Source organism: Nonomuraea sp. NPDC050786 (assembly GCF_040654115.1).
Taxonomy (GTDB): domain Bacteria; phylum Actinomycetota; class Actinomycetes; order Streptosporangiales; family Streptosporangiaceae; genus Nonomuraea.
The window spans coordinates 1-52,690 of sequence record NZ_JBFAHJ010000050.1; the positions used below are offsets into that span (position 1 = coordinate 1).

Annotated in this window: 46 protein-coding genes; 16 read left to right on the top strand and 30 right to left on the bottom strand. The window is 70.8% G+C overall.

All coding sequences use genetic code 11. The annotated features are described in order from the left end of the window. Window positions 1-592: 592 nt before the first annotated feature. Window positions 593-1,036 (bottom strand): MarR family transcriptional regulator, encoded by a 444-nt coding sequence (locus AB0H84_RS50375; RefSeq protein ID WP_357621040.1) that lies wholly within the window; start codon window positions 1,034-1,036, stop codon window positions 593-595. Between the two features lie 76 nt (window positions 1,037-1,112). Here AB0H84_RS50375 and AB0H84_RS50380 point away from each other — a divergent pair, with 76 nt between their 5' ends. Both AB0H84_RS50380 and AB0H84_RS50385 read left to right on the top strand, forming a co-directional pair. Further along, entirely contained in the window at window positions 1,113-1,496 is a 384-nt protein-coding gene (locus AB0H84_RS50380; protein WP_357621042.1) for a PPOX class F420-dependent oxidoreductase, read from the top strand. A gap of 25 nt (window positions 1,497-1,521) precedes the next feature. Continuing rightward, a complete protein-coding gene (locus AB0H84_RS50385; RefSeq protein ID WP_357621044.1) occupies window positions 1,522-2,955 on the top strand; it encodes a glycosyltransferase family 39 protein in 1,434 nt (477 codons plus the stop codon). Window positions 2,956-3,010: 55 nt separating this feature from the next. On the opposite strand, the gene tyrS is transcribed toward AB0H84_RS50385, so the two are convergent. Further along, complete coding sequence (gene tyrS / locus AB0H84_RS50390; protein ID WP_357621046.1) at window positions 3,011-4,279, bottom strand: tyrosine--tRNA ligase; 1,269 nt, start codon at window positions 4,277-4,279, stop codon at window positions 3,011-3,013. A 92-nt stretch (window positions 4,280-4,371) separates the two neighbouring features. Between tyrS and AB0H84_RS50395 the strand changes: the two genes are divergently transcribed. Next, on the top strand, window positions 4,372-4,773 hold the full coding sequence (locus AB0H84_RS50395; protein ID WP_357621048.1) for a PH domain-containing protein: 402 nt from the start codon (window positions 4,372-4,374) through the stop codon (window positions 4,771-4,773). Here AB0H84_RS50395 and AB0H84_RS50400 read toward each other — a convergent pair. The 9 genes from AB0H84_RS50400 to argC form a co-directional block, all read right to left on the bottom strand. Further along, complete coding sequence (locus tag AB0H84_RS50400) at window positions 4,713-5,522, bottom strand: DNA-3-methyladenine glycosylase (protein ID WP_357621050.1); 810 nt, start codon at window positions 5,520-5,522, stop codon at window positions 4,713-4,715. The genes AB0H84_RS50395 and AB0H84_RS50400 overlap by 61 nt on opposite strands. Continuing rightward, the gene (argH, locus tag AB0H84_RS50405) at window positions 5,504-6,925 is read right to left on the bottom strand and encodes an argininosuccinate lyase (protein WP_357621052.1); all 1,422 of its coding nucleotides are present in this window, start codon (window positions 6,923-6,925) and stop codon (window positions 5,504-5,506) included. Before argH ends, AB0H84_RS50400 begins: the two co-directional genes overlap by 19 nt. A 106-nt stretch (window positions 6,926-7,031) precedes the next feature. Next, the gene (locus AB0H84_RS50410) at window positions 7,032-8,231 is read right to left on the bottom strand and encodes an argininosuccinate synthase (RefSeq protein ID WP_357621054.1); all 1,200 of its coding nucleotides are present in this window, start codon (window positions 8,229-8,231) and stop codon (window positions 7,032-7,034) included. Between the two features lie 36 nt (window positions 8,232-8,267). Beyond that, window positions 8,268-8,762, bottom strand: a complete 495-nt coding sequence (locus AB0H84_RS50415) for an arginine repressor (protein WP_357621126.1) — start codon at window positions 8,760-8,762, stop codon at window positions 8,268-8,270. Between the two features lie 8 nt (window positions 8,763-8,770). Next, complete coding sequence (gene argF / locus AB0H84_RS50420; RefSeq protein WP_357621055.1) at window positions 8,771-9,718, bottom strand: ornithine carbamoyltransferase; 948 nt, start codon at window positions 9,716-9,718, stop codon at window positions 8,771-8,773. Next, on the bottom strand, window positions 9,715-10,881 hold the full coding sequence (locus AB0H84_RS50425; RefSeq protein ID WP_357621057.1) for an acetylornithine transaminase: 1,167 nt from the start codon (window positions 10,879-10,881) through the stop codon (window positions 9,715-9,717). The genes argF and AB0H84_RS50425 overlap by 4 nt, the downstream gene beginning before the upstream one ends. Further along, entirely contained in the window at window positions 10,881-11,753 is an 873-nt protein-coding gene (gene argB, locus AB0H84_RS50430) for an acetylglutamate kinase (RefSeq protein WP_357621059.1), read from the bottom strand. Before argB ends, AB0H84_RS50425 begins: the two co-directional genes overlap by 1 nt. Continuing rightward, window positions 11,750-12,901, bottom strand: coding sequence for a bifunctional glutamate N-acetyltransferase/amino-acid acetyltransferase ArgJ (argJ, locus tag AB0H84_RS50435; RefSeq protein ID WP_357621061.1), 1,152 nt, complete (start codon window positions 12,899-12,901; stop codon window positions 11,750-11,752). The genes argB and argJ overlap by 4 nt, the downstream gene beginning before the upstream one ends. After that, window positions 12,898-13,920 (bottom strand): N-acetyl-gamma-glutamyl-phosphate reductase, encoded by a 1,023-nt coding sequence (argC, locus tag AB0H84_RS50440; protein ID WP_357621063.1) that lies wholly within the window; start codon window positions 13,918-13,920, stop codon window positions 12,898-12,900. The genes argJ and argC overlap by 4 nt, the downstream gene beginning before the upstream one ends. Before the next feature lie 145 nt (window positions 13,921-14,065). Here argC and AB0H84_RS50445 point away from each other — a divergent pair, with 145 nt between their 5' ends. Next, window positions 14,066-14,605 (top strand): hypothetical protein, encoded by a 540-nt coding sequence (locus AB0H84_RS50445; protein ID WP_357621065.1) that lies wholly within the window; start codon window positions 14,066-14,068, stop codon window positions 14,603-14,605. A gap of 4 nt (window positions 14,606-14,609) precedes the next feature. On the opposite strand, the gene AB0H84_RS50450 is transcribed toward AB0H84_RS50445, so the two are convergent. From AB0H84_RS50450 to AB0H84_RS50470, 5 genes are all read right to left on the bottom strand, one after another. Further along, entirely contained in the window at window positions 14,610-16,649 is a 2,040-nt protein-coding gene (locus AB0H84_RS50450) for a bifunctional aldolase/short-chain dehydrogenase (protein WP_357621067.1), read from the bottom strand. 6 nt (window positions 16,650-16,655) lie between these two features. Next, the gene (gene rhaI, locus AB0H84_RS50455) at window positions 16,656-17,813 is read right to left on the bottom strand and encodes an L-rhamnose isomerase (RefSeq protein ID WP_357621069.1); all 1,158 of its coding nucleotides are present in this window, start codon (window positions 17,811-17,813) and stop codon (window positions 16,656-16,658) included. A gap of 100 nt (window positions 17,814-17,913) precedes the next feature. Next, window positions 17,914-19,221: an RNA-guided endonuclease IscB gene (gene iscB, locus AB0H84_RS50460; RefSeq protein WP_357621071.1), complete on the bottom strand. Its 1,308-nt coding sequence runs from the start codon at window positions 19,219-19,221 to the stop codon at window positions 17,914-17,916. A gap of 342 nt (window positions 19,222-19,563) precedes the next feature. Then, window positions 19,564-19,881: an L-rhamnose mutarotase gene (locus AB0H84_RS50465; protein ID WP_357621073.1), complete on the bottom strand. Its 318-nt coding sequence runs from the start codon at window positions 19,879-19,881 to the stop codon at window positions 19,564-19,566. 300 nt (window positions 19,882-20,181) lie between these two features. Further along, a complete protein-coding gene (locus tag AB0H84_RS50470) occupies window positions 20,182-22,113 on the bottom strand; it encodes a beta-galactosidase (RefSeq protein WP_357621074.1) in 1,932 nt (643 codons plus the stop codon). A gap of 339 nt (window positions 22,114-22,452) precedes the next feature. Here AB0H84_RS50470 and AB0H84_RS50475 point away from each other — a divergent pair, with 339 nt between their 5' ends. Continuing rightward, window positions 22,453-23,454, top strand: coding sequence for a substrate-binding domain-containing protein (locus AB0H84_RS50475; protein ID WP_357621076.1), 1,002 nt, complete (start codon window positions 22,453-22,455; stop codon window positions 23,452-23,454). After that, on the top strand, window positions 23,451-24,869 hold the full coding sequence (locus tag AB0H84_RS50480; RefSeq protein WP_357621078.1) for a rhamnulokinase family protein: 1,419 nt from the start codon (window positions 23,451-23,453) through the stop codon (window positions 24,867-24,869). Before AB0H84_RS50475 ends, AB0H84_RS50480 begins: the two co-directional genes overlap by 4 nt. A gap of 64 nt (window positions 24,870-24,933) precedes the next feature. Here AB0H84_RS50480 and AB0H84_RS50485 read toward each other — a convergent pair whose 3' ends face one another. Beyond that, on the bottom strand, window positions 24,934-25,710 hold the full coding sequence (locus AB0H84_RS50485; RefSeq protein ID WP_357621080.1) for a nucleotidyltransferase family protein: 777 nt from the start codon (window positions 25,708-25,710) through the stop codon (window positions 24,934-24,936). A gap of 156 nt (window positions 25,711-25,866) precedes the next feature. On the opposite strand from AB0H84_RS50485, the gene AB0H84_RS50490 reads away from it, so the two are divergent. Then, window positions 25,867-26,145, top strand: a complete 279-nt coding sequence (locus AB0H84_RS50490) for a hypothetical protein (protein ID WP_357621082.1) — start codon at window positions 25,867-25,869, stop codon at window positions 26,143-26,145. Here the strand turns inward: AB0H84_RS50490 and AB0H84_RS50495 are convergent. Together AB0H84_RS50495 and AB0H84_RS50500 are read right to left on the bottom strand one after the other, a co-directional pair. Further along, window positions 26,137-26,625, bottom strand: a complete 489-nt coding sequence (locus AB0H84_RS50495) for a GNAT family N-acetyltransferase (RefSeq protein ID WP_357621084.1) — start codon at window positions 26,623-26,625, stop codon at window positions 26,137-26,139. The genes AB0H84_RS50490 and AB0H84_RS50495 overlap by 9 nt on opposite strands. A 275-nt stretch (window positions 26,626-26,900) precedes the next feature. Further along, window positions 26,901-28,025 carry a hypothetical protein gene (locus tag AB0H84_RS50500; RefSeq protein ID WP_357621086.1) on the bottom strand — a complete coding sequence of 375 codons (1,125 nt, stop codon included), beginning with the start codon at window positions 28,023-28,025 and terminating at the stop codon, window positions 26,901-26,903. 208 nt (window positions 28,026-28,233) lie between these two features. On the opposite strand from AB0H84_RS50500, the gene AB0H84_RS50505 reads away from it, so the two are divergent. Then, window positions 28,234-28,671, top strand: a complete 438-nt coding sequence (locus tag AB0H84_RS50505) for a nuclear transport factor 2 family protein (protein ID WP_357621088.1) — start codon at window positions 28,234-28,236, stop codon at window positions 28,669-28,671. An 81-nt stretch (window positions 28,672-28,752) separates the two neighbouring features. After that, on the top strand, window positions 28,753-29,289 hold the full coding sequence (locus AB0H84_RS50510; protein ID WP_357621090.1) for an NUDIX hydrolase family protein: 537 nt from the start codon (window positions 28,753-28,755) through the stop codon (window positions 29,287-29,289). Here the strand turns inward: AB0H84_RS50510 and AB0H84_RS50515 are convergent. The 3 genes from AB0H84_RS50515 to AB0H84_RS50525 are packed head-to-tail and all read right to left on the bottom strand — an operon-like array spanning window position 29,186 to window position 32,731. Continuing rightward, complete coding sequence (locus AB0H84_RS50515) at window positions 29,186-30,853, bottom strand: arylsulfatase (RefSeq protein ID WP_357621092.1); 1,668 nt, start codon at window positions 30,851-30,853, stop codon at window positions 29,186-29,188. The genes AB0H84_RS50510 and AB0H84_RS50515 overlap by 104 nt on opposite strands. A 55-nt stretch (window positions 30,854-30,908) precedes the next feature. Continuing rightward, complete coding sequence (locus AB0H84_RS50520) at window positions 30,909-31,790, bottom strand: sulfotransferase (RefSeq protein WP_357621094.1); 882 nt, start codon at window positions 31,788-31,790, stop codon at window positions 30,909-30,911. A gap of 56 nt (window positions 31,791-31,846) precedes the next feature. Then, on the bottom strand, window positions 31,847-32,731 hold the full coding sequence (locus tag AB0H84_RS50525) for a MurR/RpiR family transcriptional regulator (protein ID WP_357621096.1): 885 nt from the start codon (window positions 32,729-32,731) through the stop codon (window positions 31,847-31,849). Window positions 32,732-32,816: 85 nt separating this feature from the next. Between AB0H84_RS50525 and AB0H84_RS50530 the strand changes: the two genes are divergently transcribed. The 6 genes from AB0H84_RS50530 (at window position 32,817) to AB0H84_RS50555 (ending at window position 40,028) form a co-directional block, all read left to right on the top strand. Further along, entirely contained in the window at window positions 32,817-34,358 is a 1,542-nt protein-coding gene (locus AB0H84_RS50530; protein WP_357621098.1) for an ABC transporter substrate-binding protein, read from the top strand. An 8-nt stretch (window positions 34,359-34,366) separates the two neighbouring features. Next, on the top strand, window positions 34,367-35,311 hold the full coding sequence (locus tag AB0H84_RS50535; protein ID WP_357621100.1) for an ABC transporter permease: 945 nt from the start codon (window positions 34,367-34,369) through the stop codon (window positions 35,309-35,311). Continuing rightward, on the top strand, window positions 35,308-36,126 hold the full coding sequence (locus AB0H84_RS50540) for an ABC transporter permease (protein WP_357621102.1): 819 nt from the start codon (window positions 35,308-35,310) through the stop codon (window positions 36,124-36,126). Before AB0H84_RS50535 ends, AB0H84_RS50540 begins: the two co-directional genes overlap by 4 nt. A gap of 67 nt (window positions 36,127-36,193) precedes the next feature. Further along, window positions 36,194-37,357 carry an anhydro-N-acetylmuramic acid kinase gene (locus tag AB0H84_RS50545; protein ID WP_357621104.1) on the top strand — a complete coding sequence of 388 codons (1,164 nt, stop codon included), beginning with the start codon at window positions 36,194-36,196 and terminating at the stop codon, window positions 37,355-37,357. Beyond that, a complete protein-coding gene (locus AB0H84_RS50550) occupies window positions 37,354-38,442 on the top strand; it encodes a serine hydrolase domain-containing protein (RefSeq protein ID WP_357621106.1) in 1,089 nt (362 codons plus the stop codon). Before AB0H84_RS50545 ends, AB0H84_RS50550 begins: the two co-directional genes overlap by 4 nt. Continuing rightward, window positions 38,439-40,028 (top strand): ABC transporter ATP-binding protein, encoded by a 1,590-nt coding sequence (locus AB0H84_RS50555; protein WP_357621107.1) that lies wholly within the window; start codon window positions 38,439-38,441, stop codon window positions 40,026-40,028. The genes AB0H84_RS50550 and AB0H84_RS50555 overlap by 4 nt, the downstream gene beginning before the upstream one ends. Before the next feature lie 68 nt (window positions 40,029-40,096). Here the strand turns inward: AB0H84_RS50555 and AB0H84_RS50560 are convergent, their stop codons facing one another. The 7 genes from AB0H84_RS50560 to AB0H84_RS50590 form a co-directional block, all read right to left on the bottom strand. After that, window positions 40,097-43,837, bottom strand: coding sequence for a S8 family serine peptidase (locus tag AB0H84_RS50560; RefSeq protein WP_357621109.1), 3,741 nt, complete (start codon window positions 43,835-43,837; stop codon window positions 40,097-40,099). Between the two features lie 156 nt (window positions 43,838-43,993). Then, window positions 43,994-45,091: a right-handed parallel beta-helix repeat-containing protein gene (locus AB0H84_RS50565; RefSeq protein WP_357621111.1), complete on the bottom strand. Its 1,098-nt coding sequence runs from the start codon at window positions 45,089-45,091 to the stop codon at window positions 43,994-43,996. A 112-nt stretch (window positions 45,092-45,203) separates the two neighbouring features. Continuing rightward, window positions 45,204-46,304: a PqqD family protein gene (locus tag AB0H84_RS50570; RefSeq protein ID WP_357621113.1), complete on the bottom strand. Its 1,101-nt coding sequence runs from the start codon at window positions 46,302-46,304 to the stop codon at window positions 45,204-45,206. Then, window positions 46,301-47,350 (bottom strand): ThiF family adenylyltransferase, encoded by a 1,050-nt coding sequence (locus AB0H84_RS50575; RefSeq protein ID WP_357621115.1) that lies wholly within the window; start codon window positions 47,348-47,350, stop codon window positions 46,301-46,303. Before AB0H84_RS50575 ends, AB0H84_RS50570 begins: the two co-directional genes overlap by 4 nt. 224 nt (window positions 47,351-47,574) lie before the next feature. Further along, window positions 47,575-48,132, bottom strand: a complete 558-nt coding sequence (locus AB0H84_RS50580; RefSeq protein WP_357621117.1) for a dienelactone hydrolase family protein — start codon at window positions 48,130-48,132, stop codon at window positions 47,575-47,577. A gap of 58 nt (window positions 48,133-48,190) precedes the next feature. After that, on the bottom strand, window positions 48,191-48,490 hold the full coding sequence (locus AB0H84_RS50585) for a hypothetical protein (RefSeq protein ID WP_357621119.1): 300 nt from the start codon (window positions 48,488-48,490) through the stop codon (window positions 48,191-48,193). Between the two features lie 139 nt (window positions 48,491-48,629). Further along, window positions 48,630-50,243: an endo-1,4-beta-xylanase gene (locus tag AB0H84_RS50590; RefSeq protein WP_357621121.1), complete on the bottom strand. Its 1,614-nt coding sequence runs from the start codon at window positions 50,241-50,243 to the stop codon at window positions 48,630-48,632. Window positions 50,244-50,528: 285 nt separating this feature from the next. Here AB0H84_RS50590 and AB0H84_RS50595 point away from each other — a divergent pair, with 285 nt between their 5' ends. Then, the gene (locus AB0H84_RS50595) at window positions 50,529-52,190 is read left to right on the top strand and encodes a class I adenylate-forming enzyme family protein (RefSeq protein ID WP_357621122.1); all 1,662 of its coding nucleotides are present in this window, start codon (window positions 50,529-50,531) and stop codon (window positions 52,188-52,190) included. Window positions 52,191-52,453: 263 nt separating this feature from the next. Here the strand turns inward: AB0H84_RS50595 and AB0H84_RS50600 are convergent. Continuing rightward, window positions 52,454-52,690 (bottom strand): non-reducing end alpha-L-arabinofuranosidase family hydrolase (locus AB0H84_RS50600; protein WP_357621124.1); only part of this gene is annotated, 237 nt, incomplete at its 5' end.

Sequence of the window (52,690 nt, forward strand, 5' to 3'; positions counted from 1 at the left end):
GCAATATCCGTCAATCATGACGGGGTCATGCATGTATCTATCTCATGCACTGGCTTTTAACACACTGTTGAGTTCTCAAGAAACGGACGCGTACATCCTCGCTCAAGCCTGCTGGCCTTCGCTCGGAGGCGTACCGTTCGTTTTCCTAAACTTTACCGAGCTTGCCAGTTTCCTGTCAAATCCGAGGATTTGCTAGGAGCCTGACTTACTTGGCTAGGATGTTGCACCCCGTCTCCGGGGCAACCCTCACAACTTACCGTGTCATCCAGAGCTTGTCGAATCAACCGATTTTCCGGTGACTTCGGCATGCCCAACGATGACCTCGGTGCCAGAGCACGCCGAAGCGGCTCCGCCGAGTGGCTCGTTATTTCAAGGGGCTTGCGCGGGGCCCGTCCGCCTGAGCGGCGTCCGGCTCACTCCCGGCGCGAACAGAAAGATTAGGTCGCGATCCGCGACACGTCAAATCGCCTTGCCAAGCCGCCCGTCACCGCCCGACTGAGAGCCAACGGTCCACCCGAGCAGACCCGGCAGGAGCGCCGGACAGGTGGCCGGCACGCCGTACAGGTCCGGCGGGCACGCCGGGCCGGACACGTCACAGCTCCCGGGCGGCGCGGGCGATGGCCTCGCCGCACCGGGCCAGCAGGTGCCGCAGCGTCTCCCGCTCCGCCGCGCTGAACTCGGCCGCGATCGCCCGCTCGACCACCACGGCCCGCTCGTCCGCCGCCTCCAGCGCCGCGTGCCCTGCCTCGGTCAGCCGGGTCTCCAGGACCTTGCGGTGCCAAGGGTGCGGTGAGCGCGTGATGAGGCCCTGCTCCTCCAGGTTCTTCAGCACCACGGTCATGGCCTGGGGTGTGACCAGGCACGCCCGCGCCAGCGCCGCGCCCGAGATCCCCGGGCTGTCTGCCAGCGCGAACAGTGCCGCGTACTGGGGAACGGTCAGTCCCGCCGGCCGGACGGCGGCCTGTTTCGCGGCGATCAGGGCCTGCTCGGCGCGCTTGATGTCCGCTCCCAGGCGTTCCTCCGCAGGCATCCCCATACCGGGAATCGTACAACATTGATAGGTATCAAGGTTTTGATATGTTGATAGCCACCGTTGTCGAGAAGGAGACGTGATGATTCCCGAGAGCCACTTGGATCTGCTGCAGCGGCCGCTCTTCGCCCACCTGGCGACGATCGGACCGGACGGAGTGCCCAATGTGAATCCGGTCTGGACGATCTGGGACGGAGAGCACTTGCGGTTTACGACCACGACGGACCGCCGCAAGTACCGAAATGTCGTGGAAAATCCGCAGGTAGCGGTCTCCATCAACGATCCGGAGAAGCCGTACCGCTATGTGGAGATCCGTGGCGTGGTCGAGCGGGTCGACCCCGACCCATCGGGCGACTTCTTCGACGTCCTGGCCAACCGCTACGGCCTGGAGTACGAGCGCCCGGTCGGCGACGCCGAGCGGCGTGTGGTGATCGTTGTGAAGCCGACGCGCACCACCCAGCAGTAGCCTGCCGAACGCGTATCCTGCCCCGGTGACCACTGCCGCCACACTCGCTCCCCCGGCCCGTCCCGCCGAACGGCTCCGCACCTCCACCCCCTGGTGGATGGCATTGATCGCCGGGGCCGCGGCGTTCACGGGGACGGGCTCCGCCACCCTGAACGGCGACGAGCTGGCCACCATCAGCGCCGCCTCCCGGTCGCTGCCGGGCATGTGGGAGCTGGCGCGTCACATCGACGGGCACTTCCTCCCCTACTACCTGTTCATGCACCTCTGGGTGAAGGCGGGCACGGCGGAGCTGTGGCTGCGGCTGCCGTCGGCGGTGGGGATCGGCGTGGCGGCCTGGTTCCTGGTCGAGCTGGGCCGGCGGCTGCACAGCACCCGGGCCGGGGTGATCGCGGCCGCGATCTTCGCGATCCTGCCCTCGGTGTCCTACTTCGGGGCCTTCGCCAGGCCGTACGCGTTCGCCGCGGCCGCCGTCGTGTTCTCGTTCTGGGCGCTGCACCGGGCGATCGAGCGGCCGGACGGCAGACGGTGGGTGCTGTACGGAGTGGCGGTCGCGCTCGTGTGCTGCACCCATCTCTTCGCCGTGCTGGTGCTCCCCGCCCAGCTGGCGCTGGCGCGCCGGGACCGGGTGGTGCCGATGCTGGCGGCGCTGGCCGTCGGGGGCCTGCCCGCTGTCGTGCTGGGGCTGGTGGGGTTCGGGGAGCGGCACGCGATCAGCTGGATCCCGCAGCGGGGGCCCGAGGTGTGGCTGAAGTTCCCCAAGATGGCGGCGGGGGCCACCGGCCTCGGGGCGATGTTGTTCGCGATGGCGCTGGCCGGTGCGGTGCTGCTGTGGAGAGCGTCGCACGGTGAACGGCGGACGTGGGTGTTCGCGCTGGCCGGATGGCTGGTCCTGCCTCCGGTGCTGCTGCTCGCGGTGTCGCAGCTGGTGACGCCCGTCTATGTGGATCGGTACCTCTTCGTGACCGCCCCCGCGCTCGCGCTGCTGGCCGGGCTCGCCGTGGCGGCCCTCCCCCGGCTCCACGTGGTGGCCGCGGTGGTGGTCGTGCTGCTGGGGTGCGCGCTGTCGTTCCAGGAGCATGTGACAGTACGCGAGGAGAACGGGCGGTTCGAGAACATTCCCTGGGCGCTGCGCGTCATCAAGGCCGAGCCCGATGACGCGATCGTCTACGGGCAGAGCCAGCTCCGCATCGGCTTCGAGTACTACGCCGACTCCCTGATGCCCGTCGACGTGCTCAAGACCGGCGACGCGCCCTTGCCCGACGGGTTCGGGTATCCCGAGCGGTCCGACATGGACGCCGCGTTGAAGGGACGCGAACGGGTGTGGGTGGTCTGGCGCGGGAGCAAGGAGTCGGCGATCCCGCGAGTGGGGGACGTGGAGAAGGCGGGGTTCGAGCTCAGCGTGGCCAAGCACTCCGCGGACCTGCCGGGGCTGACGGTGGCGCTGTTCACCCGCCGCTGAACGCGGAAGCGGGCCCTCTCCCACCTGGAGAAAGGCCCGCTTCAAGCGAGACGACCTATGAGGCGACCTCGACGCCGCCGATCGACTTCTTGCCGCGCCGGAGCACCATGTAGCGCCCCTGCAGCAGGTCGTCGGAGGTCGGCACGTACGCCTCGTCGGTGATCTTGACGTTGTTCAGGTAGGCCCCACCCTCCTTCACGGCGCGCCGGGCCGCCGACTTGGACTCCACCAGCCCGCTGTCGGCCATGAGGTCCACGAGCGGCGTCCCGAGTGCGGGGATCGTGGCCTTGGGCACCTCGGCCAGCGCGGCTCCGAGCGTCGAAGCGGGCAGGTCCTCCAGCGCCCCCTGGCCGAAGAGCGCCTTGGAGGCGGCCACGACCGCGTCGAGCTCCTGCTTGCCGTGCAGCAACTCGGTGAGGTCCTCGGCCAGCGTCCGCTGCGCCTCGCGGGCGAAGGGCCGCTCGGCGACGGCCTTCTCCAGGGCCTCGATCTCCTCGCGGCTCTTGAACGTGAACACCTTGAGATAGTGGATCACGTCGCGGTCGTCGGAGTTGAGGAAGTACTGGTAGAAGGCGTAGGGCGAGGTCATCTCGGGGTCGAGCCAGAGCGCGCCGCCCGCCGTCTTGCCGAACTTGGTGCCGTCGGCCTTGGTGATCAACGGCAGGGTGAGCGCGTGGACGTGCGCGCCCTCGATGCGGCGCACCAGGTCGGCTCCGGCCGTGATGTTGCCCCACTGGTCGCTGCCGCCGATCTGCAGCGTGCAGTCGTAGCGGCGGTACAGCTCGAGGTAGTCGTTGGCCTGGAGGATCTGGTAGCTGAACTCGGTGTAGCTCAGCCCCTCACCCTGCAGCCGCGCGGAGACCGACTCCCTGGCCAGCATGCGGTTGACCGGGAAGTGCTTGCCGATGTCGCGCAGGAAGCCGATGGCGCTCAGCTGGCCGGTCCAGTCGAGGTTGCTGACCATGAGGGCGGCATTCGGCTGAGCGTCGAAGTCGAGGAAACGGCCGACCTGCCCGCGCAGGCGCTCCACCCACTCGGCGACGACCTCACTGGCGTTGAGCGAGCGCTCGGTGTTGCGTCCGCTCGGGTCGCCGATCAGGCCGGTGGCGCCGCCGACCAGGCCGATCGGACGGTGCCCGGCCAGCTGCAGGCGGCGCAGCGTCAGCAGGGGTACGAAGTGGCCGACGTGCAGGGAGGGCGCGGTCGGGTCGAAGCCGGAATAGACCGTGATCGGTCCCTTGGCCATGGACGCGCGCAGGGCGTCGAGGTCGGTGGACTGAGCGATCAGTCCTCGCCACGCGAGGTCATCGAGAATGTCGGTCACGGTGCCGGCTTTCCATTGAGACGTTGGACATTAAGTATGACAAGCGTGCCCGATCGCCTGGGTTGACCGCCACTTGGATACGCTCTGTCTCCATGTGGAGGGTCCGTCGCGAGCTGGCCGTTTTCAAGATCTTAGGGGCTCTTGTGTGTGCCGGGCTCGCCGTCTACTGGTGGCTCGAGGGCGACCTGCGCGGCGTGGTGCTGGCCGTCCCCGCGGCCGTGCTGATCGGCGGGATGGGGCTGCGCGACCTCATCGCCCCCGTACGGCTGGCCGCCGACGAGAGCGGGATCACCGTGGTGCACGGGTTCGCGGGCAGGCGGCACGTGCCCTGGGAGGCGATCCAGGACGTCAAAGTGGACGTCCGCAGGCGTTGGGGGCTGCGGAGCGAGATGCTCGAGATCGACACCGGCGACTACCTGCACCTCTTCAGTCCTCACGAGCTGGGCGCCTCTCCCACGGAGGTGGCCGCGGCGTTGCGGCGGCGCGGCACGTGAGGGCGGTACGGCGACACGGTCGGGTCGCCGTCGATCCAGAACCGCCAAGGGGTGTCCTTGGCCGTCGAGATGCCGGTACGCGGGCCCGACCTGATCGACGCCGGGTCGGCCGGCAGGCCCTCCAGGACGGCCGCCGCCCCGTGGGGCACGCCGGTCAGCCGGCGGCCGGCCGCGAAGGGCGCGTCGCCGGGGAGCGCCCACGAGGGGTCCACGATCGCGTCGAGGCCGTTGTGCTCGCGGAGCAGGCCGAGGACGACGGCCAGCCTGGCGGGGCCGCGCGCGAGGTCCCGGTCGGGAATCGTCCTGCCGCGCGCCCCAGTGCCGTTGCCAGGGCCGTTGCCAGTGCCAGGGCCGTTGCCAGTGCCTTTGCCCGTGCCGTTGCCCGTGGCGGAGCGCCGGACGCGGGCCTCCTCGAGGCCCGCCACCACCTCCCCCGCCCGCAGCAGCACGGCCGAGCCGAAGCCTTCGGGCAGGCAGACGAGGTTCGCGCAGAAGTGCATGCCGTACGTGAAGTACACATACAGGTGACCCGGCGGGCCGAACATGACGGCGTTGCGCGGCGTCTTGCCCCGGTAGGTGTGCGCGGCCGGATCCTCACCGGGGCCGCCGTACGCCTCGACCTCGGTCAGGCGCACAGCGACGGGACCGTGCACGAGCACGCGCCCGAGCAGGTCGGGCGCCACCTCGTGCGACGGCCGGTCGAAGAAGCTCCGCGGCAGCGCGGCGGGGCTCAGCTCCCCGCTGCCCATGCCGCCTGCGCGTCGACCGCCTCCCGGAGCGCGACGAGCTGGTCGCGCACGCGGTCGGGGGCGGTGCCTCCGTGGGCCTTGCGGGCGGCCAGGGCGCCGGGCACGTTGAGGACGTCGCGGACGTCGGGCGTCAGGTGCGGCGACACCTTGACGAGCTCGTCGTCGGTGAGCTCGCCCAGGTCCTTGTCGTTGACCTGGCACCACACCACGAGGTGGCCGACCGCCTCGTGGGCCTCGCGGAACGGGACCCCGCGGCGGACGAGCAGCTCGGCCAGGTCGGTGGCCAGCGCGAACCCGTCGGGGGCCGAGGACTCCATGCGGGCGGTGTTGACCCGCATGGTCGCGACCAGCCCGGCCATCGCGGGCAGGACCAGCAGCAGGGTGTCGACCGCGTCGAAGACGGGCTCCTTGTCCTCCTGCAGGTCGCGGTTGTAGGTCAGCGGCAGGCCCTTGAGCGTGGTCAGCAGCGACATCAGGTTGCCGATCAGGCGGCCGGACTTGCCGCGGGCCAGCTCGGCGACGTCGGGGTTCTTCTTCTGGGGCATGATCGACGAGCCGGTGGAGTAGGCGTCGTCCATCTCGATCCAGCGGAACTCCTGAGAGGCCCACAGGACGATCTCCTCGCCCAGCCGCGACAGGTGCACGCCGATCATGGCCGCGTCGAACAGGAACTCCGCCGCGAAGTCGCGGTCGGCGACGGCGTCCATCGAGTTGGGCGCGGCGGCCGAGAAGCCGAGCTCCTCCGCCACGGCCTGCGGGTCGAGCGGCAGCGACGAGCCCGCGAGCGCGCCCGAGCCGAGCGGGGAGATCGCGGCGCGCTTGTCCCAGTCGGTGAGCCGGTCGATGTCGCGGGCGAAGGCGTGGACGTGGGCCAGCAGCTGGTGGCCGAACGACACCGGCTGCGCGTGCTGCAGGTGCGTCATGCCGGGTGCGGCCGTCTCCGCGTGCTCCTCGGCCTGGGCCATGAGCGCGGTCTCCAGCTCGACCAGGCGGGAGACGACCGTGCGGGCGTGGTCGCGCAGGTAGAGGCGCAGGTCGGTGGCGATCTGGTCGTTGCGCGAGCGCCCTGCGCGCAGCTTGCCGCCGAGCGAGCCGAGCCGCTCCAGCAGGCCGCGCTCCAGCGCGGTGTGCACGTCCTCGTCGGCGACCGTCGGCCGGAACTCGCCCTCCTTGCAGGCGCGCTCCAGGTCGTCGAGCGCGCCGATCATGCGCTCGAGCTCGTCGTCGTCCAGCAGCCCCGCCCTGTGCAGCACGCGCGCGTGCGCCCTGGACGCGGCCAGGTCGTACGGCACGAGCCGCCAGTCGAAGTGCACGCTCACCGACAGCCGGGTCAGCGCGTCGGACGGGCCGCCTTCGAAGCGTCCGCCCCACAGCCGCATCGGCTTGCCATCACTCACCGTCATCTCCTTCGTGACCGTTCCAATGGTCGCACCCGCTTCGGGACTCGTTGGCATCGTTTCTCGCTCTCTCGCCCCGAGCTCCTGTGCTCCGGCGCGACCATAGTGCACGTCACCCCTTCTTGGCGTCCCGCGCGGCGGCGATCTTAGCCGGTAGCGAGAAGAGCTGGACGAACCCCTTGGCCAGCGACTGGTCGAATGTGTCGCCGCTGTCGTACGTGGCCAGGGAGAAGTCGTACAGGGACTGCTCGGACCGGCGGCCGGTGACGGTGGCCTGGCCGGCGTGCAGAGTCATGCGGATGTCGCCGGAGACGTGCTGCTGCGCGTCGGCGATGAGCGCGTCGAGGGCGCTCCTGAGCGGCGAGAACCACAGGCCGTCGTAGACCAGCTCGCTCCACCGCTGGTCCACGCCGCGCTTGAACCGGGCCAGGTCGCGCTCGACGGTGACGTTCTCCAGCTCCATGTGCGCGGTGATGAGCGCGATGGCGCCGGGCGCCTCGTACACCTCCCGCGACTTGATCCCGACGAGGCGGTCCTCGACCAGGTCGATCCGGCCGACGCCCTGCGCGCCGGCGCGCCTGTTGAGCTCGTCGATGATCTGGTACGGCGTCAGCGCGCGGCCGTCGATCCCGACGGGTACGCCCTGCTCGAACGTGATGACGATCTCGTCGGCGTCGCGCGGCTGGGACGGGTCGGCCGTGTAGGAGTAGACCTCCTCGGTGGGGCCGTTCCAGATGTCCTCGAGGAAGCCGGTCTCGACGGCGCGGCCCCAGAGGTTCTGGTCGATCGAGAACGGGTTCTTCTTCGTCGTCTCGATCGGCAGGCCCTTGGCCTCGGCGTACTCGATGGCCTTGTCGCGCGTCCAGGCGAAGTCGCGGGCGGGCGCGACGACCTTGAGGTCCGGGGCGAGTGCGGACAGGCCGGCCTCGAAGCGGACCTGGTCGTTGCCCTTGCCGGTGCAGCCATGGGAGACGACCGTGCCGCCGAACCGCTTGGCCGCCGAGACCAGGTGCTTGACGATGAGCGGGCGCGACAGCGAGGAGACCAGCGGGTAGCGGTCCATGTAGAGGGCGTTGGCCCGCAGGGCCGGCACGCAGAAGTCGGTGGCGAACTCCTCCTTGGCGTCCACCACGATCGACTCGGCCGCGCCGCAGTCGATCGCCCGCTGCTGGATCGCCTGCATGTCCTCCCCGCCCTGGCCGAGGTCCACGGCGACGCAGATCACCTCGGCGGCCATCTTCTCGGCGAGGTACGGGATGGCGACCGAGGTGTCCAGGCCGCCGGAGTACGCGAGAACCACTCGTTCCGGCATTTCACTATCTCCTGCTACAGATCTCGATGCGGGGCGCTAGCCGCGCCGGTCGGCCACCTTCAGCAGCGCCTCCGCGACGGCCTGGCCGCCCGTCGGATCGCGGCTGATGACGAGGATCGTGTCGTCGCCGGCGACCGTGCCGAGGATCGACTCCCAGTCGGCGTGGTCGATGGCGGAGGCCAGGAACTGCGCCGCGCCCGGCGGGGTGCGCACGATGACCAGGTTGGCCGAGGCTTCGGCGCCGACCAGCAGCTCCTCGGCGATGCGGTGCAGCCGCGCCGCCGGGGACTCGCCGGTGCCGAGCCTGGTGAGCGGGATCCGGCCGCCGCCCTCGCCGGGCAGGGCGTACACCAGGGACCCGTCGTCGGCGCGCAGCTTGAGCGCGCCCAGCTCGTCGAGGTCACGCGAGAGCGTGGCCTGGGTGACCTCGACGCCGCTCTCGGCGAGCAGCTTGGCGAGCTCCGGCTGGGAGCGCACGGCCTTCCGCATCAGCAGGTCGGTGATCTTCGCCTGCCGCGCGGCCTTGGTCATCGGAATCGTCACCGGCGAGTCACCAGCCAGTGGAGCAGCGCCTTCTGGGCGTGCAGGCGGTTCTCCGCCTGGTCCCATACGACGCTCTTCGGGCCTTCGAGCACCTCTTCGGTGATCTCGTAGCCGCGGTAGGCCGGCAGGCAGTGCAGCACGATCGCGTCCGGCGCGGCGTGCTCGAGCAGCTCGGAGTTCACCTGGTACGGCTTGAGCACGGCCACCCGCTGCTCCTTGCCGTCCTGGCCCATCGACACCCAGGTGTCGGTGGCGATCACGTGTGCTCCCTGGACGGCGGCGACCGGGTCGGACAGCGCGATCACCGAGCCGCCCGTCCTGGCCGCGATGGCGGCCGCCTGGTCGAGGATGACCGCGTCCGGCTGGTAGCCGGCCGGGGCGGCGATGCGCACGTGCATGCCCGCGGTGGCGCAGCCGAGCAGGTAGGAGTGGGCCATGTTGTTGGCGCCGTCGCCCAGGTACGTGAGCGTGACCCCGGCGGTCCTGCCCAGCTTCTCCTGGACGGTCTGCAGGTCGGCGAGGATCTGGCAGGGGTGGAACTCGTCGGTGAGCGCGTTCACGACGGGCACCCGGGAGTGGGCGGCCATCTCGTCGATGAGCTCCTGCCCCGTGGTGCGCCAGACGATGGCGGCGACCTGCCGGTCGAGCACCCTGGCGAGGTCGGCGGTGGGCTCGCCGCGGCCCATGAGGACCGAGACGTTGTCCACGATCAGCGGCAGCCCGCCGAGCTCGCCGATGCCGGTGTGGAAGGAGATCCTGGTGCGGGCCGACGGCTTGTCGAACAGGACGGCGACGCTCTGCGGGCCCTCGAACGGGCGGTAGCCGAAGCGGTCCTTCTTCATGGCCGCGGCGAGGTCGAGGACCTCCGCCTGCTCGGCGGGCGTGAGGTCGTCATCCCTGAGGAAGTGTCTGATTTGCGCCGAGTCCGCGCGGTGCCTGATCACTTGGCCGCCTCCGTGAGGATCGCCGGGTACGCGGACACGAAGGCGTCGATCTCCTCCGCCGTGACGACGAGCGGGGGCGCGAGGCGTACCGCGTCCGGCTGGAGGGCGTTGACCAGGAAGCCGGCGCTCTGGGCGGCCTTCTGGACCTCCGGCGCGCGGGGCTCGGCCAGCACGGTGGCCAGCCAGAGGCCGCGCCCGCGCACGCCCTTCAGCAGCGGATGATCGATCGACTCCAGGCCGGCGCGCAGCCGCGCGGAGGCCGACCTGACGTGGCCGAGGTCGAGGTTGTCGAGCACGGCCAGCGCCGCGGCGCACGCGACCGGGTTGCCGCCGAACGTCGAGCCGTGGTCGCCCTTGGCGAAGAGCTTGCCCGCGTCGCCGAACCCGACGCACGCGCCGATCGGCAGCCCGCCGCCCAGCCCCTTGGCCAGGGTCAGGATGTCGGGGGTCACGCCGTCGGCCTGGTGGGCGAACCAGTGGCCGGTACGGCCGATCGCGGACTGGATCTCGTCGGCCACCAGCAGGGCGCCGGTCGAGTCGCAGATCTCGCGGGCCGCCTCGAAGTAGCCGTCGGGCGGCGGCACGACACCGGCCTCGCCCTGGGTGGGCTCCAGGAACACCGCGATGCAGTCGCCGGTCACGGCGTCCTTGAGCGCGTCGGCGTCGCCGTACGGGACGAAGCGGACGTCGATCGGGAACGGGCCGAACTGGTCGCGGATGGCGGCCTTGCCGGTCAGCGACAGGGCGCCGATCGTGCGGCCGTGGAAGCCGTTCTCGGCGGCGACGAAGTAGGAGCGGCCCTCACGCTTGCCGTACTTGACGGCGAGCTTGTACGCGGCCTCGTTCGCCTCGGTGCCGGAGTTGGCGAAGAAGATCTTGGCCGGGGAGTTCAGCAGGCCGAGGAGCTTCTCGGCGAGCAGCACCTCCGGCTCGTGCAGGAACAGGTTGCTGGTGTGCGCGATCTTGGCGACCTGCGTGGAGACGGCCTCGACCAGGGCGGGGTGGGCGTGACCGAGCGAGCTGGTCGCGATGCCGCCGATGAAGTCGAGATATTGCCTGCCGTCCACGTCCCAGACGCGGCTGCCCTCGCCTCGTGCCAGCGCGACCGGCGGGACGCCGTAGTTGGGCATGAAGGCTTCCTCGAACCTCTCATACAGGTTCATCAGGGCATCACCATCGTTCCGATTCCCTCATTGGTGAAGATTTCCAGCAGCAGTGAGTGTGGCACGCGGCCGTCGAGCACGTGGGCCTGCGGGACGCCGCCCTGGACCGCGGTCAGGCAGGCCTCCATCTTGGGGACCATGCCGCTCGACAGCGTGGGCATGAGCGTCTCCAGCTCGTCGGCGGTGAGCAGGTCGATCACGTCGGTGTCGTCGGGCCAGTTGGCGTACAGGCCCTCGACGTCGGTGAGGACGATCAGCTTCTGCGCCTCGAGCGCCACGGCCAGCGCGGCGGCGGCGGTGTCGGCGTTCACGTTGTAGACCTCCCCGTCGTCTCCGCGCGCCACGCTGGAGACGACCGGGATGCGGCCGTCGTCGATGAGGGCCCGCACGGCGCCGGGCTCGACCTTGATGATCTCGCCGACCTGGCCGATGTCCACGGGCTCGCCGTCCACGATCGCCTGCTTGCGCACAGCGGTGAACAGGTGGGCGTCCTCGCCGGACATGCCGACGGCGAACGGGCCGTGCCGGTTGATCAGGCCCACGATGTCGCGGTTGACCTGGCCGGTGAGCACCATCCTGACGACCTGCATGGCCTCCGGCGTGGTGACCCGCAGCCCGGCGGTGAACGTCGACTCGATGCCCAGCCTGTCGAGCGCGCTGCTGATCTGCGGGCCGCCGCCGTGCACGACGACCGGGCGCAGGCCCGCGTGGCGCAGGAAGACGACGTCCTCGGCGAAGCCCTCCTTGAGCGACTCGTCGATCATGGCGTTGCCGCCGTACTTGATGACGACGGTCGCGCCGTGGAAGCGGGTCAGCCAGGGCAGCGCCTCGATCAGCGCTCCGGCCTTGGCCTGCGCGGTGGTGGCCCTCATGAGGAGTACGCCGAGTTCTCGTGGACGTACTCGGCCGTCAGGTCCGTGGTGTGCACGGTCGCGGTGTGCGGGCCGGCCGACAGGTCGATGGTGATCGTCACGTCCCTGGGGCGCATGTCGACCTTGGAGCGGTCGTCGCCGACCGCGCCGCCGCGGCAGATCCAGATGCCGTTGATGGCCACGTTCAGGCGGTCGGATTCGAACACCGCGTCGGTGGTGCCGACGGCGGCCAGGACGCGGCCCCAGTTGGGGTCCTCGCCGTGGATGGCGCACTTGAGCAGGTTGGAACGGGCGACCGTGCGGCCGACCTTGACCGCGTCGTCCTCCGAGGCGGCGCCGATCACCTCGATGGCGATGGCCTTGGAGGCGCCCTCGGCGTCCACCAGGAGCTGCCTGGCGAGGTCGGCGCAGACCTCCTGGACCTTCTGCTCGAACTCGGCGAGGTCCGGCTTGACCCCGGCGGCGCCGCTGGCCAGCAGGAGCACCGTGTCGTTGGTCGACATGCAGCCGTCGGTGTCGAGGCGGTCGAACGTCCTGGCGGTGGCCTTGCGCAGCGCGGCGTCGAGCTCCTCACTGGTCAGCTCGGCGTCCGTGGTGATCACGCAGAGCATGGTGGCCAGGGCCGGGGCGAGCATGCCGGCGCCCTTGGCCATCCCGCCCACCATGTAGCCGCTGCCCCGCCGGAAGGAGATCTTGGAGACGGTGTCCGTGGTGCGGATGGCGTCGGCGGCGGCCAGGCCGCCATCACGGGAGAGCTGGGTCGAGGCCGTCTCGACGCCGGACAGCAGCGCGTCCATGGGCAGCCGCTCGCCGATCAGGCCGGTGGAGCAGACCGCGACCTCGCCGGCGGAGTCCTGGAGCACCTCGGCCACCTTCTCGGCGGTGGCGTGGGTGTCCTGGAAGCCCTCGGGGCCGGTGCAGGCGTTGGCGCCGCCGGAGTTGAGCACCACGGCGCGCAGCCGCCCGCCCGCCAGGACCTGCTGCGACCAGAGCACGGGGGCGGCCTTGACGCGGTTGGCGGTGAAGACGCCGGCGGCGGCCCTGCTGGGGCCGTCGTTGACGACGAGGGCGAGGTCGCGGGCGCCGCCGGACTTGATCCCGGCGGCGACGCCTGCCGCTCTGAAACCGAGTGGTGCCGTAACACTCACGGTGCAACTCCTGTCAGGGGAAGGCCGAGCTCTTCGGGCAGGCCGAGGGCGAGGTTGACGCTCTGCACGGCGCCTCCGGCCGTGCCCTTGGTGAGGTTGTCGATGGCGATGACGGCGACCACGCGGCCCGCGCGCTCGTCGAGCGTCACCTGCAGGGCGGCGGTGTTGGCGCCGTAGGTCATGGAGGTGGCCGGCCAGACGCCCTCGGGCAGGAGCTTGACGAACGGCTCGTCCTTCAGCGCGACCTCGTACGCCGTCCGCAGCGACTCCTTGGTGACGCCGGGGGCGGCGGGGGCGGTGCAGGTGGCGAGGATGCCGCGGCTCATGGGGGCCAGCGTCGGCGTGAACGAGACCCGCACGGGGGTCCCGGCGACGGCCGACAGGCCCTGCTCCATCTCGGGGGTGTGCCGGTGGACGCCGCCCACGCCGTACGCGCTGACGGAGCCCATGACCTCGCTGCCGAGCAGGTGGGGCTTGAGCGACTTGCCGGCGCCGCTGGTGCCGCTGGCGGCCACCACGACCACGTCCGGCTCGGCCAGCCCCGCGGCGAAGGCGGGCGTCAGGGCGAGCAGGACGGAGGTCGGGTAGCAGCCGGGCACCGCGATGCGGGTGGCCGACCTGAGGATCTCCCGCTGGCCGGGCAGCTCGGGCAGGCCGTAGGGCCATGAGCCGGCGTGCTCGCCGCCGTAGAACTCCTGCCAGGCCGCCGGGTCGGTGAGCCGGTGGTCGGCGCCGCAGTCGACCACCACCGTCTCCTCGCCCAGCTGGGCGGCGACGGCGGCCGAGTGGCCGTGCGGCAGGGCCAGGAAGACGACGTCGTGGCCGGCCAGCGTGTCGGCGGAGGTGTCCTCGATGACCCGGTCGGCCAGTTGCGGCAGGTGGGGCTGGTGGGCGCCGAGCCGGCTGCCCGCGCTCGATGCCGCGGTGAGCGCGCCGATCTCGAACTCGGGGTGGCCGAGCAGGATGCGCAGCAACTCACCGCCCGCGTAGCCGCTGGCTCCTGCGATCGCTGCCCTCATCGAACCCTCCTGCATGTTCATGCATCACATCTCATGACCTTGCTGTTGAAGATAATGCACTGCAGAGGATGAACATGCAAGTCAGGGTGCACTACCCCCAGTCCGTTGCAAGTGAACGACAAATGGGCCGGGCCAGGATCGGCGCATGACCGAATACCTGCCCGATCTCTCGTTCGTGACCCCCGACAGGAGGGGTCGCGGTCCCGGCCCGCTGGGCCGGGCCGTCCTGGTGCTGCTCTGGCTGGCGATCGGCGTGCTGCCGTCGGTCCTCGCGATTGCGGATCTCCGGCTCGCCACCGGCCGGACGGGGACGCCGGGCACGTTGCGGATCGTCTCGTGTGCGGATCTGGGCCAGGGCCGGTACGACTGCAGGGGGCGGTTCACGCCCGACTCGGGCGGGCCGGTCGTGGAGGTGGCGGCCTCGCCCGACTCGCACGCGGGCGACGTGACGCGGGCCCAGCTCACGCCGGAGGGCGACCGCGCGGTCCCGGCCGGGACAAGGGGGGTGCTGGCGGCCCTGACGTTGCCGGCGGTCGGGTTCGGCGGGCTGGGGTTCCTGCCGTACGTGATCATGTACTGGGCGGGCGCGCGCAGGGGGCGGCGGGCCGCCGTGGCCGGAGGTGTCCTGGTCACGGCGGCCGGAGCCGCGCTTGCGGTGGTAGGGATGGTGGCGGCCTACTCCTGATGGCTCATCGGAGGAAGGCGGCGGCGACGCCCGCGTCCACGGGGATGTGCAGGCCTGTGGTGTGGGTGAGGTCGTTGCCGGTGAGGGCGAAGACGGCGGCGGCCACGTGCTCGGGCAGCACCTCGCGCTTGAGCAGGGTGCGCTGCGCGTAGAACTCGCCGAGCTTCTCCTCCTCCACCCCGTAGACGGCCGCCCGGTTGGCGCCCCAGCCGGAGGCGAAGATGCCGGAGCCGCGTACGACGCCGTCGGGGTTGATGCCGTTGACGCGGACGCCGTGCGGGCCGAGCTCGGCCGCCAGGAGCCGCACCTGGTGCGCCTGGTCGGCCTTGGCGGCGCCGTAGGCGACGTTGTTCGGGCCGGCGAAGACGGCGTTCTTGGAGGAGATGTAGACGATGTCGCCGCCCATGCCCTGGTTGATCAGCACCCGGGCCGTCTCGCGGGAGACCAGGAACGAGCCCCTGGCCATGACGTCGTGCTGCAGGTCCCAGTCGTCGACGGTGGTCTCGAGCAGCGCGCGGGAGAGCGACAGGCCGGCGTTGTTGACGACCAGGTCGACGCCGCCGAACGCCAGCACCGCCGCGCGTACCGCCGCGGCGATCTGCTCCTCCGAGGTGACGTCCACCCCGACCGCCACCGCGACGTCCGACACCCGGTACGCGGCCGCGCCGATCTCGGCGGCGATCTTCTCCGCGGCGGCCACGTCGCGGTCGGCGACCACCACGCAGGCGCCCTCGGCGGCCAGGCGGCGGGCGGTGGCCGCGCCGATGCCGGAGCCGCCGCCGGTCACCAGCGCGACGCGGGTCGCGAGGGGCTTGGGCTTGGGCATGCGGCGGAGCTTGGCCTCCTCCAGCTCCCAGTACTCGATGCGGAACTTCTCCGACTCGGGGATGGGCGCGTAGGTGGAGACGGACTCGGCGCCGCGCATGACGTTGATGGCGTTGACGTAGAACTCGCCGGCCACGCGGGCGGTCTGCTTGTCCTTGCCGAACGAGAACATGCCGACGCCCGGCACCAGCACGATCGCCGGGTCGGCGCCCCGGATGGCCGGGGAGTCGGGGGTGGCGTGCCGGTTGTAGTAGGCGGTGTAGTCCTCGCGGTAGGCGGCGTGCAGCTCGCGGAGCCGTTCGACGGCCTGCTCCAGGGGCGCGTCCGGCGGCAGGTCGAGCACCAGCGGCGCGACCTTGGTCCGGAGGAAGTGGTCGGGGCAGGACGTGCCCAGGGCCGCGAGGCGCGGGTGCTCGGCGCGGGAGACGAAGTCCAGCACCTCGGAGGTGTCGGTGTAGTGGCCGACGACGCGGACATCCGTGGAGGCCAGGCCCCTGATGTAGGGGAACAGGGCGGCGGCGCGCTCGTGGCGCTCCGCCTCCGGCAGGGTCTCGTAGATCACCGAGCCGAACGGGTCGGGGCGGCCGTGCTCGGCCAGGTACGCCTCCGCGGTGCGGATGATCTCCAGCGAGCGCGACTCGCACTCCTCCGACGTGGCGCCCCAGGCGGTGATGCCGTGGCCGCCGAGGATGCAGCCGATGGCCTGCGGGTTGGCCTCCTTGATGGCGGCGATGTCCAGGCCGAGCTGGAACCCGGGGCGCCGCCACGGCACCCACACCACCCGGTCGCCGAAGACGCGCCTGGTCAGCTCCTCGCCGTCGGCCGCGGTCGCGATCGCGATGCCGGCGTCGGGGTGCAGGTGGTCGACGTGCCCGGCCTCGACCAGGCCGTGCATGGCGGTGTCGATCGACGGCGCGGCCCCGCCCTTGCCGTGCAGGCAGTAGTCGAACGCGGCGACCATCTCGTCCTCGCGCTCCACGCCCGGGTAGACGCCCTTGAGCGCGCGCAGCCGGTCGAGGCGGAGCACGGCGAGCCCCGACTCCTTCAGCGTGCCGAGGTCGCCGCCGGAGCCCTTGACCCAGAGCAGCTCGACCTCCTCGCCGGTGACCGGGTCGGGCGCGGCGCCCTTGGCCGAGGTGTTGCCGCCCGCGTAGTTGGTGTTGCGCGGGTCTGCGCCCAGGCGGTGAGAGCGTTCCAGCAGTTCCCTGATGACTTCCATGATTGCTCAGGCCCCCCAGCCGGCCTGGTTGCCGCCGACGCGCTCGGCGGCGATTTTCTCGAAATATCCGGACTTGGCGTACGCGGCCATCGGGTCGGGCGCCAGGCCCGACTCCTCACGCAGCTCGGCGAGCAGCGGCCGCACATCGGTGTTGAAAGCGTCCATGAACACGGCGTTCGCGCCCAGCACGTCGCCCTCCGACTGGGCGGCGGCCAGGGCCTCGCGGTCCACGAGCAGGGCCTTGGCGGTGGCCTCCTGGACGTTCATGACCGAGCGGATCTGGCCCGGGATCTTGGGCTCGATGTTGTGGCACTGGTCCAGCATGAACGCCACGCCTGTCTCGGGGTCGAGGCCGCCGCCGCGTACCACCTCGAACATGATGCGGAAGAGCTGGAACGGGTCCGCCGCCCCCACCATGAGGTCGTCGTCGGCGTAGAAGCGGGAGTTGAAGTCGAACCCGCCGAGCTTGCCCTCGCGCAGCAGGAACGCCACGATGAATTCGATGTTGGTGCCCGGCGCGTGGTGCCCGGTGTCCACCACGACCTGCGCCTTGGGGCCGAGCTTGACGCAGTGGGCGTACGCGGTGCCCCAGTCGGGCACGTCGGTGGCGTAGAAGGCGGGCTCGAAGAGCTTGTACTCCAGCAGGAAGCGCTGGCCCTCGCCGAGCCGGTCGTACACCTCGGCCAGCGACTCGGCCAGGCGGTCCTGGCGGGCCCTGATGTCGTCCTGGCCCGGGTAGTTGATGCCGTCCGAGAACCACAGCTTGAGCGTGTCGGAGCCGGTGGCGTCCATGATGTCCACGCACTCCAGCAGGTGGTCGGTCGCCTTGCGGCGCACCCGCGCGGAGGGGTTGGTCACGCTGCCGAGCATGTAGTCGTCGTCCTGGAAGACGTTGGAGTTGATGGCTCCGATGCCCACTCCCAGGTCACGCGCGTGCCTGGCCAGGTCGGCGTAGTCGTCCACCTTGTCCCAGGGGATGTGCAGGGCGACCGTGGGGGCGACGCCGGTGAAGGCGTGCACCTGGGCGGCGTCGGCAAGCTTCTCGTACGGGTCGCGCGGCACACCCTGCTGCGTGAACACCTTGAACCTCGTGCCGCTGTTGCCGTACGCCCACGATGGCGTCTCGATGTGCTGGGTACGTAGCGCGGCCTTGATGTCAGTCATCGAACCTTCTCCGTGGATACTCTGGCCTTCAAGCCTGAGGGGAAACGAGCTCCCACGTAGCGGGACAGGGGGAGGCGGTTCGACACATTGCGAACCGCCGTCAGGGTGTGCACGGGCGTTCTTCCTTCTTTGTCATGTAGGTGTAGCCGTCGGCTCGCTGGAGCAGGCGCAGATGCTTGTGTGAGGTCTTGACAAGGCCGGTAGGGGTCTGCACTGTGTGGCTGCCGGAGGTGCGCACGGCGACCCTGCCGGTGTGGGTTCCGGCGTGTTTGCCTTTCGGCACGATCGCGCGTACGAGGTCCCCGGTCTGGTATCCGTGAATCTGTTTGGTGCGGGGCAGGCGCAGGCGGGGGAAGCCAGAGGCGTCGGTGCGGGTCCGGCAGTACGTACCTCTGCCGGTGGCGGCGACAATCAGCACCCGGCCCGGCCAGGACACCACGCGGTCGAGTTCGCCCACATGGAGGGCGTCCAGGACGTGGGATTTGGGGGCGCCGGTGCGGTGCCGATTCCACTTCGTGCGGCCCCCGCTGCCGCGGCGTACCGGTAGGCCAGTCTGCTTCAACGCCGCATAGAGAGCCCAGCGGGTGGCGTTGACGGCGGCGGCGTCCCGCATCGGCGCTTTGGCGTGCGCGAGCACCTGTGCCAGCACCACCGGGCGTCCTGCCAGGAACTCGGTCACCGGCATGCTGTTCTTGGCCTGGTTGCACGGCACACATGCCACACACAGGTTGCTGATCCGGTCCGAGCCGCCCCGGGAACGGGGCTGGATATGGTCGATGTTCAACGGGACGCTGCTCGCCGAGCAATAGGCGCAGGCCCGACCCCGTTTCTCCAGCAGGTATTCACGCACCTCGTAGCCGTACAGCGTGCCGTGCTGATACTCGGCACCCTCCAATGGCCTGCCCGCGGCCAGGGCGTGGGTGTCGAAGCGCACGGTCTCCACGTGGATCGCTCGCACGGGGGCCAGACGGCGCGATCGTTCCACCCAGCTCATCGTGGTGTCGACGCGATGCCGCAGGCTCGGGGCGAGCCAGCCGTCGGGGCGGGTGCGGTTGGCGAACCTGGAGAGGCGGTAACGCAGGTTAGCCGTGCGGCGGCGCCTGCGGTAGGCCGAGCGCGCGGTGAGCCTGTCGCGGATCTTGTCGCCGCGGTGGTCGAGTTGGATGCCGTACACGCCGTGTCGAGTGCCGTCGTGGGCCTGGAAAACGCTGATGCCGGTGTGCTTGCTGCCGGGATCCAGGGCGACCTCCACGCCCTCGACTTCGGACTGCTTGGCGGTGCGGTCCTTCAGCCGGACGGCGAAGGGGATGTGCTGGGCCACCACCGCGCGCCCTGATTCCAGGAGTTTGCGGGCCCGAGCTGGGTGGCACGGGTCCAGCGGCGTGCCATCGGAGGCGAGGACGAACACGCGAGGTGCGGTCTCACGACCGCGGGCTCCGCTTGCGCGGGTGACGCCCTCGCCGTCAGGTGAGGCGGCGTGGGTCTCCCCTCGACCATGTTCCACGCCGGATACCCGCACGCAGCGGGTGTCCGCGCCCCGTTTCGTCCCTGCTCCAGGGGTGTCTGCTGACGCGGATTCCAGAGTCCGGCGCTGAGGAAGCACGCCGGAGTGGGTCTGCTCTCCTACGTGCAACGTAGCCATCAAGGTCACCTCCTTATGTGTGACGGCTGGGTCTGGTCACTCCGGCCCGCCCCTGTCAACAGGGCAAGCCCCGGCCTTCAGGCCGGGGAGCGAGTGACTACTCCCCGATCAATCCAGGTGGAATACCTCGGTCAGCGGCACCATGCCTTCGTCGGGACGCCCGTCGAGGTCCTCGAAGAAGGGCGCCATCTCGGCCTGCCAGCGGGCGTTGACCTCGGTGTCGGCCATGGCCTTCTTCGCGGTCTCGAAGTCCGCGGTCTCCAGGTAGCCCACGAGCAGGCCATCGTCCCTAAGGAAGATCGAGTAGTTGTGCCAGCCGGTACGCGACAACGCCTCTCGCATCTCCGGCCAGACGTCCCGGTGGCGTTCGCGGTACTCCGCCAGCCGCTCTGGGCGGACCTTCAGCAGGAAGCAGACGCGTTGCACTAACACTCCTTTCAAAACGTTTTAATAGGCTCCGGCAGGAAACTATGACTCCTGGCGGCCACTGTCAATGCGATCCAGCTCCAATGCGACACAAAGAGGACCCTCGCAAGTGACACGTTTTAGGCGGCCAAGCCCGATCGAGATCCGACCGACCCACCTACACGTCCATGCGCGCACCACCCCAAACCTTCACCCTTAGTGATAGAAACAGTACGAAGAGTTTACATCGCCGAATCGAACTCACGAGCGATACGTGGACGCTGATAGGCCCTGGCGTATCAGCGACGCCAGGGCCTGGTCTCAGGCAGGGATGATGCGGACGTCGCCCGCCACCACCGTGACGGGCTCGCCCGCGGGCGGGGTCACGACGGCGTCCTCGCCGGTGTGGTTGATGGCGAACAGGTAGGAGCGGCCGTCCGGGTGCGAGCGCCGTACGACCTCCACCCCCGCGGGGGCGTCGGCGGCGGGCCCGACCCCGGCCTCGGCCGTGACGGCGGCGATGACCTCGGCCAGGCCGTCGTCGTCGAGCCTGGTGGTGAGGTAGTGCGCGTAGCCCTCGCCCCACTCGTTGCGGGTCCAGGCGGGCTCCCCGGTGGCGTACGTGTCGAGCACCTTCGCGCCGGTGGCCTGCGCCACCTCGCTCCACACGCTCCCCGACCACCCCGAGGCCAGCCGGATCGGCCCGTCAAGGGGGAAGAACTCCTCGACGGTGACCCCCAGCAGGTCGCGCCACGCCCCGGGGTAGCCCCCGAGCCGTACCCGGTCGTGCTCGTCCACGATCCCGCTGTACGGGCCCACGAGCGCGACCCCGCCCCGCTCCACGAACCGGACGAGGTTGGCCGCTCCCGCGTCGCTCACCAAGTAGAGCGCGGGCACCAGCACCAGGCGGTAGCCGGTCAGGTCGCCCTCCGGGTGGGCCAGGTCGCAGGTGACGCCGGCCCGCCAGAGCGCGGCGTGCCAGCGCTTGGCCTCCTCCACCGGGTCCATCTCGGTGCTGGGCTGGGCGGGGTGGTCCTGGGCCCACACGCTGGAGTGGTCGACGAGGATCGCGACGCCGGCCTCGACCGTGCTGCCCGCCACGCCCTCCAGCCCGGCCAGCTCCGCGCCGAGCGCCCTCACCTCGCGCCAGATCTTGGTGTTCGTGCCCGCGTGCGGCACCATCGCCGAGTGCCACTTCTCCGCGCCCGCGCGGGAGGCCCGCCACTGGAAGAACATGATCCCGTCCGCTCCCCTGGCCAGGTGGGACAGAGAGTTGCGGCGCAGCTCGCCGGGCTTCTTGGCGAGGTTGCGCGGCTGCTGCCAGTTGACCGCGCTGGTCGAGTGCTCCATCAGCAGCCAGGGCCGGCCGCCGCCCAGCGAGCGGGCGTAGTCGGCCGCGAAGGCCAGGTCGATGTGCGGCTCCGCGCGGGCGCCGATCAGGTAGTGGTCGGTGGAGACGACGTCCATCTCGGCGGCGAAGGCCCAGCAGTCCATGTCCCAGTGCGCGCCCGCCATCAGGTTCGTGGTGGCGGGCACGTCGGGGGTGATCTTCTTGAGCAGGTCGCGCTCGGCGGTGTAGAGCTCGATCAGCGCGTCGGAGCTGAAGCGCCGGTAGTCGAGCTGCTGGCCCGGGTTCGGGAAGGTGGGGGTGGCGCGCGGCGGCAGGATCTGGGCCCACTCGCTGTAGCGCTGGGACCAGAACGCGGTGCCCCACGCCTCATTGAGCGCGTCGAGCGAGGAGTAGTGCGAGCGCAGCCAGGCGCGGAAGGCGGCGGCCGAGGTGTCGCAGTAGCAGCGCGCGTTGTGGCAGCCGTACTCGTTGTGCACGTGCCACAGGGCCAGCGCCGGGTGGTCGCGGTAGCGCGTGGCCACCTGCTCGGCGACGCGCAGGGCCTTCTCGCGGTAGATCGGCGAGCTGGGGCAGAAGCCCTGCCTGCTGCCGTGGTACAGCCGCCGCCCGTCGGCGTCCACCGGCAGCGCCTCCGGGTACGTGTCCCCGAACCACGGCGGCGGCGCGGCCGTCGGCGTGGCCAGGTTGGCCTTGACGCCGTTCGCGGCCAGCAGGTCCATCACCCGGTCGAGCCAGCCGAACTCGAACACGCCCTCCATCGGCTCGATCAGCGACCAGGAGAAGATGCCGACGCTGACCCGGTTGACGCCGGCCTCGCGCATCAGCGCGACATCCTGCTCCCACGTCTCCTCGGGCCACTGCTCGGGACTCCAGTCCCCGCCGTAGGCGATAGCGTCCGGCATGAAACCTGCCTTTCGATTAACTGTTAGCGCTCACAGCGGGTTACGGCTGCGTTCACGGGGATTAAAACGTTCCTCAACAGCGTCGCACAAGGGCTTGCGTGGGTGCCGTGAGCGGGTCCGCGCTGATCAACAAGGGTGATTGCCCAGGCAGGGAGGGCGGCTAGAGGTGCGAGCCGTGATGCTGCCGTTATTTGAACGTTATGCAACAAGGCGTCGCGCGTACACGCGCGAGGCCGGATAGAAACGTTTTACTAACCTCGGTTTGCCTGGCCGCCCCGATCGCGACTGAACCCCTGCCCGACTGGCACAAACGTGGTTTGTACGTTTTAATGGATCCTCATGGCCCTGGTCAGCATCAAGGACGTCGCCGCGCACGCCGGCGTCTCCCCAGGCACGGTCTCCAACGTACTCAATCGGCCCGGCAAAGTCGCGCCCGCCACCCGGGAGCGGGTGGAGGCGGCGATCAGCGAGCTGGGGTTCGTCCGCCACGGCTCGGCCTCGACGCTGCGCGCCGGGCACAGCAGGACGATCGGCCTGAGCGTGATCGACATCGGCAACCCGTTCTTCACCGAGGTCGCGGCCGGCGTCGAGGACGTGGCCAGCGAGCTGGGCTACGCGGTGATCCTGGGCAACTCGGCGGGCTCGCAGGACAAGGAGGACCGCAACCTGCGGGTGCTGGCCGAGCACCGGGTGCGCGGCGTGCTGATCACGCCGTCCGGCGAGGACCCCGGCAGGCTCGACCGGCTGCGCGAGCGCGGCATCAGCGTGGTGCTGGTCGACCATCCGGCGCACCGGCCCGACCAGTGCGCGGTGGCCGTGGACGACGTCGCCGGCGGCCGGGCCGCCGTCACGCACCTGCTGGCCAAGGGCGCGCGCAGCGTCGCCTACGTGACCGGGCCGCTGACGATCAGGCAGTGCGTCGAGCGCCGGGAGGGCGCGAAGGGCGCGATGCGGGCCGCCGGGCTCGACCCCGACGACCTGAAGGTCGCCGAGGCCGCCACGATGACGGCCCGCGCGGGCGAGAAGGCCGCCGCCGACCTGATCGCGGGCGGCCTGCCCGAGGCCGTGTTCTGCGCCAACGACCTGCTCGCGCTCGGCGTGCTGCGCGCGCTGCTGCGGGCCGGGGTGCGGGTGCCGGAGGACGTGGCGCTGATGGGGTACGACGACATCGACTTCGCCGCCGCCTCCACCGTGTCGCTCAGCTCGATGCGGCAGCCGACGTACCAGCTGGGCCGGATCGCCACCGAGCTGCTGCTGGACGAGTGCGACAACCCGGACACGCACGCCCACCAGCACATCATGTTCCAGCCGGAGCTCATCGCCAGGGAGTCCACTCAATGAGCCGCCGTTTCGCCGCCGTCGACCTCGGAGCCTCCAGCGGCCGGGTGATGCTGGCCGATCTGTCCGACGGCCTGGAGCTGACCGAGGTCCACCGCTTCCCCAACGGGCCGATCACCCATGAGGGCCACCTCCGCTGGCACATCACCAAGCTCTACGAGGAGATCCTCGCCGGCCTGCGCAGCGCGGGCCCGGTGTCGTCCATCGGCGTGGACTCGTGGGCGGTCGACTACGGGCTGCTCGACGAGACGTACGGCCTGCTGGGCAACCCGGTGCATTACCGCGACGACCGCACGCAAGGGGTGTCCGAGCGGGTGGCCGAGCAGGTCGGGGCGGAAGCGCTCTACGACGTGTCGGGGCTGCAGGTGCTGCCGTTCAACACGATCTACCAGCTGCTGGCCGACGACCGGCTCGGCGAGGCCAGGACGATGCTGCTGATCCCCGACCTGATCGGCTACTGGCTCACCGGCGAGGTGGGCGCTGAGGTGACCAACGCCTCGACGACGGGGCTGCTCGACGTGCGCACCAGGTCGTGGGCGTTCCCCCTGATCGAGCAGCTCGGGCTGCCCGCCCGGCTCTTCCCGCCGCTGCGGCAGCCCGGCGAGGCGGTCGGCAAGCTGCGGCGGCATGTGGCCGACGTGGTCGGCGGCTGGTCCGCGCCCGTCATGGCGGTGGCCTCGCACGACACCGCCTCGGCCGTGGCCGCCGTTCCGGCGTCCGGTCCCGCGTTCGCCTACATCTCCTGCGGCACCTGGTCACTGGCCGGTGTGGAGCTGCCGGAGCCGGTGCTGACGCCCGAGAGCCGGGCCGCGAACTTCACCAACGAGGCGGGCATCGACGGCACCGTCCGCTATCTGCGCAACGTCATGGGGCTGTGGCTGCTGCAGGAGTGCCTGCGCGCCTGGCCCGGCTCCGACCTGGGCGAGCTGCTGAAGGCCGCGGCGGGCGAACGGCCGTTCGCGGCCGTGGTGAACCCGGACGAGCCCGCGTTCCTGCCGCCGGGTGACATGCCGGCCAGGATCGCCGCCGAGTGCCGCCGCACCGGCCAGCAGCCCCCGTCGTCCCCGGCCGCGTACGTGCGGTGCGTGCTGGAGAGCCTGGCGCTCGGGCACCGGCTGGCGGTGCGGCAGGCGATGGAGCTGTCGGGGCGCGACGTCGAGGTCGTCCACCTGGTGGGCGGCGGCTCACGTAACGAGCTGCTGTGCCAGCTGACCGCCGACGCCTGCGGGCTGCCGGTGGTGGCCGGGCCCGGGGAGGCGACCGCGCTCGGCAACGTGCTCGTGCAGGCACGGGCGGCAGGTCTGGTCTCGGACCTGGAGGAGATGCGCGCGCTGGTCGCCTCCTCCCAGCCGCTGCGCCGCTACGAGCCGTCCGGTGACTCCCAGGCGTGGTCAGAGGCGGCCGCGCGCCTCCTCTGACCCCCTCCACCTGCGGGTTTTCGCCTCCTGGACCGCCGCGCCTGAGTGACAGGCAGGGGGCGGGTCAGGGCGTCGTGTCCGTCATGCGGAAGGCAGCCAGTTCCTTGGCGGCCTCGTTCAGGTCCTTGGCCGTGTCGGTGGCTCGCCAGTACACCCCCTGCGGCAACTCGTACCCCGCCAGGCGGCGCTGGCGTGCCAGGCGGGGGAATGTGCTTCGCTCGTGGTCGCCGAGATCCGGGAGCATCGAGGCGAACGGGGCGGAGAAGACGTAGACACCGGCATTCACCGGATAGGGCGACGGCGGTGCCTCGACGAAGTCCAGGACGTTGCCGAAACGGTCGACGTCGACGGTCCCCCAGGGGAGTCGAGGGCGGGCCAGGGCAAGGGTGGCATGGGCGTCACGCGCATGGTGGAAGTCCGCCATGGCGCGCAGGCTGAAGCGGGTCCAGATGTCGCCGTTGGTGGCGTACCAGGGCTCGCTCGGGCGGGGCAGTGAGGCGGCGGCGAACTTCAGCCCGCCACCGCGTCCGAGCGCTTCGGCCTCGACCACCGGGACCACCTTGAGCGGCAGGTGCGCCGTGCTCAGCCAGTCGAGCACCACCTCGGAGAGGTAGCCGCAGGAGATGACGGCGTCGGTGACTCCCTCCGCCGCCAGCCATTCCAGCTGGTGGCCGATGATGGGAAGACCGGTGCCCGGGATCTCGACCATCGGCTTGGGCCGGGTGTCGGTGTAGGGGCGCAGGCGTGATCCGTGCCCACCGGCGAGGATGACGGCCTGGGTCACCGGCCGCGATACCAGCGGCGACTCGCCGGCGGACGGAATGAGATCGTCGGAAGTCATGTCCGCAACTAGACGCGGACGAGCCCGGCGCCGAATCTGCCCGGCGGTTGATCCGGTGGCGCGGCGGATCGCCGAGATCCGCAGGCTGACCGCCGACGGGACCTGGCGCTGAGCGCCGGGCCGGACTCGGGCACGAGGTCGTCGGCGGACATTCGTGTGCTCTCGCTCTATCTGGGCGGCGTGGCCATGGTGGGCGGGCCGGACGGCGGCCTCCGGGCGATGCCGGCCGGCCGCTTCCTGGCCGGCGACTACATCGCCGCGATCCACGCAGCGGGGTTGGAGATCGTGGCCTGCCTCGAACCCCGGTGGGGCGAGGTGCCCGGCGGCCCGCTCGCCCGGCAATGGTGCCCCGAGGCGGCCGCGGCCGCCTACCACGACGCCCCCGCCCTGATCATCTGGCATCTCCGCCGCCCCACCGCTGAGGTCTCAGTCTGAGCGTGGCAGCCACCTCACCATGATCAGGCAAGGGTTGCCCGGCCACAGTTCGTCCGTCTCCTCCAGCGGGAGAAAGCCAACAGACCGGTAGAAGGCCCTGGTCTTGGCGTAGCCGGGATTCGGGTGCGTCGCTCCCAGAGTCTTCACCTGGAGGGCCTGGCAGCCATCCGCCGTGACGTCGGAGACGAGCGCGTCGACGAGCGCCCTGCCGACGCCTCGCCGATGCCAGGACGGGGCGACCGCCATCAGGTGGATCTCGGCCGCCTCGAGGAAGTGCCGCCGGTACAGCAGGACGCCTATGGGCTCGGGTCCGGTGCGGGCGACGAGACCGGGGAGCCGGGTCGCCGACTTCACGTACTCGGCGTTGGCCTCTGGAATGCCGAACCATGCCGGCAACCGGTCAAGCAGTCCCGCGGTGATGTCCGCCAGCTGGGCGGAGCCCGTGACCAGAGCTATCTGGAAGGCCGTGGCATCGTCCACGATCAGAGCATGTCACCTGATACGCAGGGGCATATCTCATGCGCGGGTCGATGATGTGGGAGGTACGCCTGGTTGGTCGGGAAAGGTGGGCGAAAGTCGGCTACCGTGGCGTCCAGCTGCGGCTTCGGCCGAGCATCACCGGGCCACATCGAGGGGAGCCGGCGTACGGCGGCTCCCCTCTGCGGCATGGCCGCGCCGATCTCCGTAGGGCATGGGCGCCGGCTGGTCCGTCCCAGCCGCTGGGCGCCCAGAGGGAAGGCTACGATGCCCATCCGCTAAGAGCAGCACGGCCGGTCCCGAACCGGCTCCAGGATCTCGACGCTGATCGCACCCGCTGCTCGCAGTACCTGCTCCAGGTCGCGCTCCCCACCCGGCCGCACCTCTCCTACGATCACGTGCTGGCGGTTGTCGTCGCCCTTGTGGGTGGAATAGCCGTGCGACATGCTGTAGCGCCATATTTCCACATCCGACAAGTCGACCCTTCGGTCAAAGATCGCGATGACGCCCACGATCCCGCCGACTCCGACCGTACGCACCAAGACCCCCTCATCGGCTGCGGCGATGCCGACAGCGGCGGTGGTGCCCATGACGCACCACTGGTCCGAGGCGTGTGCGGCCTTGATCAGGTGGTGCGGCGACCGCGCCGTGGCGATGGGCTCGCCTGTGTGCTCCAACAGCGCCACCTCGAGGTTGCCCACGAGCCACAGCTGATCGTCCCCGGCCGGCATGGCGTATGCGCCGTAGCTATCACGCAGGTGACGGGGTCCTTCGGAGGTGAGCCACCCTACGCGGGAGTCACGGCCCGCCCAACGGGCGGTGACGAGAACTCCGCGAGCTGCGGCGTAGCCCGTCAGTTCGGTTTCGTCGACACCGCCGGCGTGCCAGAGCCCCAGCAGTTCCAGATCCGGACTGAAATGCGCCACGACGCCTCGTTGCCCGTCTGCCACCACCAGCCCGTGTCCGGTGGCGGTCAGTGTCGGGTCGCCACCGACGGCATGGGAGACCGGTCGCTCGTCGGTCATCGCGAGACCGGGCGCCGCCTCGCCGAGGTCATCCAGGACCACTTCGTGCTCCCAGTCGCCCGGCTTCCCGACAGCAAGCCGGCAGACCCCGTCGACGGGAGGAAGGATCGCCGCCAGGCGCCCCCCGCCGAGCCCGGCCAGCCGCCAGACCCGGTCCTCGTGGGTCGCGACCGGGGAGACGTCGCTGAGCCGGAACTCCTGGAGCCGGTTCCCGGCCCAGATCCGGTCGGCTTCCACGTCGACCGCCAGCGGGGTCTTCCATCCAAGGTCGTGTTCGGCCCTCGCCTCGCCGAACACCGCGAAATCGCGCAGGACGCGCACGGCGCTCGTCTTCTCGCACGCATGGACCACCAGCGTGCCATCGGTCCAGACCTCCATGGACCCTCCCGCATCGACTTGATCAACCAGGCAACCATAACGGAGACAACAGCTACTGATCCGGGAGTTGAAGATCACAGCTCGGGGGCGGGATCCCAGAGGGGTGTCCGCAGGCACCCTCCATTACGTAAGAGGTAATCGCCGCGGCACAGGAGGCGCTGGCAAGGTGGGTCCGTCCAATCCGGTTGTGGGTCTGAGGAGGCCGGTCATGTCGGTAGTCGCCACGTCCATGAGCACGCGTGCTGTGGTGGAGGAGTTGCTGCGCCGGATCGGTGAAGGCGACCCGGAACAGATCGCTGAGATGTACGCCGAGCACAGCGACTGGAAGCTGGACTGGCCCGAGGCTGAGCACGGCCGCGCCGCCACACCGTGGATCCGGCACCGGTCCAGCCGTGCCGATGCCGCTGCCCACTACCGGGAGATCGCCGAGCATCACGTCCCTGAGCAGGTGGACACTCAGGTCGAGCGCATTCTGATCGACGGTGATGAGGCGGTCGTGCTGGGTGAGATTCGGCAGACCGCCCGGTCCACCGGGCGCGCTTATCGCGCCCGGTTCGCCTTGCACCTCAGCGTCGAGAACGGCCTCGTCACACGGCACCACGTCTATGAAGACAGTCTCGCCGTCGCCCAGGCCTTCGCGCACTGATCATTCGATGGAACGCGCCCTGCCACAGCTCGCGCGCGGGACGGTTCCGGGGCGTGGGCCCCGGGGACGTACGATCGGCGCATGACCGAAAAGACCGAAACCACGCCTGGATGGCTCTCGCCGGAAGAACTCGAATCGGTGCGGGGCCAGCTGCCGATCCTCTACGTCGACGCCGTGCCGGTGCGGGTCGACGACACCGGCGTGGTCACCCGCGTCGGCCTGCTGCTGCGCATCTTGTCGGACGGCACGGTCAGCCGGGCGCTGGTCTCGGGGCGGGTGCTCCACCACGAGCGCATCCGTGACGCGCTCATGCGCCATCTTGAGAAGGATCTCGGGCCCGTGGCGCTTCCGCGCATTCCCGCCTCGCCGCAGCCGTTCACCGTGGCCGAGTACTTCCCCACTCCGGGGGTCACCCCGTACCACGACCCGCGCCAGCACGCGGTCTCGCTGGCCTACATCGTGCCGGTCGCGGGCGACTGCCGGCCCCGGCAGGACGCCCTTGACCTGGAGTGGTTCACGCCTGAGGACGCCGTGTCGCCGTCGGTGCAGCAGGAGATGTCGGGCGGGCATGGCGTGCTGGTGAAGCAGGCACTCGCCCATGTGGGCCGCCTGCCCTGACGCGGAAGTCATGCGGGCGGCCGTCGGCCGTGAAGCGGGCGCGGGCCGTGAGCCGGTCGGCGCCCGGGAGCGGGAAGCCCACGGTGATCGACGTTCCCGGGGCCACCACCGGCACGGTGCGGGCCCGGGCGCCGTTCAGGCTCAGCCGGACGTTGCGCCACGGCACCGACGAGCCGTTGTGCAGGGTGACCAGGACCCGGCCGCCGGCGAGCTCGGTCTCCAGCCCGTACGGGACGCGCGGGTCGGGGCCGATGGAGCCGTCGAGCAGGGCCGTCAGCTCGCCTGCCAGCGCGGCCCTGGTGGCGGCCAGGTCGCGGTGCTCCCCCGGGTCGGTGGCCAGGTCGTACAGCTCGATCCGGCCCCCCGGCCCGGCGCCCGCGATGTGCGGGGCGAAGCGGAGCAGTTTCCACCGGCCCCGGCGGATCGCCTGGATCTTGCGTGGCCGGTTCCACACGAGGTGGTCGTGCTCGGGCGCGCCGTCGCCGGTGAGCAGGCCGCGGAAGGAGCGGCCGTCGAGGTGGGCGGGCACCGGCACCCCGGCCAGGTCGGCCAGCGTCGGCAGCACGTCCCACGACGCCACCGGCTGTTCGACCACGCGCGGGCGTAACCGCGGCGACCAGGCGATCAGCGGCACGCGGATGCCGCCCTCGTACAGGTTGCGCTTGACGCCCCGGAAGGGCCCGTTGGAGTCGAACAGCTCCGGCGTCACGCCCTTCTCGTGGTGGGGGCCGTTGTCGCTGGTGAACAGCACGAGCGTGCGCTCGGCGACGCCCGCCTCGCGCAGCGCGCGCACCAGCGCGGCCACGTCGGCGTCGAGCCGGGTCACCTGCGCCGCGTGCCGCCGGTTCGGGCCGCTCCACGGCCGCCCCTCGTACGGCCCCGCGTCGCCGGGCACGACGCTCGGCGAGTGAGGCAGGTTGGTCGGGAAGTAGAGCAGGAACGGGTCGTCGCCGGCCTGCCGGATGAAGTCGATCGCCCGCCGCCGGAACAGGTCCGGCGCGTACGACCGGCCGCCGAGCCACACCTTGGCGCCGTTGTGCCACAGGTACCCGGGGAAGTACTGGTGGGCGTGGGCGTGGCCGATGTAGCCGAAGAACTCGTCGAAGCCGCGCTCGTTCGGATGGGACGCCTGACCCGGCCGGTCGGGGCCGAAGCCCCACTTGCCGATGCAGGCCGTGCGGTAGCCGGACAGCCGCAGCAGCTCGGCGAAGGTGAGGTCGGCGCCGGTGAGCGAGTGCTGCGGCCCGCCCTCCGGGTTCTCACGTACGGTGCCGTGGCCGGCGTGCAGCCCGGTGAGCAGGGCGCAGCGCGACGGGGCGCAGAGCGGCGCCCCCGAGTACGCCGTCTCGAAGCGCACGCCCTCGGCCGCCAGCCGGTCCAGGTTCGGCGTGCTGATCAGGCGCTGCCCCTGGCTGCCGATCTCGCCCCAGCCGAGGTCGTCGGCCAGGATCACGACGATGTTGGGGCGGCCCGGCAAGCCCGTGGCGGCATCAGCGGGTGCGGGCAGGGCGAGGCCGGCGAGGGTTCCGGCGAGCATGGTACGGCGCGAGGGCCCGTCGATCACGAACGGCAACCTATCGGAGGCTTCGGCGAACGGCGGGCAAACCACCGGCGAACTGTCAGTAGCCCCACAGGCCGCACATCTCGCGCAGTTCGGCGGGCACCTCGTCCGCCGTCGGAAGGGGGCGGCCCTGGACGACCGTGCCGGCGCGGATCTTGTCGCGCCAGTCACCGATGCCCTTGACGAAGGCGCCGTGCTCCTTCTGGCCGTAGTTCAGCATGGCCGGCTCGAACTCCAGGCCCAGGAAGAGGCAGAGCCGCCGCAGCTCGCGCTCGGGCTCGGCGACCAGCTCCTCGTAGCGCACGGTCAGCCCGTCGAGGTGGGTGCGGGCCTCCTCCAGGTAGGTCATGTAGCTCAGCGTGCGCGGCACGGCCTCCTCCATGGGCCGCCGGTCCGGGTCGGCCTCGTGCCAGGACTGCACGATGGACATGGGGTGGCGCAGCAGGAAGACGAAGCGCGCGTCCGGCCAGCAGGCGGAGATGCGCCGCCAGGCGAACACGTTGCTCGGCGTCTTCTCGGCCAGGATCGGCTTGCCGCTGCGGGCCAGCTCGCGGTGGAGCAGCCGGTCCCACACGATGTGCTCGATGTCGCTGTGGGTGTGGCCGAGCACCTCCATGGCCTGCCGTACGGGTTCGGTGCCGAGCCCGACGGTGACCCGCCTGAAGTGCGTCTCGATGGGCGAGTGCACCCGGGAGTGGCTGTTGAGCATGACCCGCAGCAGCGTGGAGCCCGACCGTACGGACGACAGCAGGAAGACCGGCTCGCGCAGCAGCCGGTCGTGCGCGGGATCCACGGGCGGCCGCACCTCGTCGCCGGGCAGCCGCTGGAGCACCAGCGGCGGCGGTGGCGGCGGCTTCGGCGGCTGCTTTCTCGGCCGCCGCGTCAACGTGTATCCCGTCAGGCCCTCCAGCGTCGTGTTGGCCCGATACCTCCAGCTCATGGGCTCACAAGGTAGAGATGGCCCGTGAACCCCAGGTGAATCCCGCCTGTGAACCTCTACCCGCGTTTGTGGACGACGCGCTCGTGCACGACCGCGTACGTGTTGCGCAGCGCCGCCATCGACTCGTCATAGGACGCCTGCGCGACCCCCGTGAACAGGCAGTCGACCACCATGAGCTGCGCGATGCGGCTGCCCAGCGCGCCCGAGCGGAACTTCGTCTCCCTGGCGGCCGTCGTGAGCACCACGTCGGCCGCGCGGGCCAGCGGCGAGTCGCGGAAGTTCGTGATCGCCACGGTGGCGGCACCCGACTTATGGGCGATCGACAGGAACTCGACGGTGTCCACGGTGGCGCCCGTGTGCGAGACGGCCACGGCCACGCAAGTGGAGTCGAGCGTGGCCGCCGACGTCCAGGCCGAGTGGGAGTCGTGCCAGTTGATCGCGGTACGCCCGATGCGCGAGAGCTTCTGCTGCAGGTCGAGCCCCACGAGAGAGCTCGCGCCCACGCCGAAGCTGTCGATCCTGCGGGCGCCCAGCAGCAGCGACACGGCGGCGGCGAGCGCCTCCATGTCCAGGGCGCGGGCCGTGTCGGCGATGGAGAGCGTCTCGTTCGTCGCCACCTTCGAGACGATGCCCTCCAGGCTGTCGTCGCGGTCGATGTCGCCGGACGCCTCCGGCAGGCTCGACGTGGTCAGCTCCTCGCGCGCCACCGCCCTGGCCAGGTCGATCCTGAGGTCCCTGTAGTGGGCGTACCCCATGCGCCGGTAGAAGCGCACCACCGAGGTCGTGGAGGTCGCGCAGCGGGCGGCCAGCTCGGCGATGGACAGGTTGGCCGCCCCGGCGGGATCGCCGACGAACTCCTCCGCGATCCGCCGCTCCGACGGCCGCAGCGCGGGCATGGCGGCCCGGATGCGGATCAGTATGGTGCCGTCGTCCTCGGCCATCCCCGCCCATCCCCGCAAAGGAAAAGAAAGTACCTCGGTGGTAAGGTCTGCGTAATTTTATGACCCACACCCCCGAGGAGACCACATGCCCCGTGGCGCCCTCTCCGCAGCCGGCGTCGCCGCCGTGCTGTCCATCGCTCTCACCAGTTGCTCCTCATCCTCCGGGCCGGCCCCGAGCGCCGGCGGCGCCGCCTCCGGCAAGCCCCTCGTGGTCGGCGTGACCTCCGACCCGGACACGCTCTTCCCCTGGAAGGCCACCCAGTTCCAGGCCGTGAACGTGCTGCAGAACCTGTACGGGACGCTCACCGAGTTCGACAAGGACCTGAACGTGGTGCCCGGCCTGGCCGAGTCGTGGCAGACCTCGGACGACGGCAAGAAGCTCACCCTCAAGCTCCGGCAGGGCGTCACGTTCGCCGACGGCAGCGCCTTCGACTCCAAGGACGTCAAGTCCTCCCTGGACAAGATCATGGACGAGAAGACGGCGGCCGTGGCCCGGGCGTCGCTGTCGTCGGTGAAGTCGGTCGAGGCGCCCGACCCGGGCACCGTGGTGCTGGAGCTGACCGGCCCCGACGCCGCGCTGCCCGCCAACCTGGCCACGGTCAACATGGCGATGCTCTCCTCCGACGACACCGAGGAGAAGCTCAACACGACCCCGAACGGCACGGGCCCGTTCAAGCTCAAGAACCGCGTGGCGAGCCAGTCGATCACGCTGGCCAGGAACGACGCGTACTGGGGCGAGAAGTCCAAGGCGCCGGCGGTCGAGTTCCGGGTCATCCCCGACGAGTCGTCCATCGTGTCGGCCATGCAGTCGGGCAACGTGCAGCTGGCGGTCTTCAACGACCCGCTCGTCGCGCAGACCGCGCAGGGCGGCGGCACGATCACCGTGACCAAGACGCCGCAGCTCAACTACCACGTGCTGCAGCTCAACGCGCAGCACGGCGACCTCAAGGACGTCAACGTGCGGCTGGCGATCCAGTGCGCGATCGACCGCAAGCAGGTGCTCGACACCGCCGCGCTGGGCGAGGGCGAGGTCACCGGGCCGATCACCGCGCCGCTGTTCAAGTCGGACCCGAGCAAGCGCCCCTGCCCGGCCCGTGACCTGGCCAAGGCGGCCGAGTATCTGGGCAAGGCGGGCAAGTCCGGCGGGGTGACCGTCAAGACGATCGTCTCGCAGGGCGAGTACGCGACCTCGGTCAACGAGGCCCAGAACCTCAAGGCCCAGCTCGCCGAGGCCAAGATCAATCTGGACCTGGAGGTGCTGGAGTCGGGCGCGTTCGTGGACCGCTGGGTGGCCGCCGACTTCGACGCCGCCGTCGCGCTCAACGGCGGGCGTCCCGACCCCGACGGCTCCTACGGCCGCTACTTCACCAGCAAGGGCAACCTGAACAAGGTCGCCGGCTACAGCTCGCCCGAGCTGGACAAGCTCTTCGCCGAGGGCAAGGCGACGACCGACCAGGCCGCGCGCAAGGCGATCTACGATCAGGTCTCGGCCGAGCTGGAGGAGAACGCCCCCTGGATCTGGCTGTTCTCCGGCTACACCTACACCGCCACGACGGCCGGCGTGCAGGGGTTCGTGCCGATGGCCAGCGGCTCGCTGCAGTTCCTGCGGACCACCTCCGCCGGCTGATGAGACGCATGCGCAACCGCGTCATCAGCACGGTGGGGACCCTGTTCGGGGTGGCCGTGCTCGTGTTCGTCATGCTCCGGGCGATCCCCGGCAGCCAGATCACGGCGGGGCTCGGCACCGAGGCCGCGGCGCTCACCCCCGCCCAGCGGCAGGCCCTGGAGCAGTACTACGGGCTCGACCAGCCGCTGTTCACGCAGTTCTTCTCGTGGCTGGGCAACATGTTCACGGGCAACCTCGGCTACTCGGCCCGCCAGCAGCAGAGGGTGCTCGACCTGACCCTGCACTCGCTGCCGGTGACGGTCGAGCTGGCGGTGCTCTCGATCCTGCTGGCGCTGCTGATCGGGGTGCCGCTCGGCATGCTGGCGGCCTCCAGGACGAACTCGCCGAGGGACGCGCTCGGCCAGCTCGTGAGCCTGGCGGGGCTGTCGGTGCCGGCGTTCCTGCTGGCCACCACGCTGCTGTCGATCTTCGCGGCGTCGCTCGGTTTCAACCCCAACGGGCAGGGCTTCGCCACGCTCTTCGAGGACCCGCTGCTCAACCTGGAGCAGATGCTCCTGCCCGCGCTGGTGCTGGGCTTCGGCATCGCGGCGCCGATCCTGCGCACCACCCGCACGGCGGTGCTGGAGGTCCGCTCGAACGACTTCGTCCGCACCGCCCGCGCCAAGGGCGTGCCGGAGCGGCGGCTGCAGGTCAAGCACGTGCTCGGCAACGCGCTCGTGCCGATCGTGACCATGACGGGCCTGCAGTTCGGCTACCTGCTGGGCGGCGCGGTCGTGGTGGAGCAGATCTTCTCCGTGCCGGGCATCGGCAGGCAGGTGCTGCTGGGCATCCAGCAGAAGGAGTACGCGGTGGTGCAGAGCACGGTGCTGGTGATCGCGCTGGCGTTCGTGCTGGTGAACCTGCTGACGGACGCCCTCTACCGGATCATCGACCCGCGGGTGAGGGCGTCGTGAGGCGGAGTCCCGCCCTGCTGGCGGGAGCGGCGATCCTCGTGCTGCTGGCCGTCGTGGCGGCGCTGTCGTACGCCGGGCTGCTGCCGTACGACCCGATCGCGCAGCACCCGCCGTCGCGGTTCACGGCGCCCTCGGGCGCGCACCTGTTCGGCACCGACCAGTTCGGCCGGGACGTCTTCTCGCGGGTGGCGGCCGGGGTGGGCAACTCGGCGCTCATCGCGGTCGTCGCGGTGGCGTTCGCGACCGCGGTGGGCACGCTGGGCGGGCTCGTGTCCGGCTTCTACCGCGGCTTCGCCGACGGGGCGATCGGCGGGGTGACGAACGTGCTCTTCGCGTTCCCGCCGCTGCTGCTGGCGCTGTCGCTGGCGTCGGTGCTGGACCGCAACTGGTTCACGATCGCCGTGGCCATCGCCATCGTGTACGTGCCCATCTTCATCCGCGTCACCCGGGGCCCGGTGCTGTCGCTCAGGGAGATCGAGTACGTCAGGGCGGCCGTCTCGACCGGCATGAGCCGCTGGCAGATCATGCTCCGGCACGTCCTGCCGAACATCACCTCGATCGTCGTCATCCAGGTCGCGCTGTCGCTGTCCTGGGCGGTGCTGACCGAGGCGTCGCTGAGCTTCCTCGGCCTGGGCACGCCGCCGCCCGCGCCGTCGCTCGGCTCGATGATCTTCGAGGCGCGCAGCCTGGTCTTCGTGGCCCCGTGGACGCTGATCGCGCCGGGCGCGGTCGTCGTCCTGCTGGTCGTGGGCCTGAACCTGCTCGGCGACGGCCTGCGTGACACTCTCGACCCACGGAACCGAGGCAAGCGGTGAATCCAACGGTGGTGGCTACGGCGCGGACGGGCAGCAGGCTACGGAGGACGGCTTTCGGGGAGCTGGCATGAGGGTTCTGGGCATGATCTCCGGCACGTCGCACGACGGGATCGACGTGGCCGTGGTGGACTTCCGTCTCGTCGGCGGCCTGCTCGAAGGCCGCGTCGGCCACACGGCGAGCACGCCGTACCCGGCGGAGCTGCGGGCGCGGCTGATCGCGGCGCTGCCGCCCGCGCGGACGACGCTGGCCGAGGTGTGCGTGCTCGACACGCTCATCGGGCAGAGCTTCGCCGACGCCGCGGCCTCGGCCGTCGCGCTGGGCGGGCCGGTCGACCTGATCGTCTCGCACGGGCAGACCGTCTACCACTGGGTGGAGGGCACGCACGCGCTCGGCACGCTGCAGATCGGGCAGCCCGCGTGGATCGCCGAGCGGACCGGCGTCCCCGTGCTGTCGGATGTGCGCATCAGGGACATCACGGCCGGCGGGCACGGGGCGCCGCTGGTGTCGGTGCTGGACGGGCTGCTGCTCGGCGCGCACCAGGGCGGCGCGGCGGCGCTCAACCTGGGCGGCATCGCGAACATGACCGTGGTGCGCGGCGGCGAGCTGTACGCCTACGACATCGGGCCCGCGAACGCCCTGATCGACGCGGTGGTGACGAGCCGGGGACTGAACGAGCGCGGCTTCGACGCGGGCGGCCGGATCGCGGCCTCGGGGCGGGTGGACGCCCGGCTGCTGGAGGTGCTGCTGGACGAGCCGTACTACGGGCTGGCCGCGCCGAAGAGCACCGGCAAGGAGCTGTTCCACCTCGGGTACGTGGAGGCGGCCCTGTCCAGAGCGGGGCGCGAGATTTCCGACGCCGACCTGGTCGCCACCCTCACCGAGCTGACCGTGCGTACGGTCGCCGGCGACGTGCGGGCCGCCGGGGTGGGCGCGCTGGTCGTCTCGGGCGGCGGCTGCCGCAACCCCGTCGTCATGGACGGGCTGCGGGCGGCGCTGCCCGGCGTGGACGTGGCGCCCTCCGACGACTACGGCGCTCCCTCCGACGACAAGGAGGCCATCGCGTTCGCGCTGATCGGCTGGCTGACCGCGCACGGCCTGCCGGGCACCGTGCCGGGAGGGACGGGCGCCCGGGCCGCCCGCGTCCTCGGCACGCTGACACCGGGCGCGGGCCCGCTCGCGCTGCCCTCGCCGGTGGCCGAGCCGCCGCGCTCGCTGGTGCTGACGCGATGAACGCACCCGCTGGTGGTCCCGAGACGAACCCGCCCGCCGGTGGCCCCGAGGCGGACGCGCCCGCCGGGGTGGTCATGGCCGCGCGGACGCCGTGGTTCGACCTGACCGAGTGCACCGGCCACCGGACCGTGCGCTGGGAGGGCGGCGAGCGCGTCGGCGAGGCGCCGATGACCATGGAGACCTGTCACGACCTGGCCTCGGTCACGAAGGTCGTCGCCACCACGACGGCGCTCATCCGGCTGGTGTCCGACCGGCTCGTGGACCTGGACGCGCCGCTGAACACGTACGTGTCACGCTCGTACGAGGCGATCACGGTGCGGGACCTGCTCCTGCACCGGGGCGGGCTGTGGGAGTGGTGGCCGCTCTACATCCAGCAGGACCCGCCACCGCCGCGCTACCGGCCGGGGCGCGCACGCCACTACTCCGACCTGGGCTTCGTCATGCTCGGCCGGATCGTCGCGGCCGTCACCGGGCTGAGCCTGGACCAGGCCGTGGCCGAGCTGGTCACCGGGCCGCTCGGCCTCACCTCCACCACGTACGCCCGCCCCGCGGGCCCGGAGGTGGCCATGAGCGCCCTGGACGACCGGGTCGAGATGGCCATGCTCGACACCGGCCGGCCGTACCCCGTCCCGTACCGCAGCTCCGACTTCGCGGGCTGGCGGCGCGAGCCCGTGCTCGGCGAGGTCGCCGACGGCAACGCCCATCACGCCTTCGGCGGGGTCTCCGGGCACGCCGGGCTCTTCTCGACCGTGCCGGACCTGCTCGCGTACGGCCTGGCGATGTCCCGGTACGAGGAGCACGACCGGCTGTGGCGGCCCGAGGTGGCCCGGGAGTTCTTCACCCCTGGGCCGGACGCCGGGCAGGCCCTGGGGTTCCGTACGTACGAGCTGAGCCTGTGGGACGAGACCGTGACCGTGCTCGGCCACCCCGGCTACGTGGGCTGCGCGGTCGGCTTCGTGCCCGGCCGCGACATCGTCCTGGCCCTGGCGAGCAACCGCCTGCTCGTCCAGGGCGAGCCCACCCCCACCGACGCCCTCTGGGGCGACCTCCTTCAGGCCACCACGCAACGATCGAGGACAGCATGACGCCCCTCCTGGAGATCCGTGACCTCTCGGTCGCCTTCCGCACCCGCAAGCAGGACGTCACGGTCGTCAAGGGCGTCTCGATGGAGATCCTGCCCGGCCAGACCGTCGCGGTGGTCGGCGAGTCCGGCTCCGGCAAGAGCACCACGGCGGCGGCGGTCAACCGGCTGCTGCCCGACAACGGCCGCATCACCGGCGGCCAGGTGCTCTTCGACGGCCGCGACCTGGCCAGGGCGAGCGAGCGCGAGATGACCGCGATCCGCGGCGCCGGCATCGGCCTGGTCCCGCAGGACCCCATGTCGAACCTCAACCCGCTCATGCGCATCGGCGACCAGATCGCCGAGGCGCTCGAGGTGCACGGCGTGGCCACCGGCAAGGCGGCCGGGGAACGCGTGCTCGAGCTGCTTGACCTCGTCGGCATTCCCGACCCGGCGCGGCGGATCGGGCAGTACCCGCACGAGTTCTCCGGCGGCATGCGGCAGCGCGCGCTGATCGCGATGGGGCTGGCCTGCCGGCCGAAGCTGCTCATCGCCGACGAGCCCACCTCCGCACTGGACGTGACCGTGCAGCGGCGCATCCTCGACCAGCTGGAGCAGCTCACCGCCGAGATGGGCACGGCCGTGCTGCTGATCACGCACGATCTGGCGCTGGCGGCGGAACGGGCCGACGTGGTGGCCGTCATGCACGACGGCCGGATCGTGGAGACCGGCCAGGCGGCCGAGATCCTGGCCGAGCCGGAGCACGACTACACCAGGCGGCTGCTCAAGGCGGTGCCGAGCCTGTCGTCGGTGCGGGTCGCCGAACCTCCGCGCGAGGCCGAGGACCTGGTGGTCGTGGAGGGTCTGCGCAAGGTCTTCCCGATCAGGGGCACCGGCGAGGAGCTGACCGCCGTGGACGCGGTCTCGTTCCGCATCCCGCGGGGCCGTACCGTGTCGATCGTGGGCGAGTCGGGCTCGGGCAAGTCGACCACCGCGAACCTGCTGCTCGGCCTCGACGAGGCCACCTCCGGCAGCATCCGCTTCGACGGCACGGACCTGGCGGGGCTCGGCAGGCGGGAGCTGTTCGCGTTCCGCAGGCGGGTGCAGCCCGTCTTCCAGAACCCGTACGCCTCGCTCGACCCGCGCTACCCGGTCGGGAAGTCGATCGCCGAGCCGCTGCGCGTGCACCGCGTCGGCGGCGCGGCCGAGCGCAAGAAGGCCGCGGCCGAGCTGCTGGAGAAGGTGGCGCTGCCCGCGTCCATGGCCGAGCGGCTGCCGCACGAGCTCTCCGGCGGCCAGCGCCAGCGGGTGGCCATCGCCAGGGCGCTGGCCCTCTCACCCGACCTGGTGGTGCTGGACGAGGCCGTCTCCGCGCTGGACGTGCTGGTGCAGGCGCAGATCCTGGAGCTCCTCGCCGAGCTGCAGCGGGAGCTGGGACTCAGCTACCTGTTCATCAGCCACGACCTGGCCGTGGTGCGGATGATCTCGCACGAGGTGCACGTCATGCGCGACGGCCAGATCGTGGAGAGCGGCACCGCCGCGGAGATCTTCGACCGCCCCGCGGCGGACTACACCCGCGAGCTGCTCGCGGCGATCCCCGGCACCAGGTGAATCCGGACGCTCTCGGAGGTGACGGTGCCCAGGGAATGTGCCGGCAGCCCGCCGGGCGTCCACGGTGCTCAGCGCAGCGCGTAGGCGCGGATCACCTCCTGCGACAGGGTGCTGCCGTTGACGTCGGAGGCGTTCAGCCGCAGCGAGACGAACCCGGACGGCGAGCGGCCGAGCGTGGTCTCGTAGGACCGCTCGCCCTTCGCGCGCAGGCGGGCCTTCGTCCAGGTGGCGCCGTCGTCGTACGACACCTCCAGCGAGACGTCCTTGACCGCGCTCTGCGCCGCGCCCTCCTGCTGGTAGAGGGAGAGTCCGAGCCTGCGGGAGCCGGCCTGGTTCCGCAGGTCCACGGGCGCGTCGAACGAGGCCAGCAGCAGCGGCACCACCGTCGTGGCCGTGGCCCGCTCCGAGCCGAACGTCCACACCGCCTTCGTCCGGGTCGACAGCTTCACCCAGTCGGCCTCGTTCGCGACGGCGTACTCGATCCGGTACGTGGCCTTCTCCGGCGAGAGCGTCCCCGAGCCCGAGGGCAGGTAGTTCGTCTGCCAGAGCAGCGTGTCGCCCTGGTAGAGCCGGAAGTCGGTCTTCAGGCCGTGCTCGAACTGGCTGGTGTAGGCGTCGCCGTAGTTGCGGTCGGCGTCCACGAATCCCTGCATCGAGACGCGCAGCCGGTCGCCGTCCCTGCGCAGCGGGTTGCGCGGGTTGATCCCCGGCAGCAGGGGCTGCTTGAACAGCGTCCGGCTGACCCGCTCCCCCACCTCGTACGGGCGGAACTCCGGCGACGACATCGAGATGCGCGCCGTGTCCGGGTGCGGCCACATGTTGTTGTAGGAGCGCTCGGGGGTGCCCGCCGACGAGCTCCAGCGCAGCTCGGGGTCCGGGGTGACGTAGTCGGTACGGGTGCGCGGCGTCTTGGCCATGGGGTGGTTCGTGGAGATGGACGAGGTGTCCCACGGCTCGAAGACGAACCTGGACTCGTTCACCGTCACGCCATCGGACAGCTGGCTGTGGTAGCCGGTCTCGATCCTGGCCAGCGACTTCGACCGCACCGTGTACGTGAGCGAGTCGCGGACCCGGCCCTTCTCGCGCAGGTACAGGTCGTAGACGTACGGGCTGGCGACGATGCCCTCGGCCAGGACCGGCACCGGCAGGTGGCGCAGCCGCTGCACCAGCTTCAGCCCTTCCTCGTGCGTCAGCCGCACGGTCGGGACGGCCAGCTTGACCCGGTTGCCGCCGGTGGTGACGTCGGCGCCCGGCTGGTCGCTGTAGACGGCGACCATCCTGGCCCCGGCCGCCGCCGCCGCGTTCGACTGCGTGGAGACGGGCACGCCCTCGGTGCGCCGGATGACGGCGAGCTTGCCGCGCAGGTCCCGGGCCTTGATCTCCTCGGCGCTGCCCCGGCCCGCGTCCACGGCCATGAGGAGCCGGGTGCCGTCCAGGCGCGGGTACTCGGTGGCGAAGTCGCTGAACTGGATGGGGTCGACGTACTGCGGGTCGAGCTCCAGGCCGGGCGTGGACAGGGTGATCTCGGGGGCGGTCAGCCGCCAGCGGGTGGCGACGGTGAAGGTCCCCTTGGTGACCTTCCTGGTCGGCTGGACGAACAGCCGCTCCTCGATCTGCCCGCCGGGCGAGATCGTGGTGCCGCCGCGCAGCGCGGTGTCCGTCTTGCTCGAGCGGTACCACATGAGGGCGGCGGCGGCCCCGGTGTTCCGCTTGGTCGTGTGGTCGGGCGTCTCGACCTTGACCTCCACGGCCTTGCGGGCGTCCAGCACGACCTCGGTGTTCCCGGTGATCTCCATTTCCGGGTCGCCGACCAGGCTCTCGTTGAGCGGCTTGCCGGAGGTGGTGCTGTCCTGCGTGGCGGGCATGGTGAAGATGTGGCCGAGCACGGAGTAGGTGCCGGGCTTGACGAGCAGGCAGGTGCCGCTGCCGTACTTCTGGTCGCTGCAGGGCTGGGCCGGGTCGCCGGGGAGCAGGCGGCCGACCAGGGTGCCTTCGTCGAGGTTGAGCACGGTGAAGCCGCCGCGGGCGGTGCGGCCGTCCCTGGCGATGCCGCGTATGCGTAGCTCGACCCGCTTGTCGTCGACGCTGCCCGTCAGCAGCGTGCGGACGGTGGCGCCACCGGTGACGGCAGCCGTCAGTTCCTCGCGCAGCAGCCCGGCCTTGTCCGCCCTGGCCGTGACCTTCACCTCGGCCGTCCCGCCGGCGGGCACCGTGAGCTTCGACGGCTCGACGGTGAACGCGTCGCCGGTCGACAGGCTCAGCTCGGCGGGAGCCTGCCCGAGGTTGTGGTAGCCGACGGTGCGGCTCTTCTGCTCGCCGGTGGTCAGCTTGCCGAAGCCCGCCGAGCCCGTGGAGGCCACGACCGTCTCCTTGAGCGCGGCGGCCACGTCGACGCGGCCCGCGCCCTGGGCGTCCACGTCGATGTCCTGGCCCGGCTTGGCGCTGGCCATGAGCAGCGACTTCAGCTCGTTGCCGGCGATCCCCGGGCGGGCCTGCCGCAGCAGCGCCGCAGCGCCCGCCACGTGCGGGGTCGCCATCGAGGTGCCGGAGAGCGTGAGGCTGCCGCCGCCCGTCCGGGCGGCGGTGATGTCCACGCCGGGGGCGGTGACGTCGGGCTTGACGGCCAGGTCGGCGATGATCGGGCCCCGGCTGGAGAACGGCGCCAGCTGGTCCTGCTTGTCCACCGCGCCGACGGTCAGCGCCTCGGGGGCGTCGCCCGGGGCGCCCACGCACTGGTCGCAGCCGTCGTTGCCGGCCGCCACCACGAACAGCGTGCCGTACTGCCTGCTGAGCCGCGTCGCGGCCTCGGTGAGCGGGCCGCCCGGCTCGCGGCTGCCGAGGCTCATGTTGACGATCTCGGCGTGCTTCTCGCCGGCCGCCCACTCCATGCCGTCGATGATCCAGGACAGCTGGCCGTAGCCGTCGGCGTCGAGCACGCGGCCGCTGAGCAGCCGCGCGCCGGGAGCGACGCCCTTGCCGATGCCGTCGGCTCCCGTGCCCGCGATGGTGCTGGCGACGTGGGTGCCGTGCCCATGGGGGTCGCCCGTGACGCTCTGGCCGGTGAAGTCGCGCTGGTCGGCGACCTTGCCCGCGAGGTCGGGGTGCGTGGCGTCCACGCCGGTGTCGAGGACGGCCACGGTCGTCCCGGTGCCGTCGTACCCGGCGGCCCACGCCTCCGGCGCGCCGATCTGCGGCACGCTCTGCTCCAGCGCCGGCTTCACCTTGCGGTCGAGCCAGATCTTCGCTACGCCCGCCAGCGGCCCGGCCGCGCGCAGGTCGGGGGCGGAGCCCAGTTCGGCCAGCTCCGCCCCGAACCGCGCCGCGTCCCGCGCAGGCACCTGGACGGCCGCGCCACCGATGCTCTCCAGCGTCCGGACCTGCTTCGCGGCGGGGATCGCGGCCTTCGTGGCATTGCCCGCGTACGTGAGGATGAGCGGGATGCTCCCGCTCGCCTGCAGGCCGAAGCCCTGCTCGGCTAATGCGGTCACGTTGAACAGCGCGGTGTCGAGCCGCTCGGGGACCAGGGCCGCGACGTCGTCGGGAATGACGGTCACGCCGCTCTCCGACTCCAGCACCTGGAACGTCGGAACGGACCCGTCCGCCCGCTGCGCCGGGGTGACCGTCACCGCGCGGTGCTCGCCGTCCACGGCCCGCACCTGCACCTGGTCACCGGTGATCAGCGTGATCTCATCGCTCGCCGGGGCGTTCGTGAACGACCCGGGTTGTACGGTCGCCGCGTGCGCGCCGGGAGCCGCGAGCACCGATGCGACCATGACCATGGAGACGGCCGCAGCCCCCCATCGCCCCATGGACGACCTCCAGAATATCGGTAAGCACGAATACCGCATTCCTAGTCATCCGGATAGGACGGTGTCTATGAGGCAGATGTGGCCACTTCCCGACTTGTCGGGAATCCGCCACCGATGGTGGCGTGCGGGTGCGGCCGTCTCCGAGAAGCCGCAGCCCTAGAAGCAGGTGAGGTCCGGGTTGGGCGTGGGCTGGCACGGGCCCTGGTTACCGCCGCCGTCGATGACCTGGCCGGGCGGCGCCCAGATGAGCGGCCCGACGTTGCCCTGACCCAGGTTGCCCTTCAACGTGATCTGACCCGGCGGCGTGGTCACCGACCGCAGATGCAAGCCGCCGCGCACGACGTTGCCCGCGCCGTCGGTGATCCCGCTCGGGGAGCGCCCGTTGAAGGTGAAGAGGTTGCCGGCCACCGGGTCGGGGCTCGCGATGGCGAGGGAGTTCTCCACCAGCATGCCCACCGTGCGATTGCCGTTGAACACGTTGTTGCGCACCACGACGTTACGGAAGCGCTGCCGGGCGCGCAGGCCGATGTCATTACCTTGGAAAACGTTACGCTCGACCGTGCTGGCATTCGCCGGCGTGGTCATGGCATCGACGTCCAGTGCCGTGGCCGCGTTCTTGAACACGTTGTAGCGGAAAAGGCTGTGCCGGCATTCGAAGCCCAGCGAGACCGGGAAATCGTCGAAGAGGTTGTCGGAATAGACGCCGTTGTCGGACTGGAAGATGTCCAGGGCGCCACCGGACAGCTTGCTGTCCTTGATCCGCAGCGCGCCGCCGTGCATCGAGAAGACGCTGACCGTGCCGTGCACGACACAGCGATCGACGGTCAGCTCGTCCCCGTCCTTGGCGAAGAGCCCGTCGATGACGCAGGTGGCGTGGGTGCCGCTGACGTGCAGGTTCGACCAGCTCCCCCGCACGGCGGCGGCCTTGACGTCCACCAGGTCGACGGTGGCGGAGAGGGCGTCGACGCCCCTGGTGAAGCCGGTGATGGCGCCGCCCTTGACGACGACTCCCGTGTGGTTGGAGACCCTGATGCCGACTCCCGTACCGGCACCGGTGACGGTGTGGCCCGCCAGATCGACGGTGACGCCGTCGGCGCCGACGGTCAGGCCGTCGGCCGCGCAGTTGAGGTCGGCGCCGAGTGTGACACTGGCGGTCAGCACGTCGCCGCAGGCCACCGTGTCCGCCCTGGCGGGCCCCGCCGCCAAGGCGATCGATAAGACCACCGCCATGGCCAACGCGTAAATCCGTGACATTTACCCCTCCCTTTCCGAGACAGCGTGATCAGCATGCGCGAGAATCACGTACCGGAAAAGTCACGGCCCCGGGGCCGGGCCGACTGGAAAACCTCACCGAAGTGAGCTCTTTTCAATTCCCGGAAAAGCGGCCTTGGTCGCCCCGGCGAGTGCGCGCCGAGGTGATCAGCCGGCGGCCGAGCAGGGTCAGGTAGAGCACCCATCCGGCGGCCACCAGGACGAGCGCGGCGACGGGCTGCCAGCCGGGCAGCTCCGCGACCGACCGCCGGACCACCGCGACGGTGATCGGCACCGTGTAGAGGGCGAAGAACCCCAGTCCGAGCACCCGCCCCACCACCAGGAACCACGCGTAGAGGCGCACGCTGCGGCGGGCCTGCCGCGCGGTGCCCGCGAGTGCGGCACGCAGGTACGCCTGCGCGTCCGCCATCAGGTTCTTGTTCCCGCTGGCGTTGGCGAAGGCGTAGTAGACGTCGGTACGCATGAAGAACAGGAACTGCCAGGCGATCTGCGACAGGCAGATGACCATGACCAGCCGCACGACGGCGAGGTCGGCGACGTACAGGACGCACGCCCCCGCACAGACGAGGAACCAGTCGACCCGCATGCCCGCCAGGTACGCGCGGTAGCGGGCCCTCCTGGGCACGCCCCAGATGCCGGTGATCCTGGTCTGCACGACCAGGAACTGCAGCCGGGTGCCGAGGGACAGCTCCGCCCGCACGTTCAGGGACCTGGCGGCGGCGACGTGGCCGAGCTCGTGCGCCAGCACGAGGATCCACGAGCCGGCCGCGAAGGCCACCGTGAACGTGAGGCTGTCGGACCACACCAGCGACGAGAGACCGGGCAGCAGCTCCGGCCTGGCGACGACGGCGGCGACCGCGGCCACGGTCAGCAGGGCCAGCACGGCGTGGGCGGGCCGGGAGAAGAGCCAGGCCACGTGGCGGGGGCGGATCCGGTCCCAGAGGTTCGGCGGGCGGCTCGGCCGGCTGAGCAGGCCCGCCCCCTCGAGCCCGGTGACGAACTCGGCCACGTCCACGTCCACGCCGTGCTCGGCCAGCACCCGGGCGCGGGCCTCATCGGCCGTCCTGCTGCCGTCGAGCGCCGCGATCACGGCCGCCGCCACTCCGGGCACGTTGACGAAGGTCTCGCCGTTGCCGATCACGTAGTCGTCCGGCCCGTCGGCGACGACGGTGAGGAACGACAGATCGGTCCTCACGCGCAGACCTCGCAGTCGTCCGCCCGGTCGAAGTCGCGGGCGGTGGTGGTGAGCGTGAGCAGGTCCAGCCAGACGCTCCTGCCCTCGATCGCGGGCACACCGGTCCCGGTCAGGTGGCGGATCACCTCCGAGGCGAGCATCCCCGACACGATCCCGCACAGGGGCCCGAACGACGGGATCGTCCGCCCGGGATTGTCGCTGACCGGCAACGTCGTGGCGCCGTAGCGCTCGGCGAGCGCGCGTTCCTGGCAGGCCAGGCAGCCGGTCTTCCCGGGCACGACGAGCGGCCCGAGCAGGCCGACGTGCTGGTTGAAACCGCCGGTGACGAACGGCGTGCCCGCCTCGACGCAGGCCTGGTTGACCCAGCGGCGGATGTGCGGCTGCGGCGTGTCCACGGTGTTCACCACGAGGTCGGCGTCGGTGACGACGTCCGCGGGCCCGGCGATGCGCCGCTCGATCTGCCTGACCTCCAGGTCCGGGCAGTGCTCGAGGAGGGTGCGCGCGGCGGCGGCCGTCTTGGGCTCGCCGAGGTCGCGCACGGTGTAGAGGTGCTGGCGGTGCAGGTTGCTGAGCTCCACCCGGTCGTCGTCCAGGATCGTCAGCCGGCCCACGCCCGAGGTGGCGAGCTGGAGCGCGACGTGCCCGCCGATGGCGCCCGCGCCGAGCACCGCGACGTGCGTGCGCGACAGGTCCGCGATCGCCGCGGCGGCCTGCTCGGCGGGGTGGAACATGGACAGCCACCGCCCGAACCGGGACAGTCTGGCCTCGCCGGACAGCAGGTCCAACTCGGCGTCGGTGACGAGAATCCGCGCGGCCAGGAGCTGCTCGACCGCCGCGTCGATGTCCTGCGGATCGACGCCGTCGATGAGGGTGTGCAATGCGCTCTGCTCGACGGGCGACTCGGCGCAGAGCCGGATCAGGCGGCGCAGCGGCGGCGGGGCGGGATCCACTATTTGACCGGTCGGCGGGAAATCGCCGAGCCGTACCCGCTCGTGTGCCTCGTCGATGAAAAGGGGGAAAGCCGGATTCACTTGAATCCTGGGCATGGAGGCGGCTCCAGGGCAGGTCGAGAGGGGAGCCTCCTGCGGATGGGGGCCTCCGCAGGAGGCCGCGAAAGCGGTCAGCAGCTGTTGCTGTTGCCCGTCGTCTCGACTTCTTCGACCTTCTTGATCTCGATCGTCATGTGCGATCCCTCCGTCGATCTCGATTGGTCGATGTGATCGTAAAGAGAACGACAGAGAAAGGGGAGACCCAATTTGCGGAAATCGCGTTATGTCCGGCTGAGAAAGGCGAGCGCCCGCTTCCACATGAGCGCCGCCGACTCTTCGGAGTAACCGGGCAGGCCGGGATCGGCGAACAGGTGCCGGTCACCCGGATAGACGAAGCGCTCGAATCCCGCCCCCACCGCCGCCGCGAGGCTGGCGATCTCCTCCTTGTCCAGCCACGGATCGCGCTCGGCGTAGTGCACCTGCACGGGAACGCCTTCGGGCCACTCCCCCTCGGGGGCCACCCCTCCGTGGAAGAGCAGCGCGCCCCTCGCCATCGGGTGCGCCGCGGCGAGCAGCTGCGCCCCGTACGCCCCCAGCGAGAACCCGGCGAACACCGTCGGGGCCGTCACCTCCTCCCCGATCCGGCGGAAGCGGCGGTCGAGCTCGTCAGGGCCGAGCGCGTCACGCTTGCGCAGGCCCGGCTCGATGTCGGCGAAGACCTCGCCGTCGTAGTAGTCGGGGGTACGCACGACGTGCCCGCCCGACCGCAGAACCTCCGCCGCCACGCCCACCCCCGGGCGCAGGCCCTGTGCGGAGTGCAAGAGGACGATCTCTGCCATGACGACCTGTGTATCACCGGGGCGGGCGGTGGACCAGCCTCACCGGCTCGGTGAAGGGCTAGGACCCGTCCTCCAATCCACCGGGTCCGGCGCCCGGACCACCGGCACCGCCGACTTCCCAGGGAGCCGTGTCGTCGCGGCCTCCTGGGCCGCCACCGCCGTGGCGGGTCCGTTTCTTGGCGTGGCAGGCGGAGGGGTCCGTGGCATGCCTGCACGGCACCGTGTAGGAGGTCGTCTCCGCGGTGGCCTGCCGGGCCGTGGGCGTGGCGCCGGCGGGCCCGGCCGGCGCCGTCACCGGGGCGACGAGGGCCGACGCCGTCATCGCGCAGGCCGCGAGAGCATGACGGCTCTTCATCATGAGATCACCTCTTGCCTGTCGTGGACTCCGGGTGACATCACTTCTCACGCTAGGCGCGGGGATGGCCGGCGGAGGCAAAGGCGAGTCCCGGATGAAAGAGATTCCCCTGGACGGCGCCGGGGGAATCTCCAAGGGACGCTCAGGCGCAGGTGTAGCCGGAAGGCGTCTGCGTGTTGCCGTTCGGGCGGCTCACCTGGAAGCCGAAGGTGGTGCCGGCGTTCGGGGCCAGGTTGCCGTTGTAGCCCAGGTTCTTGGCGGTGACGGTCTGCCCACTGACGGTGAGGGTCGCGTTCCACGAGCCGGTCAGCGTGTGGCCGGCGGGCAGGGTGAACGTGACGGTCCAGCCGGTGATGCCGGCGGTGCCGGTGTTGGTGACGGTCACGGGCTGGATGACGTACCCGGTGCTCCACTGCGTCTGTACGGTGCCGGTGGCCGTGCAGCCACCGCCGCCGGGGCCGGCGGTCGTGGTGAAGGTGCCGAGTGCGGAGTCGGCCGACACGTTCCCGGCTCCGTCACGTGCCCGCACGTACACCTGGTACTGGGTCGAGGGGCTCAGCCCGGTCAGGGTGATCGAGTTGGTCGTCGACCGGCCGAGCAGCTGGTCGGTCGCGCCCTGCTCGCGGTAGACGTCGTATCCGGCGAGCCCGCTGCCGCCGCTGTCGGTGGAGGCGGTCCAGGTGAGCGTGGCCGAGTTCGAGGTCACGTTGCCCGCCGAGGGCGTGCCGGGCGTGGTCGGCGGGGTGGGGTCGGTGGTCGTGCCACCGGCCAGCGCGTCGTGCACGGCGGTGTAAGAAGGCTTCTTCTGGTAGTTCTCGTCGTAGATCAGGGCCGCCCCCTGCCCGGAGAACGTGTCCGGCACCCAGGAGTACTTGTCGGTGAAGCCCCAGATGGTCACGCCCGCGCAGGCGGTCACCGCCAGGCAGGCGTTGACGACGTTGCGGTAGTAGGTGGCCTGCGTCGCGTCCTTGGTGGCGTCCCTGGGCATCACCATGCGCACGTCCAGCTCGGTGATCCGCACCTGGACGCCGAGGGCGGCGAAGCGCTGGAGGTTCTGCTGGAAGTCGCCGGGGAAGCCGTACTGGATGGCGAGGTGGGACTGGAAGCCCACGCAGTCGATCGGCACGCCCTGCTGGCGCAGCGACGAGACGAGGTTGTAGATCGCCGTGCTCTTGGCGTTGATCCCCTCGGTGTTGTAGTCGTTGATGCAGAGCTTGGCGTCGGGGTCGGCGGCGCGGGCGGCGCGGAAGGCGTCGGCGATGTAGCTCTGGCCGAGCGTGTTGTACCAGAACGACGTGCGCAAATTGCCGTTGTCGTCGAAGACCTCGTTCACCACGTCCCAGGAGACGACGGCCGGGTTGTTGGCATAGTGGCCGACGACCTGGCTGATGTGGTTCTGCATGGCCGCCCGCATGGCGCTGGCGCCGAGGCTCTGGACCCAGCCGGGCGTCTGGTTGTGCCAGACGAGCGTGTGGCCGTGGACCTGCATGTTGTTCTGGGTGGCGAAGGCGACGATGGCGTCGGCGCCGGAGAAGTCGAACTGGCCCGGGCTGGGCTCGGTGGACTCCCACTTCATCGCGTTCTCGGCCGTGACCTGGCTGAACTCCGTGGCCGCGGTGTTGCGGTACGTGGCCTCGTTGGCGAGCTGGCTGGTGGCGAGCGCCGCCCCGATGAACTTGCCCCGGGCGGCCGCGTGCGTGCGCAGGGGTGCGGAGGCGTCGGCCGAGGTGGTCGGGATGAGGAAGGCTGCGAGCATCCCCACCAACGTGAGGACTCTGACGAGTAAGGACGAATGCACGGACATCTACCTCCGGAGGCAGGCACTCGGGTCCGAAAGTTTTCGATCCCGTCGGATCGCAGTGCAGACGGTATTGACATGCACGGGAAGGGTCAATGTCGGGCACGTACAGCCGCCAAATCAGCAGTTGGCAGCCTGAAACTATCGGAGGATAAATGAAACTTTCACAGCTAGCGGGACGTACCTACCGGTCGGTACTGTGATTTATCCAGAATAATCGTCCACCAGCCAGGAGTTCGGTGCATGTCTCTCTCGCACGCCCAGGTCCAGGCCCAGCTCACCGGTCCCGGCCAGCTGTTCGAGATGGAGGAGATCGGCGGGACCGGGATACGCACGTGGAAGCACGCGCCGGCCCACTTCCGGGCGCTGCTGGAGATGAGCAGGTTCCACGGCGAGAAGGTCTTCCTCGTGTACGAGGACGAGCACATCACGTTCGAGGAGCACTTCCGGCGCGCCGCCACCCTGGCGGGCCGCCTCATCGAGGAGTACGGCGTGCGCAAGGGCGACCGGGTGGGCGTGGCCATGCGCAACTACCCCGAATGGGTGGTCTCGCTGTCGGCCGCGCTGGCTGCGGGGGCCATCGCCGTACCGCTCAATGCCTGGTGGACGGAGGCCGAGCTGGCCTACGCCGTGAACGACTCCGGCATCAAGGTCCTGATCGCGGACGGCGAGCGCGCCACCCGGCTGGCCCCGACGGGCGTCCCGCTGATCGTCACCCGGGGCGAGGCCCCGGCGGGCGCGCGCCGGTTCGACGAGGTGATGGGCGAGGTCACCGCCGACGTCCGGCTCCCGGACGTCGAGCTGTCCCCGGAGGACCCCGCCACGATCTTCTACACCTCAGGCACGACCGGCAACCCCAAGGGCGCGCTGGGCAGTCACCGCAACCTGGGCCAGTCCCCCATGACCGTCGCCTACGGCCTCATGCGGGCGGTGGCGATGGCGGGCAAGGACGTCGCGGCCGCGGCCGGCACCCGCCGGGTGACCCTGCTGACCGTCCCCCTGTTCCACGTCACGGGCTGCTTCTCGGCCCTGACCACCACCATGTTCGGCGGCGGCGGCCTGGTGCTCATGTACAAGTGGGACCCGGAGCAGGCGCTGCGCCTGATCGAGCGCGAGCGCGTGACCGCCATGATCGGCGTCCCCACGAACGCCTGGCAGCTCATGTCCCACCCCGACTTCGGCAAGTACGACCTGTCGTCCCTGACCACCCTCGGCTACGGCGGCGCCCCCGCCCCGCCCAAGCTCCTGGAGCGCATCACCCGGAACCTCCCCGACCGCGCCCCCTCAAACGGCTACGGCATGACCGAGACGACCGCCCTGGCCATCGGCAACGGCGGCGCCGACTACCAGGCCAGGCCCGACAGCATCGGCCTGCCCTCGCCCGTGGTGGACGTGCGCGTGGTGGACCCGGCGGGCGAGGAGCTGCCGCCGGGCGAGGTGGGCGAGCTCTGCGTACGGGGCCCGAACGTCATCCTGGGTTACTGGAACAAGCCGGAGGCCACGGCGCAGACCTTCGTGGACGGCTGGCTGCACACCGGCGACCTGGCCAAGATCGACGACGAGGGCTTCGTCTACATCGTCGACCGGGCCAAGGACATGGTGATCAGGGGCGGCGAGAACGTCTACTGCGCGGAGGTGGAGGCGGCCCTGTTCGAGCACCCGGCGGTGGACGACGCGGCGGTGATCGGCGTCCCGCACGAGGAGCTCGGAGAGGAGGTGGGCGCGGTCGTCCGGCTGGCGCCGGGCGCCTCGGTCGCCACGGAGGAGCTCCAGGCGTTCCTCAAGGACCGGATCGCCAAGTTCAAGATCCCGGCCCACTTCTGGTTCCGGGAGGGGGAGCTGCCCCGCAATCCCGGCGGCAAGATCCTCAAGACCCACCTCCGCAGGGAGGTCCTGGGCGCGTAACCCCCAGATCAGTGCGATCCGCTCGCACCGGTCGCGCCGGTGCGGGCTGCGCCTGAGGGCGTCCATGAGCAGTGCTTCGCGGGCCCGTCCGCCATTGCCGTGCCACCAGGCGGTTTCTTCGTCACGGGGGACAGCGATGGGAGCGGTGGCGTACAACGGCGGCAGACCTTCCGGTGGGTGACGGGGCTGGGACAGCCACCGTCCCTACCGGAAGGTCGCTCTTTGCCGGCTCCACGTCACCCGAGCCGGCCCGTGTCACGCCGTCAGCGCTGCAGTGTCAGCAGGCCCGGCCGGTAGGGCAGGAGGCCGTAGTCGCCGCCGGAGTTGGGGTTGCGTCCCTGGTAGAGCAGCTGCAGGTTGCAGGGATCGACGGTCATGGTCTGGTCGGGGTTGCTGCGGACCAGATCGCCGTGGCTGATGTCGTTGGTCCAGGTGGCGCCGCTGTTGGCCTTGCCGGCGAAGGGGTTGCCCTCGCTTGCGGCCTGCGGGGTCCACGAACC

Excerpts from the sequence above, each read along its gene's own strand:
- AB0H84_RS50395 (WP_357621048.1), top strand. The coding sequence starts at position 4,372 with ATGTGGAGGGTCCGTCGCGAGCTGGCCGTTTTCAAGATCTTAGGGGCT.
- AB0H84_RS50575 (WP_357621115.1), bottom strand. The coding sequence starts at position 47,350 with ATGCCCAGGATTCAAGTGAATCCGGCTTTCCCCCTTTTCATCGACGAG.
- AB0H84_RS50410 (WP_357621054.1), bottom strand. The coding sequence starts at position 8,231 with ATGCCGGAACGAGTGGTTCTCGCGTACTCCGGCGGCCTGGACACCTCG.
- AB0H84_RS50550 (WP_357621106.1), top strand. The coding sequence starts at position 37,354 with ATGAACGCACCCGCTGGTGGTCCCGAGACGAACCCGCCCGCCGGTGGC.
- rhaI (WP_357621069.1), bottom strand. The coding sequence starts at position 17,813 with ATGACTGACATCAAGGCCGCGCTACGTACCCAGCACATCGAGACGCCA.
- AB0H84_RS50525 (WP_357621096.1), bottom strand. The coding sequence starts at position 32,731 with ATGGCCGAGGACGACGGCACCATACTGATCCGCATCCGGGCCGCCATG.
- AB0H84_RS50485 (WP_357621080.1), bottom strand. The coding sequence starts at position 25,710 with ATGACTTCCGACGATCTCATTCCGTCCGCCGGCGAGTCGCCGCTGGTA.
- AB0H84_RS50560 (WP_357621109.1), bottom strand. The coding sequence starts at position 43,837 with ATGGGGCGATGGGGGGCTGCGGCCGTCTCCATGGTCATGGTCGCATCG.
- AB0H84_RS50585 (WP_357621119.1), bottom strand. The coding sequence starts at position 48,490 with ATGATGAAGAGCCGTCATGCTCTCGCGGCCTGCGCGATGACGGCGTCG.
- argC (WP_357621063.1), bottom strand. The coding sequence starts at position 13,920 with ATGAGGGCAGCGATCGCAGGAGCCAGCGGCTACGCGGGCGGTGAGTTG.
- AB0H84_RS50380 (WP_357621042.1), top strand. The coding sequence starts at position 1,113 with ATGATTCCCGAGAGCCACTTGGATCTGCTGCAGCGGCCGCTCTTCGCC.
- AB0H84_RS50520 (WP_357621094.1), bottom strand. The coding sequence starts at position 31,790 with ATGAGCTGGAGGTATCGGGCCAACACGACGCTGGAGGGCCTGACGGGA.
- AB0H84_RS50530 (WP_357621098.1), top strand. The coding sequence starts at position 32,817 with ATGCCCCGTGGCGCCCTCTCCGCAGCCGGCGTCGCCGCCGTGCTGTCC.
- AB0H84_RS50445 (WP_357621065.1), top strand. The coding sequence starts at position 14,066 with ATGACCGAATACCTGCCCGATCTCTCGTTCGTGACCCCCGACAGGAGG.
- AB0H84_RS50375 (WP_357621040.1), bottom strand. The coding sequence starts at position 1,036 with ATGGGGATGCCTGCGGAGGAACGCCTGGGAGCGGACATCAAGCGCGCC.
- AB0H84_RS50475 (WP_357621076.1), top strand. The coding sequence starts at position 22,453 with ATGGCCCTGGTCAGCATCAAGGACGTCGCCGCGCACGCCGGCGTCTCC.
- AB0H84_RS50595 (WP_357621122.1), top strand. The coding sequence starts at position 50,529 with ATGTCTCTCTCGCACGCCCAGGTCCAGGCCCAGCTCACCGGTCCCGGC.
- AB0H84_RS50505 (WP_357621088.1), top strand. The coding sequence starts at position 28,234 with ATGTCGGTAGTCGCCACGTCCATGAGCACGCGTGCTGTGGTGGAGGAG.
- AB0H84_RS50400 (WP_357621050.1), bottom strand. The coding sequence starts at position 5,522 with ATGGGCAGCGGGGAGCTGAGCCCCGCCGCGCTGCCGCGGAGCTTCTTC.
- AB0H84_RS50555 (WP_357621107.1), top strand. The coding sequence starts at position 38,439 with ATGACGCCCCTCCTGGAGATCCGTGACCTCTCGGTCGCCTTCCGCACC.
- AB0H84_RS50480 (WP_357621078.1), top strand. The coding sequence starts at position 23,451 with ATGAGCCGCCGTTTCGCCGCCGTCGACCTCGGAGCCTCCAGCGGCCGG.
- argB (WP_357621059.1), bottom strand. The coding sequence starts at position 11,753 with ATGAGGGCCACCACCGCGCAGGCCAAGGCCGGAGCGCTGATCGAGGCG.
- argH (WP_357621052.1), bottom strand. The coding sequence starts at position 6,925 with ATGACGGTGAGTGATGGCAAGCCGATGCGGCTGTGGGGCGGACGCTTC.
- AB0H84_RS50565 (WP_357621111.1), bottom strand. The coding sequence starts at position 45,091 with ATGTCACGGATTTACGCGTTGGCCATGGCGGTGGTCTTATCGATCGCC.
- AB0H84_RS50450 (WP_357621067.1), bottom strand. The coding sequence starts at position 16,649 with ATGGAAGTCATCAGGGAACTGCTGGAACGCTCTCACCGCCTGGGCGCA.
- AB0H84_RS50500 (WP_357621086.1), bottom strand. The coding sequence starts at position 28,025 with ATGGAGGTCTGGACCGATGGCACGCTGGTGGTCCATGCGTGCGAGAAG.
- AB0H84_RS50535 (WP_357621100.1), top strand. The coding sequence starts at position 34,367 with ATGCGCAACCGCGTCATCAGCACGGTGGGGACCCTGTTCGGGGTGGCC.
- AB0H84_RS50580 (WP_357621117.1), bottom strand. The coding sequence starts at position 48,132 with ATGGCAGAGATCGTCCTCTTGCACTCCGCACAGGGCCTGCGCCCGGGG.
- AB0H84_RS50545 (WP_357621104.1), top strand. The coding sequence starts at position 36,194 with ATGAGGGTTCTGGGCATGATCTCCGGCACGTCGCACGACGGGATCGAC.
- AB0H84_RS50510 (WP_357621090.1), top strand. The coding sequence starts at position 28,753 with ATGACCGAAAAGACCGAAACCACGCCTGGATGGCTCTCGCCGGAAGAA.
- AB0H84_RS50415 (WP_357621126.1), bottom strand. The coding sequence starts at position 8,762 with ATGACCAAGGCCGCGCGGCAGGCGAAGATCACCGACCTGCTGATGCGG.
- AB0H84_RS50470 (WP_357621074.1), bottom strand. The coding sequence starts at position 22,113 with ATGCCGGACGCTATCGCCTACGGCGGGGACTGGAGTCCCGAGCAGTGG.
- AB0H84_RS50425 (WP_357621057.1), bottom strand. The coding sequence starts at position 10,881 with ATGAACCTGTATGAGAGGTTCGAGGAAGCCTTCATGCCCAACTACGGC.
- AB0H84_RS50590 (WP_357621121.1), bottom strand. The coding sequence starts at position 50,243 with ATGCTCGCAGCCTTCCTCATCCCGACCACCTCGGCCGACGCCTCCGCA.